Below are 56,170 nucleotides of genomic sequence, written 5' to 3' on the forward strand. Positions count from 1 at the left end.
TTCTGGTCGTGGCGGCCTGCTTCACCAGCTTCTATTCCTGGCGGCTCATCTTCCTGACCTTCTTCGGCAAGGAGCGGGGCGACCATCACGCCCATGACCATGCCCACGAGAGCCCGACCGTCATGCTGATCCCGCTCGGGGTTCTGGCGCTCGGCGCGGCCTTCTCGGGGATGATCTGGTACAATTCCTTCTTCGGAGACCATAACAAGGTCGCGACCTGGTTCGGCATCCCGCATCATGCGGAAGCCTCGGAAGAGGGCGAGTCCCACGCCGAAGCGGCGGCCGATCATGCGGCCGAGCCGGCGGCCGGGGCGACCGTCACCGCCGACGAGGCGCTGCCCGAGGCGGGCAACCTGGCCGGTGCCGGCGAGGCGCCGGAGCCGGGCGAGGCGGAAGCCCATGCAGAGGTGGCAGCCCTTGGCCCGATCGGCGCCATCTACATGGGCCCCGAGAACCATGTCATGGACGAGGCGCACCACGCCCCGGTCTGGGTCAAGGTCTCGCCCTTCGTCGCGATGCTGATCGGCTTCGGCATGGCCTGGCTCTTCTACATCGCGAAGCCCGCCCTGCCGGCGGCCCTCGCGCGGAGCCAGCGCCCGCTCTACCTGTTCCTGCTGAACAAGTGGTATTTCGACGAGCTCTATGACGTGATCTTCGTCCGCCCGGCCCGTTTCCTCGGCCGCTTCTTCTGGAAGCGCGGCGACGGGACGGTGATCGACGGCACGATCAACGGGATCGCGCTCGGGATCATCCCGGCGCTGACCCGGCTCGCGGGCCGCGTCCAGTCCGGCTACATCTTCCACTACGCCTTCGCCATGTTCCTCGGCATCGCGATCCTCATTACCTGGATGACGCTCACGGGGGGCGCGCACTGATGGAAAACCTGCTGTCGATCATCACCTTCATCCCGCTGGTGGCGGCGCTCATCATGGCGCTGTTCCTGCGGGGCGATGACGCGGCCGCGCAGCGGAACGCGAAGTGGCTGGCGCTGCTCGCCACCTCGGCGACCTTCCTCGTCTCGCTCTTCCTGCTGGCGGGCTTCGACGCGCAGGACACGGGTTTCCAGTTCGTCGAAAGCTACGACTGGATCGCGGGCCTGCAATACAAGATGGGCGTGGACGGCATCTCGATCCTCTTCGTGATGCTGACCACCTTCCTCATGCCGCTCACCATCGCCTCGGCCTGGGAGGTCGAGACGCGGGTGAAGGAATATATGATCGCCTTCCTGATCCTCGAGACGCTGATGCTGGGCGTGTTCTGCGCGCTCGATCTCGTGCTCTTCTACCTCTTCTTCGAGGCGGGGCTCATTCCGATGTTCCTCATCATCGGGATCTGGGGCGGCAAGGACCGGATCTACGCGGCCTTCAAGTTCTTCCTCTACACGTTCCTCGGCTCGGTCCTGATGCTGATCGCGATGATCGCGATGTATTACGACGCGGGCACAACCGACATCCCGACGCTGCTCAGCCACGAATTCTCTTCGGGCACGATGACGCTCGCGGGCTTCCAGATCGTGGGCGGGCTGCAGACGCTGCTGTTCCTGGCCTTCTTCGCGAGCTTCGCCGTCAAGATGCCGATGTGGCCGGTGCACACCTGGCTGCCCGACGCCCACGTTCAGGCGCCGACGGCGGGCTCGGTGGTGCTGGCCGCGATCCTTCTGAAGATGGGCGGCTACGGCTTCCTGCGCTTCTCGCTGCCGATGTTCCCGATCGGGTCCGAGCTTCTGTCGCCGCTCGTCTTCTGGATGTCCGCCATCGCCATCGTCTACACCTCGCTGGTGGCGCTGGCCCAGTCGGACATGAAGAAGCTGATCGCCTACTCGTCGGTCGCGCACATGGGCTATGTCACCATGGGCATCTTCGCTGCCAACCAGCAGGGCGTGGACGGCGCCATCTTCCAGATGCTGAGCCACGGTTTCATCTCGGGCGCGCTCTTCCTCTGCGTGGGCGTGATCTACGACCGGATGCACACCCGCGAGATCGACGCCTATGGTGGCCTCGTGAACCGGATGCCGGCCTATGCGCTGATCTTCATGTTCTTCACCATGGCGAACGTGGGCCTGCCGGGCACCTCGGGCTTCATCGGCGAGTTCCTGACCCTCGTCGGCATCTTCCAGGTCAACACCTGGGTGGCGATGGTGGCGACGAGCGGCGTGATCCTCTCGGCGGCCTACGGCCTCTGGCTCTATCGCCGGGTGGTCTTCGGCGAGCTGGTGAAAGAGGCGCTGCGCACGATCCGAGACATGGACCGGCGCGAGAAGGCGATCTTCGCCCCGCTCGTGGCCATGACGCTGCTGCTCGGCGTCTATCCGAGCCTCGTCACCGACATCATCGGGCCCTCGGTGGCCCGTCTGACGACCGACTACCAGTCCGCGACCGCCGCCCTCGAGGCCGGCACGCGGCTGGCCATGGAATGAGGGACGCACGATGACCTCCGCTGACTTCTCGACCGTCCTTCCCGAGATGGTGCTCGCCATCTCGGCCATGCTGGGCCTGATGGCCGGTGTCTATGGCGGCAAGGACCGGCTGACGCCGGTCATGACCTGGGTCTTCGCGGGCCTGATGCTGTTCCTCGCGCTCTGGATCGGCTTCGGCGGCTCGGGCGCTCGCACCGCCTTCGGCGGCATGTTCATCGAGGATCCGTTCTCGCGCTTCGCCAAGGTCACGATCCTCGCTTCGGCGGCGGCCGTGCTGCTCCTCGGGCAGGAGTACATGCAGCGCCGCGACCTCGGGCGTTTCGAGTTCCCGATCCTCGTGGCCCTGTCGGTCACCGGCATGATGATGATGGTGTCGGCGGGCGACCTGATCGCGCTCTACATGGGGCTCGAGCTCCAGAGCCTCGCGCTCTATGTCGTGGCCTCGCTGCGGCGCGACTCTGTCAAGTCGACCGAGGCCGGGATGAAGTATTTCGTGCTGGGCGCGCTGTCGTCGGGCCTCCTGCTCTACGGCGCCTCGCTCGTCTACGGCTTTGCCGGCACGACGCTCTTCTCGGGCATCCTCGCCACGGTGAACGAGGGCGTGCCGTTGGGGCTTCTGTTCGGCCTCGTCTTCATGCTGTCGGGCCTCGCCTTCAAGGTCTCGGCCGCCCCCTTCCACATGTGGACGCCGGACGTCTACGAGGGCTCGCCCACGCCGGTGACGGCCTTCTTCTCGACCGCGCCCAAGGTCGCGGCCATCGCGCTCATCGCCCGCACGGTGCATGACGCTTTCGGCGGCATCCCGATGGACTGGCGTCAGGTGCTGGCGGCGCTCGCCGTGGCCTCGATGTTCCTCGGCTCGGTGGCGGCCATCGGCCAGCGCGACATCAAGCGTCTGATGGCCTATTCCTCGATCGGTCACATGGGCTATGCGCTGGTGGGCCTCGCCGCGGGCACGGCCGCGGGCGTGCAGGCGATGCTCCTCTACATGGCGATCTATGTCACCATGAACGTGGGCACCTTCGCCTTCATCCTCTCCATGGAGAAGGACGGCCGGCCCGTCACCAGCATCGACAGCCTGAACATGTTCGCGAAGCGCGAGCCGCTGAAGGCTCTGGCGGTGCTGGTGCTGATGTTCAGCCTCGCCGGCGTGCCGCCCTTCATCGGCTTCTTCGCGAAGTTCTACATCCTGAAGGCCGCCGTCAGCGCCGGGATGGCATGGCTTGCGGTGCTGACCGTGCTCGCGGCCGTGATCGGCGCCTACTATTACATGCGCATCGTCTACTACATGTACTTCGGCAAGGATGGCGATCCGGTCGAGAGCCGCATGGGCGGGGTGCAATGGACCATGCTGATGGCGGCCGCCGCGATCAACGTGCTCGGCGTCATCAACATGTTCGGGCTCGAGCCCCTGGCGGCAGTGGCGGCCGAGACGCTTGTCCGCTGATGCCTGGCCGGAGGGCGTGGCGCGCCACGCCCTCGACTCTGTCGATTCCACCAATGCGGTGGCGGCTCGCCTGGCCTCGAGCCTGAGCGGGCCTGCCTGGATCGTCGCCGCCGAGCAGACCGCGGGCCGGGGGCGGCGCGGCCGGCCCTGGAGCTCGCGGCGCGGCAATTTCTACGGCACGCATCTCCTGCATCCGACCGAGCCGCGGGAAGTGGTGGCGCTGCGCTCCTTCGTGGCGGCGCTGGCGCTCCGCGATGCCTGCGTGGCGCTGACGGGCCTGCCGGAGGCCTTCTCGCTGAAATGGCCGAACGACGTGCTGCTGAACGGCGGCAAGCTCGCGGGCATCCTGCTGGAGAGCCTCGGGCAGGGCGGGCGCGTGCAGCATCTGGCCATCGGCATCGGCGTCAACCTGATCGCCGCCCCCGATGCGGCCGAGGTGGAGCCGGGCGCGGTGCGGCCGGTGAGCCTTCTGGCCGAGACCGGTGTGCGCGTGACGCCCGAGACCTTCCTCGAGGCGCTGGCTCCGGCCTATGCCCGCCGCGAGGAGAGCTTCACCCGGCTGGGGTTCGGGCCCACCCGCGAGGCGTGGCTCTCCCATGCGGCGCGTCTGGGCGAGCAGATCCGCGCGCGGACCGGGCACGAGCTGCGCGAGGGGCTGTTCGAGACGGTGGACGCCCACGGCGCTTTGGTGTTGAAGACGGGAAGCGGCCGCGTGGCGATCCCCGCGGCCGAAGTGTTCTTCTGAAGGAGAAGCGATGCTTCTGGCGATCGACTGCGGCAACACGAATACGGTCTTCTCGATCTGGGATGGCACGCAGTTCCTCGCCACCTGGCGCATCGCGACCGACCACAAGCGCACTGCGGACGAATATCATGTCTGGCTCTCCACCCTGCTGAGCCTGACGAAGATCGAGGCGCGCATCAGCGAGGCGGTGATCTCCTCGACCGTGCCGCGGGTGGTGTTCAACCTGCGCGTCCTCTGCAACCGCTACTACGACTGCCGGCCGCTGGTGGTGGGCAAGCCCGAGTGCCGTCTGCCCGTCGCGCCGCGCGTGGATCAGGGCACGACCGTCGGGCCCGACCGGCTGGTCAACACGGTGGCGGGCTTCCATCTTCACGGCGGCAACCTGATCGTGGTGGATTTCGGCACCGCCACCACCTTCGACGTGGTGGATGCGGACGGCGCCTATATCGGCGGCGTCATCGCGCCGGGGGTCAATCTCAGCCTCGAGGCGCTGCACATGGCCGCGGCCGCGCTGCCGCATGTCGACGTGACCAAGCCCCAGCAGGCCATCGGCACGAATACGGTGGCCTGCATCCAGTCCGGGGTGTATTGGGGCTACATCGGCCTCGTCGAGGGTATCGTTCGCCAGATCCGGCTCGAGCGGGACTCCCCGATGAAGGTCATCGCGACAGGGGGCCTGGCACCCTTATTCGACCAGGGATTCAATCTGTTCGACAGGGTCGAGGACGATCTGACCATGCAGGGTCTCGTCCTGATCCACCAATACAACAAGGATCTGGAATGAGTGCAAACCGGCTGATCTATCTGCCGCTCGGCGGAGCGGGCGAGATCGGGATGAACTGCTACGTCTACGGCTACGGGCCGGAGGGGCGCGAGCGGCTGATCGTCGTCGATCTCGGCGTGACCTTCCCGGACATGGAGACGACGCCCGGCGTCGATCTCATCATGGCCGACATCTCCTGGCTCGAAGAGCGTCAGGATCGGATCGAGGCGATCTTCATCACCCATGCCCACGAGGACCATATCGGCGCGCTCGGCCATCTGTGGCCGCGGCTGAAGGCGCCGGTCTATGCCCGCCGTTTCACCGGCACCATCGGCCGGCTGAAGTTCGAAGAGCACGGGCTGCCCGCCGACCAGATCACCATCGTGGGCGCGCGCCCCGAGGTGGTCGAGGCCGGCCCCTTCGAGGTGCAGTTCGTGCCCGTCTCGCACTCGATCCCCGAAAGCTCGGCGCTGGTGATCGACACGCCTGCGGGCCGGATCGTCCATTCGGGCGATTTCAAGCTCGACCGCTCGCCGGTGGTGGGCGAGCCCTGGGCGGACGAGACCTTCCGCGCCATCGCGGCCGAGCGGCCGGTGAAGGCGCTGATGTGCGACTCGACCAACGTCTTCTCGCTCCATCCCGGCCGGTCGGAGGCCACGCTGGGCGACCCGCTGAAGGCGCTGATCGCGGGCGCCCGCGGCATGGTGGTGGCCACCACCTTTGCCTCGAACGTGGCGCGGCTGAAGACGCTGGCCGAGGCTGCGGCCGCGGCGGACCGCTCGATCTGCCTTCTGGGCCGCGCCATGCGCCGCATGGTGACGGCGGCACAGGAGAGCGGCGTGCTGACGAGCTTCCCCGCTGTCGTGAGCCCCGAGGAGGCGGCCGAGATCCCGCGCCAGAACCTGATGCTGATCGTGACCGGCAGTCAGGGCGAGCGGCGCGCGGCCTCCGCCCAGCTTGCGCGCGGGAAATATCTCGGGCTCGAGATGAAGGAGGGCGACCTCTTCCTCTTCTCCTCCAAGACCATCCCCGGAAACGAGCGCGGCGTGCTGCGCATCGTCAACTCCTTCTCCGAGATGGGGGTGGATGTGGTGGACGATGCGGGCGGGCTCTATCACGTCTCGGGCCACGCTAACCGCCCGGATCTCGAGCAGGTGCATACGCTGCTCTGGCCCGAGATGCTGGTGCCGATGCATGGCGAGCACCGCCATCTGCGCGAACATGCGCGGATCGCGGCGGCCAAGGGCATTACGGCGGATGTCATCACCAACGGGATGATGGTGGATCTGACGCGCGGGCTGCAGGTGGCGGAATATATCGACACCGGCCGCAGCTATCTCGACGGTTCGGTGCTGATCGGGGCGCGCGACGGGGTGGTCCGCGACCGGATCCGCATGGCGTTGAACGGCCATGTGCTGACGACGGTGATCCTCGATGAGCAGGACGCGCCGCTGGGCGACGCCTGGGTGGAGCTGATGGGCCTGCCCGAGCGCGGCCGCACCGGCCGGGCGCTGTCTGAGACGCTGGAAGAGGAGCTGTCCGACTATCTCGGCCGGGCGGGGGCCAAGGTGCTGCGCGACGACGACAAGCTCGACGAGGCGATCCGTCGGATGGTGCGTCAGGTCGCGATGGAAGAGATCGGAAAGAAGCCGGAAGTGACGGTGGTCGTCAGCCGGTTGATGGAAGGCTGAGGCCTCCCTTTCCTGTCCCATCGATAAAGGGCCGGCGGAAGCCGGCCCTTTTCGTTGAAGCTATGGGCCCGCGCGCGGGGGCTGTTGGGACGAGGCCCTGCGGGATTTCCGCTTCGGCCAGACGAAGGGCGGCCGGGTTTCACCTCTGTCTCCGCAAACGAGCCTCACCCCGGCAGAGAGGTCAGTCGACCAGCGTTCCCGCCGCGCCGCCGACCAGTGCGCCGGGCGGGCCCGCGACAACCGCGCCCCCGAGGGCGCCGGTCGCTGCGCGCTCGGTGTCGTTGGAGCCGCAGGCGGCAAGGAGGAGAAGGCCCGCGAGGGGCAGGACGGCAGTGAGGCGGATCATGGCAGCACCTTTCCAAGTGGAGGATGCTGACCAACGCACAGCGCGCCGAATCGTTTCACGCTGGGGATGAGCCGCCTCGCAGAGGGACGGGCGCCTGCAAGGCGCCGGACCGTTGATCGGTGCAGATCGGGAGATTCCGGCCAGCAAAGCCGTCGAGTCCCGTCCCGGACGAGACGGTGCGCCCCGCCGAGGGACGCGTGCGCGGGTCTGTACGGCAGCGGGCTATCCCCAAGTGCGGATCGGGAGATCCCGGCCCGCAAGGCAGTCGAGGCGTTTCACGGAACAGATGACGGCCGTGCCGCTGAAGGCGCGCGGGGCGCCGCAGGGCGGTGGGCTGTCGCCCGGTGCAGACCGGAAGATCCCGGTTCCCGGGAATGAGAGCAGGTCTGCCTGACAAGGCCGGAAGATGAGGGCTCAAGGCCGGCACGCTGAGGCGCCGGCCAGTGCGGTCTCAGGCCTCGCCGTCGCCCGCCAGCATCTCTTCCGCGGCCTCGGGGACGGGCTCCTCTTCGTCGGAGGCCGTCAGGCTCGGGATGCGGAAGCTGCGGAGCAGGAAGTCCGGCACATGGTCGCCCATGCCCACCACGCGTTCCTCGCGGCGGTCGCGGTCACGCTCGCGCCGGTTGTTGCCGCCCTCGCGGCGCTCGTCGCGCCGCTCTTCGCGGCGGGGCGGGCGCTCCTCGCGCACTTCCCGCACTTCGGGAACGGCCGCGGCCGGGGCTTCCACGGCCTCGACCCGGGGCTCCTCGCGCCGGTCGCGGTCGCGGCCGCGACGGCCGCGCGCAGGGCGTTCGGACCGCTCGCCGCGTGCGTTGTCACGCTCGGGCCGGTCGGGGCGATCCTCGAGGCTGAAGCCCTCGGGCAGCTCGCCGCGCGGGATCGCCTGTTTCACGAGGCTCTCGATGGCGGTCACATGCTTCTCGTCCGACGGCACGGCGATCGTGTAGGCCTTGCCCTTCCGGCCCGCGCGGCCGGTCCGGCCGATGCGGTGGACGTAATCCTCGGGGTGGGTCGGCACGTCGAAGTTGAACACATGGCTCACCGCCGGAATGTCGAGCCCGCGCGCGGCCACGTCGGAGGCTACGAGCAGGTGCAACGACCCGTCGCGGAACCCGTCGAGCGTCTTCATGCGCTGCGACTGTTCGAGATCGCCATGGATGGGCGACGCGTTGAAGCCGTGCTGCTTCAGCGACTTGGCCACCACGTCCACGTCCATCTTCCGGTTGCAGAAGATGATCGCGTTGGTGCAGGCCTCGCCTTCGGCCCGGATCAGCGCCCGCAGGACGGCGCGCTTGTCGGCGAAGCTACGCTCCTTCCGCGTCGGTGTGACCTGGATGAGCTTCTGCTCGATCGTCTCGGAGGTCGTGGCCTGCCGCGCCACCTCGATCTTCACCGCGCCGGTGAGGAAGGTGTTGGTGATCCGCTCGATCTCGGGCGCCATGGTGGCCGAGTAGAACAGCGTCTGGCGCGTGAAGGGCGTCAGCGAGAAGATGCGCTCGATATCCGGGATGAAGCCCATGTCGAGCATCCGGTCGGCCTCGTCCACCACCATGATCTGCACGCCGGTGAGCAGAAGCTTGCCGCGCTCGAAATGGTCGAGGAGGCGTCCCGGGGTGGCGATCAGCACGTCCACGCCGCGGTCGATCAGCTTGTCCTGCTCGGTGAAGGAGACGCCGCCGATCAGCAGCGCCTTCGAGAGCTTGGAGTGCTTGGCATAGATGTCGAAATTCTCGGCCACCTGGGCTGCAAGCTCGCGCGTCGGGCAGAGCACGAGGCTGCGCGGCATCCGGGCGCGCGCGCGGCCCTTGCCGAGGATGGTGATCATGGGCAGCGTGAAGCTGGCGGTCTTGCCGGTGCCGGTCTGGGCGATGCCCAGCACATCCTTGCCTTCCAGCGCATGCGGGATGGCCTGCGCCTGGATCGGGGTGGGCGTTTCGTAGCCGGCTTCCTGCACGGCCTTCAGCACGCGGGGATCCAGCGCGAGGTCGGAGAACTTGGTCATTAGCATCCTGTCAATGCGGTATCGGACCGCATGGTACTCAAGGGGACGCTGATGGTCCGGGCGTCCCGGCGTCTTTCGGCCCTCATGGCCTCGGGCGGCCTTAGCCCAAATTACCCCGAGGGTCAAGGTTCGGGCTGCGTTTGCGCCCTTTTCGCGGTCCCTGTCTCATCAGGGCCGCGGTTTCGGGCTGGAAGAGGCAGCCGCGGGCGAGGCGCCGCGCGGCGCCCCGGTTCAGACCATCATCTCCTTGGTGGCCGTCAGCCGCACCTCCGGGTGATCCCGGCTCACGCGGTCGATGTCCCACTGCAGGCGGGTGAGATAGACGAGGTCGCCGTCGCTGTCATGGGCGATATGGCCCTTGTTGACGTTGACGAAGGCCTCGACAGCCGCCTTCGGCCCCATCACCCAGCGCGCCGAGGTGAATTGCGAGCCCTCGAACCGCACGGGCAGCGAATATTCCAGCTCGATCCGGCTGGCCAGCACGTCGAACTGCAGCGCACCCACCACGCCCACGATGAAGCCCGAGCCGATCATCGGCTTGAAGACCTTAGCCGCACCTTCCTCGGCGAACTGCATCAGTGCCTTTTCCAGATGCTTGGCCTTCATCGGATCGCCCGCCCGCACGCCCTGCAGAAGCTCGGGCGCGAAGGAGGGGATGCCGGTGAAGCGCAGCGCCTCGCCCTCGGTCAGCGCATCGCCGATGCGAAGCTGGCCGTGGTTCGGAATGCCGATGATGTCGCCCGCCCAGGCCTCCTCGGCAAGCTCGCGGTCGGCGGCGAGGAAGAGCACGGGGTTCGTCACCGCCATCGGCTTCTTCGAGCGAACGTGGAGGAGCTTCATCCCGCGCTCGAAATGGCCGGAGGCGAGGCGTACGAAGGCCACCCGGTCGCGGTGCTTGGGATCCATGTTGGCCTGCACCTTGAATACGAAGCCCGTCACCGGCGTCTCCTCGGGCGCGATGCCGCGCTCGGCCGCCTTCTGGATCTGCGGCTCGGGGCCGAATTCGCCCATGCCGCTCATCAGCTCCTTCACGCCGAAGGAATTGATCGCCGAGCCGAACCAGATCGGGGTGAGGTGGCCTTCGAGGAAGCTCTGCCGGTCGAAGGCGGGCAAGAGCGCGCGCGCCATCTCGAGCTCTTCGCGGAGCTTCTCGAGCTGTTCGGCCGGAACATGCTGGGCGAGCATCGGGTCGTCGAGCCCCTCGATCTTGATCGACTCCGCCACCCGGTTCCGGTCGGCCCGGTCCATGAGCTCCAGCCGGTCGTGCAGGATGTCGTAGCAGCCGAGGAAGTCGCGCCCCATGCCGATGGGCCAGGAGGCGGGCGCCACATCGATGGCGAGGTTCGACTGGATCTCGTCGATGATCTCGAACGTGTCGCGGCTTTCCCGGTCCATCTTGTTGCAGAAGGTCAGGATCGGCAGGTCCCGCAGGCGGCAGACCTCGAAGAGCTTGCGGGTCTGGCTTTCCACGCCCTTGGCGCCGTCGATCACCATGATGGCCGCATCGACCGCCGTCAGCGTGCGGTAGGTGTCTTCCGAGAAGTCCGAGTGGCCGGGCGTGTCGACGAGGTTGAAGCGCCACTGGCTGAAATCGAAGCTCATGGCCGAGGCCGAGACCGAGATCCCGCGCTCCTTCTCCAGCGCCATGAAGTCCGAGCGCGTGCGCCGCGCCTCGCCCTTGGCCCGGACCTGACCCGCCATCTGGATCGCGCCGCCGAAGAGGAGGAACTTCTCGGTCAGAGTCGTCTTGCCGGCGTCCGGATGCGAGATGATCGCGAAGGTCCGGCGGCGGGCGATTTCGGGAGGCAGGGCGGGGCGGTTCGACTGGTCCAGCATGGGCGCGATATAGCCGCTGGCCCGCGGCTTGGAAAGCGCGTCCTGAGCGCCCGCTGTCGCAGCGGGCCGGCGGCACCCCGCACCTGCGCCCGTTCCGGGTTTCGATCACGGAGCAGGGCTGCTAAGTCGAGCGGGAAACGATGTATGGGAGAGATGACAATGGATCTGGGTATTCGCGGTCGCCGGGCACTGGTCTGCGCCTCGTCGAAGGGGCTGGGCCTTGGCTGTGCGGCGGCTCTGGCCGAGGCCGGTGTCGATCTGATGATGAACGCGCGCGGCGCCGAGGCGCTCGAGGCGGCGGCCGAGGATCTGCGGCAGCGGTTCGGCGCGAACGTGACCACGGTGGCGGCAGACATCGTCTCGGAAGAGGGGCGGGCGCGGGTGCTCGAGGCCGCGGGCGCGGTCGACATCCTCGTGACCAACGCGGGCGGCCCCCCGCCCGGCCTCTGGTCGGACTGGACGCGCGACGATTTCATCCGGGCGCTCGATGCCAACATGCTGACGCCCATCGCGCTGATGACCGCGCTGCTGCCGGCCATGATCGAAAGCGGCTGGGGCCGCGTCGTCAACATCACCTCGCAGTCGGTGCGCGCCCCGATCCCGGCGCTCGGCCTGTCGAACTCGGCGCGCACGGGGCTGACGGGCTATGTGGCGGGCACCTCGCGGCAGGTGGCGCAGCACGGTGTCTGCATCAACAACCTGCTGCCGGGCATCCATGACACCGACCGGGCCGAGGCGCTCGACCGCAATGCGATGAAGGCGCAGGGCATCACGCGCGAAGAGGCCCGCGCGCAGCGGGCGGCCAGCATCCCCACCCGCCACTACGGCCGGGCCGAGGATTTCGGCGCCGCCTGCGCCTTCCTCTGCTCCGAGCATGCGCGCTTCATCGTGGGCCAGAACCTGCTGGTCGACGGCGGCGGCACCAACCTCACGGTCTGAGACAGCCGCGGCCCGGAGGCTTGATCCGGGCCGCGAATGCCGCCAGAACCTGCCCCGAGCGAACCAAGCGGATCAAGCGTGCCCCAATCCCCTGCCAATCCTCCACGCCTGAAGGTCGAGCATCTGACGCGCGCCTTCGGGGGCACACCTGTCGTCGATGACGTGTCGCTCGATGTGGCGGCGGGGCAGGTGGCCTGCCTCCTCGGCCCCTCGGGCTGCGGCAAATCCACGACGCTGCGCATGATCGCGGGGGTGGAGCGCCCCGACCGGGGGCGCATCGCCTTCGACGGCCAGCCGGTCTCGGACGAACGCCTGTTCCAGCCGCCCGAGGCGCGGTCGGTGGGGCTCATGTTCCAGGATTTCGCGCTGTTTCCGCATCTGACCGTCGCGCAGAACGTGGCCTTCGGGCTGCGGAGCGGGCGCGACGAGCGCGACCGCCGGGTGGCCGAACTGCTCGAGCGGGTCAATCTGGTGGGCTACGGGACGAAACATCCCCACCAGCTGTCGGGCGGCGAGCAGCAGCGGGTGGCGCTGGCGCGGGCGCTCGCGCCGCGGCCGCGGGTCATGCTGATGGACGAGCCCTTCTCGGGGCTGGACAACCGGCTCCGCGACGGGATCCGCGACACGACGCTCGAGATCCTGAAGGAGGAAGGGGCGGCGGTGCTCCTTGTCACGCACGAGCCCGACGAGGCGCTGCGGATGGCCGACGAGATCCTTCTCATGCGCGCCGGGCGGATCGTGCAGCGTGGCTCGCCCTACAACATCTACAATGCGCCGGCCGACCGTGCAGCGGCCGCCTTCTTCTCGGATATCAACGTGATCCGCGGCACCTCGCGGGGGGCGCTGACCCGGACGCCCTTCGGCGAATTCCTTACCCCCGGTCATGCCGACGGGGCCGAGGTCGAGATCGTGATCCGTCCGCAGCATCTGAAGATCGACTTCGACCGCAACGGACGCGGGCCGAACCCCACGCCCGCCGAGGGCACGCCCGCCCGCGGGCGGGTGGTGCGCGCGCGGTTTCTCGGCCGCGAGAGCCTCGTCGAATTCGTCATGGACAGCGACGGATCGCGGCTGACGGCCTCGGTGCCGAACGTCTTCCTGCCGAAACCCGGCACCGCCCTCTGGCTGATGATCCGCCGCGACCGCTGCTTCGTCTTTCCCGCCCGCCGCTGAACGCGTGCCCTGGGGCGGGCTGCGCACCCCGCGAAAGCTCGTTGCAGCGAAAGCCCCGGGACAAAAAACGCGGAGGCGGCGCGAAAGGGTCTTTGATCCGGGGGCGCGAACCAATAACTAGGGGCAGTGACGAAGAGAGGCCGCATGTCGGCCGCAGGAGACGCGAGATGCTCAACAATATCGGTTTGCCCGGCCTGCTGCTCATTGCGGTGGTGGTGCTCGTGCTGTTCGGGCGCGGCAAGGTCAGCTCGCTCATGGGCGAAGTTGGCAAGGGGATCAATGCCTTCAAGAAGGGCATCAAGGAAGAGACGGCCGAGATCGAAAACCGCCCCGAGACGACGCGCGACGTGACGCCCGCCTCCGAGCGCGACAAAGTCTGACAGGCCCCCGATGTTCGACATCGGCTGGAGCGAGCTGCTCGTCATCGGCGTGGTGGCGCTGGTCGTGGTGGGTCCCAAGGACCTGCCCGAGATGTTCCGCACCCTCGGACGTGTGACAGCCAAGGCCCGCAACATGGCGCGCGAGTTCCAGCGCGCGATGGAGGCGGCGGCGGACGAGACCGGCGTCAAGGATGTGGTGAAGGACGTCAAGAACGTGACCTCGCCGCGCAGCATGGGTCTCGACGCGATGAAGCAGGCGGCGGACCGGTTCGAGAAATGGGACCCGATGAAGCCGCAGCAGGGCGCGCCGAAGCCGGCTGCTCCGGCGAGCAGCATTCCGGCCGCGAAGGCCCAGCAGGGCGCAGGCGCCGCTGCCGTCACCGCGCCGCCCGCATCCGAGCCGGCTGCCCCGGTGCCGCAGGCTCCTGCGGCGGCGGCCCCCGAGGCCGCGTCCCCCGCGCCGGCCGAGCCCAAGAGTAACGCATGAGCCTCGACAGCCGAGACGACATCGACAGTTCCAGTGCTCCGCTGATCGAGCATCTGGCAGAGTTGCGGAACCGGATCCTGATCTCGCTCGCGGCCTTTCTGGTCGCTATGCTGGCGTCGTTCACGGTCTGGAACCCGATCTTCAACTTCCTCACCCACCCGATCTGCGACGCGCTGAACGCGCGGGGGCAGGACTGCTCGCTGATCCTCATCAAGCTGCAGGAAGGCTTCTTCGTGGCCATCCGCATCTCGGTGATGGGGGGCATCATCCTCTCCTTCCCGATCATCGCATGGCAGATGTGGCGTTTCGTGGCGCCGGGGCTCTACCGCAACGAAAAGGCGGCCTTCCTGCCGTTCATCGTCGCCTCGCCGCTCATGTTCCTGCTGGGCGGCATCTTCGCCTTCTACATCGTGCTGCCCATCGCCTTCGACTTCTTCCTGGGCTTCCAGCAGTTCATGACCGAGCAGCCGGGCGCTGTGCGCGAAGACGGCACGATGCCGCTCGCAGGCGTGGTGTTCCAGGGGTCGATGGAGCAGTATCTGGCGCTGACCACGACCTTCATCCTGGCCTTCGGTCTCTGCTTCCAGCTTCCGGTCCTGCTCACGCTGATGGGCAAGGCGGGGCTCGTGACGGCGCGGGGCCTCTCCTCGATGCGCAAATATGCCATCGTGCTGATTCTGATCGTGGCGGCCTTCGCGACGCCGCCCGACATGATGTCCCAGATGATCCTCTTCGGCGCGGTCTATCCGCTCTACGAGATCTCGATCCTGCTCATCCGCCGGATCGAGCGGAAGCGCGAGGCCGAGCTGCGGGCGCAGGGGCTGTGGTTCGAGGACGAGAACGAGGAAGAGGACGGCAAGGCATGAGCGACGACGCCCTGTCGCGCATCGCGGCGGCGCTCGAACGGATGAGCCCGCCGCCGATGCCCGCCCCGGACTTCTCGGCGGTGGATGCCTTCGCGTGGCACACGTCGCCCGACCGGCTGGAGCCGGTGCCGCGGGTGGCGCGGGTGGATCTTTCGCTTCTGGTGGGGGTGAACCGGGCGCGCGACATCCTGCTCGACAATACCGAGCATTTCGCGCGCGGGCTGCCTGCGAACAATGCGCTCCTCTGGGGCTCGCGCGGGATGGGCAAGTCGAGCCTCGTCAAGGCGATCCATGCGGCGGTGGTGGCCAAGGGCCTGCCGCTCAAGATCGTCGAGTTGAGCCGCGAGGATCTGCCCTCGGTCCAGCGGCTCCTGAAGCATCTGCGCGGCGCGCCGTTCCGCTTCATCCTGTTCTGCGACGACCTGTCGTTCAGCCACGACGACCAGCATTACAAGTCGCTGAAGGCGGTTCTGGACGGCGGGATCGAGGGGCGGCCCGAGAATGTCATTCTCTATGCGACCTCGAACCGGCGGCATCTGATGCCGCGCGACATGATCGAGAACGAGCGCTCGACCGCGATCAGCCCCTCCGAGGCCGTCGAGGAGAAGGTCTCGCTCTCGGACCGGTTCGGGCTCTGGCTGGGCTTCCATCCCTGCTCGCAGGACGAGTATCTCGAGATGATCCGCGGCTATTGCGCGGCCCACGGGCTGAGCGTTGCCGAGGAGGAGCTGAGGGCCGAGGCCATCGAATGGCAGGCCACGCGCGGCGCCCGCTCTGGCCGGGTGGCGTGGCAGTTCTTCACCGACCTTGCGGCGCGGCACGGCGTGGCGCTCTGAGCCTCATACGGCGAACCTCGACATGAAAACTGCCGCAGCACTTCATGTGCTGCGGTAGTTTGCTTTTCTAACCCCTTGGGAGAGATCGGATTTCCTACTGAAGATAGGGCATCGGATCGACGCTCTCGAACCCCTTGCGGACCTCGAAATGGACGAAGGGCGGGTCGGCCGCGCGCACCACGGCGATGGGCTGTCCGCGCTTCACGCTGGCACCCTTGGTGACCTTGATGCCGTCGATATTGGCATAGACCGTCAGCAGGTTGTCGGGGTGCCGGATCACGAGGATCGGCACCTGATCGGTGTCCTGCGTGATGGCCGCCACCGTCCCGTCCGCGGCCGCCGCCACCGGCGTGCCCACGGCCGCCGAGATGTCGATGCCGTCGTTCTTCTTCTTCACATAGCCGCGGATGATCTTGCCCTGCACCGGGAATCCCAGCCGCGAGGCGGAGGCCTGCGTGCGCTGTGCGCCCATGTCGGGCGAGGCCGGCTGGCCTGCGGGTTTCGAGGCGGGCGTGGTCGACTCGGCGGGCAGCGGCTTGGCCGCCGAGGGCGGGGTGGGCGTCGGCGAGCCTGCCCCGGGCACCGTGACCGCGGTCACATTGGCGGGCACCGTGGGCGGGGGCGCAGAGGCGGTCGGGATCATCAGATACTGGCCCTCGCGGATCGCGAGATCCGGCCCGAGCCCGTTCCAGTCCGCCAGCGCCTTGGGCGAGACATTGTAGCTGCGCGCGATCGAATAGGCGGTCTCTCCCCGCGACACACGGTGGCGGGCAGGCTCTGTCGCGGCAGACTGCACGGGGGCCGGAGCGGGAGCGGCGGCCACCGGCGCGGTGGCAGGGCCCGCCCGGTCGAGGGCGCTGGTGGCGATGGCGGTCACGTCGATGCCGCCGGGGCTCGCCGCGCCGGGCGCCGTCATGACGGGCGCCGGGGTCATGGCGGGAGCCGCCGCCACGCGCTGCGGCAGCACGACCACTTCTCCGGCGCGCAGAGGGTTCTGCGGCGAGAGGGCATTGTAGCTCGCGACCTGCGTGGCATCGAGCCCGAGGCGGCTCGAGAGCGAGGCGACCGTCTCGCCCTGCCGGGCAACGGCCACCTGATAGGTCGGATAGGAGATGATCCCGCGGTCGTCGGCGCGGGGGCGGGGGGCGCTGACCGCCCGCGCGGCCTCGGCCGTGCTGAGCCCGCCGGGGCGACCGCGCAGGTCCCAGTCTAGGTCCGAAGTGCTGCAGGCGGCGAGGATCGTCAGCGTCGCCGTCATGCAAAGGGCGCCTGCGCGCGTGGGACGGTGGAACATGCTCTGCCTCTCGTCTTGCGGTCCGGGTTGATCCCGGAGCTTGTCGATCGCCCGGGCGGGATCCCGGAGCCACTCCGGCGCTGCTCGGCGCCGGTGGACCGTCCGGGCACCCCCGGTGACGGGTCAGTCCGACCCGATGCCTTCGACCAGAGGCACGAAGCGCACCGGACGAAGTTCCTCGTAATCGTAACCCTGCTCGAGCCGGGTCACCTTGATCAGGTTCTGCACCGCATCGGTCTGGCCGACCGGGACGACCATGATACCGCCGATCTTCAATTGTGCCAACAGGGGGCCGGGCGGGTCCTCGGCCGCGGCAGTGACGAGGATCCGGTCGAACGGGGCCTGTTCCGGCAGGCCGAAACTGCCGTCCGCAATGAGCGCGGTGATGTTGGTCAGGGACAGGCGGTGGAAGACCTCGGTCGCCTCGCGCACGAGGCGGCGATGACGGTCGACGGTGTAGACGCGGCGGGCGAGCTGGCTCAGGACGGCGGCCTGATAGCCCGAGCCGGTTCCCACCTCGAGCACCTTGTCGCGCGGGTTCACCGCCAGCGCCTGGCTCATCAGCCCCACGACCGAGGGCTGGCTGATGGTCTGGCCGCAGGCGATGGGCAGCGGCATGTCCTCATAGGCACGGTCGGCGAAGATGCCGCGGACGAAGGCGCCGCGGTCGATCCGCTCCATGGCGGCGAGCACGCGGGCATCCGTGACGCCCCGCGAGCGGACGGCGAACAGGAACCGCATCTTGCGTTCGGCCGGATCCTCCCCGTCTGCCTCTGCCGTCATCCGATGAGCGCCTCCAGCTCGGCCAGCCGGTCATGCGCAGTCAGATCCGCGCGCAGCGGCGTGATCGAGACGAACCCTTCGAGGTTCACGGCCGCATCGGTGCCGGGCAGCGTCGGGCTCTGCTGGGCGCCGCCCCGGATCCAGAGGAAGCGGCGACCCGAGGGCGACATGTGCGGCTCGACCCCGAAGGAGGTGTCGCGCCGGAAGCCCTGCGCCGCCACGCGGTGGCCGCGCAGGTTCGCAGCCGGCACGGGCGGGAAGTTCACGTTGTAGAACAGCCGGTAGTCCTCGCCGTCCCAGAGCCCGCGCTCGAGCAGGAGGCGTACGATGCGCGCGCCATGGGTGCGGGCGCATTCGAACGGATCGGCCAGCCCCTCCGTTTCGGGGCCGAGGAACTGGGACAGGGCGATGGCGGGCAGGCCCTGCAGCGCCGCCTCGAGCGCGCCGCCCACCGTGCCGGAATAGAGCACGTTCTCGGCGGAGTTGTTGCCCCGGTTCACGCCCGAGAGCACGAGGTCGGGGCGGGCGCCCTGCAGCACGTCGTAGAGCGCGGCGAGCACGCAGTCGGCGGGGCTGCCCTCCGCTGCGTAGCGGCGCGGACCGAGCTTGGCGATCATCATCGGATGCGTGTAGCTGATCGCGTGCGAGACGCCGGACTGCTCGAAGGCGGGAGCGACGGTCCAGACCTCGCCCTCGGGGCCGGCCAGTTCGAGGGCGATCTGCTCGAGCACCTCGAGGCCGGGAGCGTTGATGCCGTCGTCGTTCGTGATCAGGATGCGCATGGGCCTCTCTCGTTTTCGATCATCTGCTTAGACGAGCGGGCGCCGGGGGTAAAGCACGCAGGTCCGGCACACGGCCCGAGGCGCCTGCATGTGGTCTGCGCGTGAGCTTTCGAACCGGAGGGCGGGTCTCTGCGGGGAACCATCCCGGACCCCGCGTGTTGCGGGGGCTCGGACGGGGCCACGCGGCCCTCGGTCAAGCCGCCCAACCGTTCATCGTAGGAGGTCCATGCCCGTGCTGCGCCGCCGCAGAAGACCGATGCAGGTGCAGCGGCGAGGCCCCGCCTGCGGCGGGAAACGGACCTTGATCTTCCCGGAGGTTCGCCGGTGGTTGGGGCAGGGGCGTCCGGTTCTTCACCTTGCGCGCACCGTGCGGGGCGTTCGTTCTACCTGGGGATGTTGCAATTACGTCCTTGAGTTGCAGAGGATTCCAGGATCACCGCAGGGCGGGAACTATCAATCGCAGCCTTGAAAAATGCCTAGAATCGGCGAGGATCATAAGGGCTGAAGCCTCGCCAGAGAATCACCCTCACCCGTCGGTGGAGCCCAGTGTCCTTTATGATTACGACGAGGCAATTTCGCGGGTGCAGCAAGAATCCGCACAACCGCGATGAATAAACCGCCCTGAAAATGGGCATGTCTTGACACTTTGGCGAAAGCGTTAGAAATTCTTGTTCTCATTTGGACAATAATCAACCCGGAAGTCTTGGCACGACATGGCTCAGTAATTTCTGGATTAAAGTCGGTCCGTGCCTGAGTGGCGACACTCAAAAGCAACAGGTGTTTCATGGAATTCAATCCACAATCGTCTCTGACTCCGGACAACGTCAGTCCGGATCACCTCTACCTGTCCTCGCTGCCACAGGTCGCCCAGGCGGCCTCTGCCCCCGTGGGCGGGGTGCTGAAGCGGCTCATCGACGTGGCCATCGCGGTGACGGCGCTGATCGCGCTCGCGCCGCTCATGATCGGCGTGGCGCTGATCATCTGGTTCGGCAGCAACGGCCCGATCCTCTACGGCCACCAGCGCGTGGGGTTCGGCGGGCGGACCTTCCGCTGCTGGAAGTTCCGCTCGATGGTGGTGGACGGCGACGTGGTGCTCGAACGCCACCTGCGCGCCAACCCCGAGGCGCAGCGGGAATGGGAGCGTGACCGCAAGCTTCGCAAGGACCCGCGGGTGACCCCCATCGGCGCCGTGATCCGGATGCTGTCGATCGACGAACTGCCGCAGCTGTTCAACATCCTCGCGGGCGAAATGAGCGTCGTGGGCCCCCGTCCGGTGGTCGCCGCCGAGCTGCGCCGCTACCGCGGGTCGGCCGGTCACTATCTGCGCACCCGCCCGGGCCTCACCGGCATGTGGCAGGTGAGCGGCCGCAGCGACCTCAGCTACCGGCAGCGCGTCCTGCTCGACCGCTACTATGTGATGCGCTGGACGGTGGTTTCCGACCTCGCGATCATCCTGCGTACGGTCCCGGCGGTGCTTCGCTCGCGCGGCTCCTGCTGACCTCCCACTCCTTTTGGCAGCGGCCGCGGCGGAAGCTCCCGCCGCGCCTTCATGTTCAGAAAGGTATCCGAATGGCTGCCCTGCGCCGTCACCTCCTTCCCCTGTTCGTCGTGGCGCTCCTGCCCGGCGTTGCTCTGGCCGACAGCTACACGATCAGCGAGAGCGACCTGCTTCGCCTGCGGGTGCTGGAATGGCAGCCCGTCGACGGCACCATGCGCGAGTGGGAGGCGATGACGGGGGAATATCGCGTCAATGCCGACGGCACGATCTCCGTCCCGTTTCTCGGCCCGGTCGAGGCCGCAGGCCACACGCCCGCCCAGCTCGGCACGCTGATCGCCGACGGGCTGATGGAGCGCCTGGCGCTGCCGGACATGCCCGACGCGACCATCGAGATCGCCGAATACCGCCCCATCATCGTCGCGGGCCATGTGCGCGAGCCGGGCGAGGTCGTCTTCCGCCCGGGTCTGACCGCACGGCAGGCCATCGCCATGGCGGGCGGCCCCAGCGACGAGATCCGCAGCACGCCCGCCCTCGTGCGCGACCTGATCTCCGAGGAGGGGGCGCTGCGCATCCTGCTCGACAGCCGCGAGGGCATGATGGCCCGGCGCGCCCGGCTTCTGGCCGAGCGGGACAACCAGACCGAGCTCGGCCCGGTGCCCGAACTCGACACGGCGCGGGGCCGCGCGCTCCTGGCCGAAGAGAAGTCCTTCATGGATCTCCGCCGCGATCAGGTGGACCGGAACCTCGCGGCCATCGACGCCCAGAGCGAGCTTCTGAAGGCCGAGATCGAGGCGCTGCAGGCGAAGACCGGCCAGCTCGAGACCCAGCGCACGCTGGCCGAGAAAGAGACCGCCAACGCCAAGAACCTCTCGGAGCGGGGCCTCGTCGCCAGCGGTCGCCTGTTCGAGACCCAGCGCACCCTGTCGACGGTCGAGAGCCAGCTGCTCGACACCTCCACCGCCATCCTGCGCGCGCGTCAGGGCATCACCACCGCCGAGCGCGACCGGATCGCGCTGATCGACGGACGGTCGTCCGAGATCGCCGCGCAGCTGCAGGAGGTCGAGGCGCAGATCCTCGAGATGGACCGCAAGATCGACACGCAGCGCAGCCTGTCGGTGTCGCTCCTGAGCCAGGCGGGCGGGAAGGATGTGGCGGCCGATCCCTCGACCATTGCCGCCATGAGCGATGTCGTGGTGATGCGCTTTGCGGGCAACGAGATGCGCCAGATCCCCGACGCGATGGACGTCCGGCTCGAACCGGGCGACATGGTGCAGATGACCCTGCGGGCGCCGTCTACGAACTAGGGGCGCCCCCGCTGCGGGACATGGAACGCTGACTTGAGGAGGGCGCCGGCCGCGGCCCCTCCTTTTTTATGGGCGGTGGGCCGGGACCGCTCTCCACCCGGATCCCGACCGGAGGGGCGCAGTGCTCCGGCCGTGTGGCACCGGGCCAGCCGGCTCGAAGACGGGCGGGTCGACCTCAGGCGGCTGCGGTGGGAGGACCGTCCGAGGGCAGGCGCACGTTGCGACGGACGGGGGCGCCGACGGGCAGGCGCGCCTCGCGCATCCGGCGCACGCCGTAGACCAGGGCTGCCACCAGCATGAGGGTCATGAGGTCGAACTGGGTGTAGCCCACCACCTCGGACATGCTGAGCACGGCGCTGCGCATCATCAGCGCGGTGAGGAAGATGGACTCGGCCCGGGGCTCGCGGAAGGCCCAGAGCACCGCGAGGCCGAGCGCGCCGAACAGCGCCGCCGCCTGCATCGCCACGCCGATGGCGCCGATCTCGACCGCGTTCGAGATGAAGGTGTTGTGGAAGTGGAAACCGCGCTTGCCTTCGATGCCGAACTCGCTCCACATCGCCTCGGCCCCGGGGTTCCCGGGCACCCAGTAGGCCTGGAAGCCCACGCCGGTGAAGGGATGCTGCACGATCTCGCGGAAGGCCAGCGCCCAGAGCTCGGTGCGGCCGGTGAGGGTCGCGTCCTTGCCCGTCGTCTCGAGGATCAGCGCCATCACCTCGTCCTGCAGCGCGACGAGCAGGATCGTCACCACGATCCCGAGCCCCAGCGTGAAGCCCGCCAGCAGCAGACGCTGGGTCACGGTGAGCCAGCGGCCGAGGAAGAAGGGCAGGGCGAAGGCCAGTGCCGCGCCGGTGGCCAGAAGCTGGCCCGCCGACTGGGCCTGGATCAGCAGGAAGGTTCCGAGCAGGAAGGCCCCCGTCGCCACCAGCCGCCAGCTGCGCGGCTGATTGCGGTCGAGCATGATGGCGAAGGCGCAGAGCATCAGCGTCGACATCGGCAGCGAGAAGGCGTTCTTCGAGCCGAAGATGCCGAGCCAGCCGTTCCCGTCCGACCGGACGCGCCCGAAGAGCACGCTCAGGACGGCCGCCAGCAGATGCGCGCTGAAGAGGATGCGCAGGAAGGTGAGCGGCGACAGCCGGTTGGCGATGGCCACCGCAATCGCGAAGGTCACGCAGAGCTGGATGCCGTAGCGCAGGCTCAGCGAGGCATATTGCGACCAGAGCACCGTGAAGAGGCACCAGCCCGCAAGCGCGAAGATCATCCAGTAGCGGCGGATCTCGAGAAGCGCGGTATGGGGCCGCCTTACGACGAGGAGGCAGCCCGAGGCGAGGAAGCCCGCCGCCGCGATCGAGCCCACCCACTGCACGAGCAGCAGGGACAGGATCGTGAGGAACGCCAGAACCGCCGTCGGACAGACGTCGATGAAGACCCCGGCGGAGCGGGGGGGGCGCGGTCGGACGGCGGTCATCGGGTCAGGCGTCTCCTCAATTCTCCAGCTGACATAGCACGGATTCGGGGAACTGGCACGCCTCTCCCGGCGCGGTCCAGGCTACCCAATCGACCTCGAGCGCGACCGGTTTCTGCGGCGCGCGGAAGGCCCCCATCCATTCGGTCAGGACATCGGTGCTCCAGTGGCTGAAGAAGATCTTCTGCGCGGTCACGGGCAGGGTCTCGGTCGCCTCGTGGACGAGCTTGCCATCGACGAACCAGCGGATGCGCTCGGGCTCCCAGATGAAGGAGAACGTATGCCAGTCCTCGTCGGTCGGCGGGTCGAGCGCGACCTTGGCCCCGTTCTTCGGCTCGCCCGAGACATAGGTGTTCACATCGACCGAAGAGGTGTTGCGGGTCAGGATCTCGAAATCGATCTCGTCATGGGGCTCGCCATGGACGGGGCCGATGTAGCTGAAGAAGGCCGCATTCAGCCCCGAAGCCCGGTGATCGGTGCGCACGCGGGCTTCGAACGTGCCATGCAGGTAGCGCTCCTGCGTCTGGATCTCCGAACAGCGGTTCTTGCCCTGGCCCGAGGGGTCGGTGAAATACATTAGCTTCAGGATGCCGTCATCGGCGCGCACCGCCTTCTGCGACCAGTCGCAGTTCTGGTGCGGGCCGTTGGTCCAGCCGTCCGAGATGAACCAGCGCTTGCCGTTGATGCGGTCGAAATCCTCGCGGAAGGAGGCGGGCCCGTCCTGCGCCGCAGCGGGCAGGGCGAGGAGAAGGGGCAGGCTCGCCGCAAGGCAGCGGCGCAGAAGGGTCTGACGGGGACTCATCGGGGGCTCCGTTTCTGTTCGGTCCAGAGGTTAGGCGGCGCGGGCCTCCGTGGCGACCTCTCCGCGATCACATTGGCAACAGCTTGCCGCGGTGCCGCATAAGTTGGCAGACTGGCCCGCACGGCCGCGCCTTGGCGCCGCGCCGGCTTACGCCCTTCGCACAGGGCGGTTACACAGGAACGATTCGGGCTGGGGCGGAGGACTTATGCGGATTTCGGTGCTGATGGCGAACTACCGCGGTGCGGCCTACCTGCCCGAAGCGGTCGAATCGGTCCTGCGCCAGAGCCACACGGACCTCGAGCTCATCGTGGTGGACGATGCCTCGGGCGACGAGAGCGTGGCACTGCTCCAAGAGATCGCGGCCACGGACGACCGCGTCCGGGTGATCGCGATGGCGCAGAACGGCGGCCCGTCGGCGGCGCGCAACCGCGCCCTCGAAGCGGCCAGCGGCGACTGGCTCGCGGTGATGGATTCCGACGATGTGCTCCACCCCGACCGTCTGGCGCGGCTTCTCGCGGCGGCCGAGGCGCTCGAGGTCGATGCGGTGGCCGATGACATGCTGTTCTTCGGCGAGACGCCGGATGCGAGCGGCCGCACGCTGCTCGAGAGCCTGCATCTGGTCGAGCCGATGGCGGTGGATGCGGCGACCTTCGTCGCGGCGAACGGCGGGTCGGACGATCTTCCGCCCATGGGCTACCTGAAGCCTCTGGTGCGCCGCGAGGCCTGGGGCGCCCTGCGCTACGACGAGACGCTGCGGGTGGGCGAGGATTACGACCTCTATCTCCGGCTTCTCCTGTCGGGCGCGCGGCTCGCGCTGCTGCCCGAGGCGCTCTATCTCTACCGTCGCCACTCCGCCTCGATCTCGCACCGGCTGTCGGTGGGCACGCTGGAGCCGCTTCTCGCGGCACACGACCGGTCGGCGGCGGGCGAGACCGATGCGGCGCTTCTCGCCATGATGCAGCGCAGGCGCGCGGGGCTGGTGCGGCTGCTTGCCTTCGAGCATCTGGTGGCCGCGATCAAGGCCCGGCGGCCGGTGGCGGCCCTCGCGGCCCTCCTGCGCCGGCCGGTTCTGACGCTCGAGCTGGTGCGGAGCCTGCGCGAGCGGCTGGGGCGGCGGGCGGCCGAGGCGGTCGAGCCGCATCCCTTGTCGATCGTGCTCTCGGCCGATCCGCGGCCCGTGGGCGAGGGGCAGCGGCTGGTGGCGGTGCCGCCGCTGCTGCCGCCCGAGCATCCCCATCCCTGGCCACCGGCACAGCAGGCGGCGCTTCTTTCCGATCTCGCGGCGCGCCACGAGCTCGACATCTGCGCCGAGGGCGAGGAGGGTCTGTTCTGGCTCTGGCTGGTGCCACGCTGGACCCGCGCCGAGGTGGTGCTGCCCGAGGGCAGCTGGGCAGAGCTGCCCCCCGGAGCCGAGCTCGCCGCCTGGACGCTCGAGGAGGAGGAAGAGGAGACCGCGAAGGACGAGCCCATCGGCGGCGAGTTCGACACGGCCTTCGATCCGGACCTCGAAGAGGACGTGGCCGCGGAGGAGCTCGGAGACCCGGCGGCGCCGGACGGAGAGCCATCGCGGCGGACCGTCTGGCGCGACCCGTCCGACGAGGACGAGGCCGAGGAGCGGGCCGGCCGGTCGCGCTGACCGGCCCGCGGCTCGTCAGACCGGCAGCAGGAACCGCTCGGCCCGGGGCGGGGCAGGTGGGCGCAGGGCGGCGATCTTGTCCCGCGCGACCCCCTTCGCGATGGGAAGGAAGCGCGCGGGCGGGGCGAGCGCAAAGCCGAGGGCCGCGCCGAGGCCTGCCTCGGCCTTCCGGTCGAGGAACTGGCGCAGCAGGAGCTTGGCCTGCACCTGCCGCAGATGGCGGCGCATCGCCTCCTGCGTGGCGGGCGAAGCGGGCATCTCCAGATGCGCCCGGCAGCAGGCCTCCAGCGCCGCCAGATCCGCCGTCCGATGCCGCCCCGAGAGCGACGCGCCGCGCTGGACCGCGGCATAGCCTACGGCCCGCGTCAGGCCGAAGCGCGCGCCCAGCAGAAGCATCCGCATGTAGAGGTCGAAATCTTCGCCGAGCCACATGCGCTCGTCATAGCGGAGCCCGTGGCGGGTGAGGAAGGCGCGCGACATCACGGGCTTCAGAAAGCCCAGTTCGCCGCGGTGCACCCCCTGCGCCAGATTGCCGAGCGCGAACCGTTCGGCGTCGAGCATCTCCACCTCGCGCGGGGCCGCCGGCAGGTTGGTGGGATCGAGCCGGGCCGCATGCTCGGGCGTCACGAAGACGATGTTGTCGGCCGCGAGATCGAGATCCGGGTCGAGCCGCGCGAAGCGGCCGGGCAGGAAGAAGTCGTCGGCGTCGAGTATCGCGATGCGCGGCGCCTGCGAGAGCGCCACAGCGCGGTTGCGCGCCGCCGACGGCCCGCCGTTCTGCGCCTGCCGCTCGACGATCAGCCGGCCGCTGCCATCGGAGGCCGCAAGCGCGGCCTCGGCGGTGGCATCGGAAGAGGCATCGTCGACCACGACCACCTCGGCCACCTCGGCTTCGGCGAGGGCAGAGGTCACGGCCTGCGCGATGGTGGCTTCGGCATTGTAGGCGGCGATGATGACGCAGATGTCGCTCATGCGGCTTTTCCTTCACGGCGGGCAATCAGGCCGGAGCGGATCAGCCCCTTCAGCCAGAGGCGGTGGGCTTCGGAGGATTTCGCCGCCAGAGTCTCGCGCGCGAAGCGCAGGGGATGGCGGCCCGAGAGCGCCCAGAGGATGCGGCTCCGGCGTGGCCAGTCGAGGTCCGGTTGCCAGGGCGCAACGAGCATCCGGCGCAGATCCGGCGCGGGCAGGGCGCCGAGCGGGTTCGACCCCTGCGCGTAAGGTCGGGGAGAGAGGCCCTCGAACAGGGTGTCGACCCCGTGGCTGGCGAGCGCGAGCGTTTCGCTCAGCCCTTGCGCGGCCGCGATGCCGGGCAGGGCGCGGGCCTCGTCGGGGCTGAGCCGGTCGAGGCTCGCCCGCAGATCGCAGAGATGGCCGGCGCAGGGCTCCTGCGCGACGAAGGCCTTCACCACGCCGATGGCCGCGACGAGGCAGCGGTCGGGCCCGGACACCATCGGCACCCTCTGCCCGGCGTAGGACATGTCCGTGGCGCGGGTAAGGAAGTCCGCCGTATGCCGCGGGCGCGGTGCGCCGGGTTGCTGGAGCCGGTGGTGGAGGTCCACCACAGGTCCGCCCTCGGGGCGGCGGAAATGCTGCTCGCCCAGATGCCGCGTCCACCAGTCGGCGAGCTCTGCCTCCTGTGCGACGTAGCCCGCCGCGCGCAGGGCCGCCGCAGCGGTGGCCAGATCGGCCTCTGCCACCAGCAGATCGACGTCACCCGTGGGCTTCCAGCAGGGGCCGCCATAGAGCGCGATCTGCTGGAGCGGCCCCTTGAACTGGACGTGGGCGATCCCCGCCTCCTGCATCAGCCGCGCCACTTCGAGGCTCGTGCGCAGGCTGTGGCCGTTCCGCGCGGCGGTCTGAAGCCGCATCGTCTCGAGCTGCGGCGCCATCGCCGACCAGTCGGCGGGAAGGTCGGCGGGGCGGGGCGCAAGGAAAAGTCCCACCTTGTTCAGCCGCCCCATCTCGAAGAGCACCCGGGGCGTGACGCCCTCGGGAAGCTCCGCGGGGTCGCCGAAGCTGCGGGCGAGCGCCCGGCGCAGGGCCTCGGTCTCCGTCCGGCACGCGTGTTCACGCACGAGGGCGAACTGTTCAGGCGCGAAGGTCATCCCGTCCCTTTCGTCCGGATCCTGCCCCCCATCTCGAATCACTCGCAGGAGGGAGAGGCGCTCCTACCTCAAAATGAGGTCGGAGTCGCCATTCGAGTGAGGATCTTCGCGTTAAGGTTGTTGAATCTGATGATTTTTCGGGCAGCATCTTTTTCGCGGAAAGATTATTGCTCATTTTGACCTCAACTGCCGATTGCATTATTCACGTCATCTGATAAATATTTTCGTTAGACTGTCAGAGTGCGCTGCGCTCGGACTCTCCCCGCGTTGACTTCATGCTCGTCCGGACACAGGCTTTGGATCGGTCCTATAGGCCGTAGATACCTTATCCTGAGGAAATTTGACGTGGCAAACAACATCCAAACCCTTGCGTACGAAGCTCCCGTGCTGCGCGTTCATGGCACGCTCGAAGCGATGACCCATGGTGCGACCGACGGCTGGGCCCTCGACGCCTCGTTCCCGGTGGACACTCCCAAGGGCGACCTGACCTTCTCCTGATTTCAGGACGAAGCTGACGACGGGTCGAGGCAGTCCATGACTGCCTCGACCTATGAAAGACATTTTACATCCAAGGAATAATGACCGTGAGCATCAGGGCGGCCGAAGGCTGCGTTCCCTGCGCGTTCGGCGATGGCATCGCCATCTTCGACACGAGCAGCAACTCCTATTTCAGCATGAACGCCGTGGGCGAGTTCGTGTGGTCGCAACTCGACCAGCCGATCACGCTCGAGGATCTGGTCGGGCGCGTGGCCGACCGTTACCGGATCGAACCGACGGTCTGCGAGGGCGACATCCGCAAGCTGGTGGATGATCTCGCGGCGCACCGGCTCGTGACCCTGTCCTGACGGAGGCTCCATGCGTCGACTGCGCCGCATCCTCTCGCTCCGGCCGGCCGAGGCATGGGCCTTGTGTCAGGCGCTGGTGACGGTGGCCGCGGTCCGCCTCGCCATTGCCCGGCGGCGGACGGACGAGGTGCGGGCCGCAACGGCGGCGCTCGGGGCCGAACGTCAGGCGCCCCAGTCCGACCTGCGGGTCGTGGCCTGGAGCGTGACGGCGGCGGCGCGGCTGATCCCCGGCGCCACCTGTCTCACGCAGGCGCTGGCCGGGCAGAGGATCCTCGCCCGCAAGGGCTATGCCTCGACGGTGCGGCTGTCCCTGCCGGCGGGACGCGACAGCGACTTCCGCCCCCATGCTTGGCTGCTGGCCGGCAATGTCATCGCGCTCGGCGGCACGGCGACGGATTATCGCCATCACCGCGCGCTTCTGGATTATGAAAGCTCGGGCCGGGCCGATCCGGTTTCCGAACCTGCGACGGGAGCCGGGCAATGAGCGCGCTTGCAGCCTTCGTCACGCTGGGCGGAGATCCGGGCGAGGCCCAGAGCCGCGTCCTGTCGATGCTGTCCGCCATGCCCACGCGCGGCACGGAGCTCCGGGTGCGCGCGCTGACCGCGGGCGTGGCGCTGGGGCACGGGCGGCCCGCGGGGCGCGGCGGCCTCGGGCCCTGGCGGTTGCGGCCGGGCGGCCCGGTCCTGACCGGCACCGTGCGGCTCGACAACGGTCCCGAGCTGCGCCGCGCGCTGGGGCTGGCCGAGGCCTCCGACGCCGAGACGGTGCTCGCGGTCTATGACCGCTGGGGGCTCGATCTGCCGCTCCATCTCGACGGCGACTTCGCGCTGGCCCTGTGGGATCCTGTGGCCGCGCGCCTCATCGGGCTGCGCGACCGGTTCGGCGTCCGCCCGTTCCTCTACCGCGCGACGCCGCAGGCGGTGGCGGTTGCCTCCGGCATCGAGGCGCTGGTGGCGGCCTTTCCCGCCTGCGAGCCCGCCCTCGACGAGGTCTGGATCGCGGAATATCTATCTGGCCAGCCCACCTGTGCCCGCCGGACCGTCTATCGCGGCATCTCCCGGCTCGAGCCCGCCCACATGCTGCTGGTCGAGAAGGGCCGGACCGAGGTCCGTCGCTACTGGCAGCTGGAGGTGGCGCCGCGGCGCCGCGCCGATCCGCCCGAAGCGCTGCTCGAACTGCTCGACCGCTCCGTGACGGCGCGGATGCAGGGCGGCCCGGTGGGCTCGATGCTGAGCGGAGGGCTCGATTCCGGCACGGTCTCGATGCTGGCTTCACGCCGGTCGGAGGGGCCGCTGCCGGTCATCTCGATGAAGTTCGACGATCATCCGGAGATCGACGAGAGCGAGTGGATCGCGAAGATCCATGCTGCCGGCCGGTTCCGTCCGGTCTGGATCGACGGTCGTGACGCCCATGGTGGCGATGTGGCCGAGCTGCTGGCCGAGCAGGGGGGGCCCTTCTTCGCGCCCAATCTGGCCACCTCGCGCTGGCTCTACCGGCGCGCGGCGGAGGCCGGCGTCGAGATTCTGCTCGACGGCCATGGCGGCGACGAGGTGATCTCCTTCGGCGTGGCCCGGCTGACCGAACTGGCCTCCGAGGCCCAATGGCGGACCCTCTGGCAGTCGACGGCCGCCGTGTCGGACCTGTTCGGCGGATCGCGGCGGGAGTTCTTCCTGAATTCGATGGCGCAGGGCGCGCAGTCCCGCTGGCTGCGCGCCATGGCGCGGCGGCTGAATGTGGGCGCAAAGCGCGATCCCCGGGCGTGGCGGCAGGCGCTCCATCCGGCGCTGGTGGCGCGGACGGGCCTCGTCCAGCGCGTGCAGGAGGCGGCCGGCGCGCGCAAGCGGGGGGCCACCGACGACATCCGCCAGCATGTGGCGACCCTGACCGCCCCGCGCTATCCGACCACGCTCGAAGTGCTCGACCGCGCAGCCACGCTCTGCGGGATCGAGCCGCGCTATCCGTTCCTCGAGCGGCGGCTGATCGAACATTGCGTGGCCCAGCCCGCCGCGGCGAAGTTCCACGATGGCATGACACGCGCCCTCCTGCGCGATGCGGTGCGGGGGCTTCTGCCCGACGAGGTGCGGCTGCGCACCAGCAAGACCAATTTCACCCCCAACGTCCGCGCGCGCATGCTGACGAGCTGGGGCGACAATCTCAACCGGATCGCCGGCTGCAATCCCGGCCGGATCGGCGACTATGTCGATCTGGCCGTCATCCGCGAGGGCATCCAGCGGCTGCGGGCGGGCGAGCCCGACCAGCCGGCCCTCCTCCAGACCATGCGGGCGGTCGTGCTCGACGAATGGCTGCGCGGCGGATCGTCCGCGCTGGCCCCCCGCCTCGACAGAAGGACCCCCGCATGAGTGCCCTCCAGTCGCTCCGCCCCGCACTGCGCACCGCCTACGGCTTGGCCGTTCGGTCGGACATCGACCTGCCCGAACTCGAGCCCCTGCCGGGCGACGGGGCTGCGGATCTGACCGTGCGCCGCGGCGCGCTTCCGGAGTTGCCGGGCGAGGGAGGCTTCCGCACGCGCTTCGCGCCCGAGCGGGCCGAGCTCTGGTGGCAGACGGTCGGCACCTTCCGTGTCGAGCCGGGCCTCGTGACGGCAAGCCCCCATGCCGGCGTCTCCGAGGATCTGGTGGCCTATCCGCTTCTGGGCTCGGTGCTGGCGCTGGCGCTGGAGCAGCTCGGCCTCTTCACGATCCATGCGAGCGCCGTCTCGGTCGGCGGCCATGGCGTGGTGATGATGGGCGACAAGGGCGCCGGCAAATCCACCACCGCCACGGCGATGATCCGGGCGGGCCATCCGCTGATTGCCGACGATATCGTGGCGGTGGACGAGGGGTTCCGGCTGCGCCCCGGCTTCCCGCAGGTGAAGCTCTCGCCCGCGGCGGCGGCGGCCTTCGACGCGCCCGATGCGGTCCACCGCCCGACGGTGCCCGAGGTGCCCGAGAAATGCCGCGTCCTGCTGCCCGAGCGGTTCGCCCGGGGCGCCACGCCGCTCAAGCGGATCTACCGGCTCGAACGCGCGCCGGCCGGAACCGAACCTGCGGTGATCTCGGTGTCGCCGATCGAGGCGCTGCCGCTTGCGTTGCGCTTCGCTTATGTCACCCGCTTCGGTGCCGAGGCGCTGAACGGAGCCGCCGGCGCCCGGCATCTGCGGCAGGCCGCGGCAATCGCGGCGAGCGGCGTCCTGCACCGGGTGATCGTGCCCCATGCGCTCGACCGGCTGCCCGAGGTGGTGGCGCTGATCGAACGCGACGCCGGAGCCGCAGCATGAGCGACGAGGCCGCCCCCGTCCGCCCGCTCGAGGGGCTGCGCAGCGCCACGGCCCTCGTACGGGCCATGGCGCGCTTCGGCCGCAAGCGGCTGGCGGTGGCGCTCACCTTCCTTGTTCTCGGCAACGTGACCGAGGGCATCTCGATCCTCCTGCTGCTGCCGATCCTGACGCTCGCGGGCCGGGGCGCGCCCGACTATGCGATCGACCTCGGCGGACGGCATGTCATGGGCTATGCGCTGCCCGACGTGAGCGTGGGGCTCGAGTTTCTGCTCGGGGCCATCGTGGTGCTGGTGGCGCTGCAGGCGGCCTTCAATCGGGTGAAGGCGGTCTATCTCTCGGATCTCCTGCAGGATTTCGCCAACGGCACCCGGGCGGGGCTGTTCTCGGCCGTGGCCTCGGCGCGATGGGAGACGGTGGTGCGGATGCGCCGTGCCGATCTCGAACATGCGCTGACCGGTGAGATCGACCGGATCACCTTCTCGGGCTTCGTCTCGCTCAACCTCATGCAGATCGTCGTGGGGCTCGCGATCTATTTCGTGCTCTGCCTCGCGGTTTCGGTGCCGATGACGCTCTTTGCCTTCGGCTTCGGGCTGATCGCGCTGCTGCTGCTGAAGCCCTACCGCAAGCTCGCCGAGCGGTTCGGCCAGAAGATCCAGTCGGCGCGCACCGTGCAGGCGCGGCTGGTATCGGAGTTCATCTCGGGGCTGAAGACCGCCCGCTCGATGAACCAGGAGCCGATGCATGTGGCCCAGTTCGAGCGGACGCTCGATGCGACCAAAGCCGATGCGCATGACTATGCCCGCCGGAACGCGCTCGGCAACGGGCTCTTTCAGGTGGCGCTGGCCATCGGTGCCGCAGGCTTCGTGCTGCTCTCGCTCCGTATCGCGGGGCTTGAGATGTCGCAGATGCTGGTGCTGCTCGTGATCCTGATGCGAGTGACGCCGCGCTTTCAGGGCGTGCAGGCGCAGGTGCAGGCGCTGCTCGTGGATCTGCCGGCCTGGTGGCGGGTGGCCGATCTTCAGCAGCGGCTCGAGGCCAACCGCGAGGGCGGCAGGGGCTTCGCCTCGGCCCCGGTGCCCGTGCCGCGGCAGGAGATCCTGCTCGACCGCGTGACCTACCGCCACAAGGAAGGGTCCGAGGAAGCGGCGCTGTCCGACTGCACGATCCGTCTGCCCGTGGGGCAGGCCACGGCGCTGATCGGCGCGTCCGGCGCGGGCAAGAGCACGGTGGCCGACATCGTGATGGGGCTGATCCGGCCCGAGGCCGGGCGCTTCCTCGTCGACGGGCGCGAGCTTTCGGAGGCCGAGCGGCGCGGTTGGCGCGAACATCTGGCCTATGTCCCGCAGGAGACCTTCCTGTTGCACGACACGATCCGGGCGAACCTTGCCATCGTGGCCCCCGGGGCGACCGAGGCCGAGATGCGGGAGGCTTTGGCCGATGCGGCGGCGGACCGTTTCGTGGCCGCGCTGCCCGAGGGGCTCGACACGCGCGTGGGCGACCGGGGCACGCTGCTTTCGGGTGGCGAACGGCAGCGGATCGCGCTGGCGCGCGCCTTCCTGCGCCGTCCGGCGGTCCTGATCCTCGACGAGGCCACCAGCGCGCTCGACTGGGAGAGCCAGAGCCGGGTGGCCGAGGCGCTGGCCCGGCGAGCGGGCAGCATGACGGTGCTGACCATCGCGCACCGCCCCTCGATGGTGGCCTTCGCGGATCGGGTCTACACGCTCGAGGCGGGCCGCGTCGTCGAAGAGGGCGCCATGGCCGACCTCATGCGGAACGGCGAGGGCCATCTGGCGCGGATGTTCGCGCACGAGGCGTCTGAGCCGGGCCGCCGGCGTCTGGCACAGGGTGCGTGAGCTTCTGCGGTCACGGGCCGTTGCGGGACGTGCTCGCTGAGAAGTTATTCGGGAATCGCAAGTCTTCTGCGGCACATTCCATGACCTGTCGTGACCGGCGGCAGGCTTGAAGACCGCTCGGTCGACGGCCGCGTCACAGGCCCGACTGTTGCGACTTGTGGATCGGAATGAGCTTGTCGGACGGGGCCTCCGAGGCGCTCCCCTCTCTTCGGCTCAGCGATTCCTCTCGTGTCATCAATAGGATGAGGCCGAGGTAGAGCATCTGAGAGATCACGAGGGTCCCGACGACGAACCCCGTGACGGCCCAGCCGGAATAGCCCAGATGGATGGCCCCGGCGGCGACTGCGACGGCTGTCCCGCTCATCCCGATCAAGAACGCTGCTATCCGCATGTTACCCTCCCGAGAGCGCAACCCGAAGTTGCGCCTTACCTGATAAATAGGCAGGATGTCGCCGAAGGGAAAGGGACCTGTCGCACAGACCTCATCTGTCAGCGAACTGACGCCGAAAATCGGCGGAGATGCCGCGCCCGATGGGCCGGCAATCTTTGCATGTTTCGCTCGGAGGGACGGAACATCCTGCTGGGGAAGCCGACACCGACGGGCCGACACTCGACCGGGCCTATCGCTCTCGACGGTCCAGCAATCGCCCCGTTCCTCGTCCGGAAGGAGGGAGCGGTCTGAACGGGAAGCCGGCCCCGACAGCCAGAATGAAAAGGCCCCGGCGGGAGCCGGGGCGCTGTAAGCCCATGCCGGGAAGGGGGATCAGCTCGTGCCGCTGCGGCCCGAGAAGTAGTCGCCATATTCCTCGTAATAGTGCTCGCCGCCGGTCTGCGGGACGTAGTCGCGCAGCGACTCCATGTCGACCTTGTTCAGCACCACGCCGAGGGTCTTCTCCATGAGCGCGGGCTCGTTCATCAGCGTCTCGCGCAGCAGCGCCTTGGGCGTCTTGCCCCACTCCGCCACCATCACGACCTGATCGACCATCGGCACCACCACGCGGGCATCGACCACCGGGCCGAGCGGCGCGAGGTCGAGGATGACGTGGCTGTAGCGGGCCCGGGCCGCGGCCAGAAGCTGCCGCATGCCCTTGGAACCCAGCATCTCGCTGGAATGGGTCATCATGCCGGGGGTGATGCAGGGCAGCAGATGCACGCCGCTGTCGCCGATCACCCGCAGGGCCTTGGTCCAGTCGGCCCGGCCGAGCGCAGCCTCGACGAGGCCCACGCCGCGCGTCAGGCCGAGCCGGCGGCTGAGGCCCGGGTTGCGCGGGTCGGTGTCGATCAGCAGCACCGAATTGCCCGAGGCCGCCATCACCGCGGCCAGGTTCAGCGCGACCGAGGATTTGCCCTCGCCCGGCCGGATCGAGGTGATCCCCATCACGATCTGCGACTTGCCCGCGAGGCTCACCTCGGAGGAGAAGCGGATGTTGCGCAGGGTCTCGGCATAGTGCGAGCGCGGATGCTGCAGCGCATGGATCGGCTTGCGCACGACCGGAAGACCCGGCACCGGCTCGTTCAGCTTCAGCGGCGCGTTGCGGGCCTGCCGCGACAGCTGCGGTGCACCGTTCGCCGCATCGAAGTGGGGCAGGTAGCCGAGGAACCGCTGGCCCACGTCGTTCTGCACATCCTCTCCGGTGCGCAGGAACCGGTCGCGCCATTCGCGCAGCGCGCCGATGCCCGCGCCCGCCATGCCGCCCAGCACCAGCATCACCGCGAGGACGCGCATGGTGCTCGGCCCCGCGGGCGTGAGCGGCACGTCGGCATGGGCGAGGATGCGGACGTTCGAGATCGGGAAGCTCTTCTGCTGGTCGATCTCCTGGAAGCGGGTCAGGAAGGTCTGGTAGAGCGTCTGCAGCGTTTCAGCCCGCTGTTCCAGCGACTTCAGCTGCACCTGCTTGCGCCCGGCTTCGGAGTTCACGTCGACCGCGAGCCCGAGGCTCTCGCGCAGGGCCTGCACCTGAGCGCTGGCCACGTTGTAGGAGCCGCGCGCTTCCTCGTGCAGACGGCGCACTTCGCCGAAGAGGACGTTGATCTGGGCCGAGACCTGCTCGCGCAGCCGCACGGCCTGCGGATGGTCCTCGCCGAAGTCGCGCTCGATCCGGTCGAGACGCGCGGACAGGCCCGACAGCTGGTCCTGCATTTCGATCAGCCGGTCGTTGCCCTGCAGCGAGAAGCCGCTGCTGCGCTCGGACAGGAACGCCTCGGGTCCGCGGTCGAGGATCTCCTGATAGGTGCTCATCAGCGCCTGCGCCCGGGCCGCCTCGGTCATGGCCGCGGCCAGATCGTCGTTCAGCTTCGAGACGTTCTCTTCGGTGATGAGCGCCCCGCGCGTCGAGACGAGGTTGTTCTCCGCGCGGAAGATCTCGGCCTCGACCGCCGCCTCGCGGGCCTGCGACTGCAGGGCCTCGAGCCGCTCGCGCAGCCATTCCGTCGTGCGCTCCGTCGCGTCATAGTTCGCGTTCAGCAGGTCGGAGACATAGGCTTCGGCATAGGCATTGGCGACCGAGGCCGCGAGGGCAGGGTCGTGCGAGGCATAGGAGATCTGGAACACGCTCGAGCGGCCGACGCGCATCACGTTGATCTTGGCCGCCAGCGAGTCCGCAACGAGCTGACGCTTGCGCTGCTCGATCTGCTCCGGCGTGGGGGGCGGACCTGCGGGGCCGGAGGGCGTCGAGGGCGTAATGAGGCGGATCGGCGCACGCACGACCTCCTTCACGCCGTTGACCACGGTGGCCAGCAGCGGCACCGGCCGGTTCAGGAAGGACTCGTTCTCGGTCAGCTTCAGCATGTCCGTCACGGCGAGCGCCACGGGCTGCGAGCGGATCACCTCCTGCGCGCTTTCGAGCGCGTTCTCGGAGGCGCTGCTGTCGATGGCCGACACTTCTTCGATGGTCCGGTTGACCTTGCCGGCCAGCAGCACGGTGGAATTCGCCACGAAGGTCTTCGGCGTGGTCGCGAGATAGACGAGGCCGAGGCACAGGCCGATCGCGCAGGAGATCATCATCACCCGCCGTTGCCGACGCACGGCTCCGAGGATCCGGGAGACGTCGATCGTGTCCGCAGGGGCAACGGCAGCCACAGGCGCATCGATGCGCGGATCGCTGTCGGCGATGCGAAATCCGAACTGCTTCAAGTTCTGCTCCTCGAAACGAGATAACTATCCGTTTTTGAATCAAAGGTAGAAGGCGCAGGCCCGGTCCCGCCATAGATCGTGATGGGGCGTGCGCCGAAAAGTGCCGACAGTGTGCCGACATGCAGCGCACCGCGCAACAGCGCATTGTTCCGTCTGAGAGGATCGTGAACCGCCGCGAGCGCCATCCCGGAGCATGCCGCAACCTTGGAGAGAGCCACCAGCGCCTGTTTCGCGCGCTGAGCGCGCCCGGGGCCAGCGATGAGGCTCGCATGGGTCTGGCCCATGCGGAATCGGCGACGCAGCAGCCATCCCAGACGTGCCCTGTCCGCGGGGACGGTCTCCCGCACCAGCGCATCGGGCGCGAATCCCAACCGGCCGCCGCGCCGCAGCATCGCCTCGAAGAAGGCGGTGTCCTCTCCGCCCGAGCGCCCGCGTTCAGGATCGAAGCGCAGCCCTTCCAGAGCGGGGGCCGTGAGGTCCATCAGCACGTTGCAGCTGTAGCCCGACTTGATCGAGCCGTCGGGCAGGAAGGTCGGCCGCGTGTCGTGGATCGCGCTTTCGCGCATCCAGGCGGGGGCCTCGGCGCCATGCTCGGCGCGCACGGGACCCAGCACCGCCTCGGCGCCCGTTCGGGCCAGAGCCTCGGTCAGGGCCTCGATCCAGCCCGGCTCCACCATCTCATCGTCGTCGAGGAAGGCCAGCCGCTCGAGGCCGCGCGCCCCGGCTGCCTCGAGGATGGCGTTCCGCGCGACCGAGATGTTGCGGGCCGGCGCATGAAGATAGCAGACCGGCAGCGGCAGGCCCTTGGCCGCCGCGTGAACCGTTTCGCGGGCCGAAGGTGTCTCGTCATTGTCGGCGACGATCACGAGCCCGCTCATGCCCTCGGGCCAGCGCAGGGCCCCGAGCGAGGCGAGCGTGGCGGCAATGCCGGGGCGGCGGAAGGTGCAGATCCCGATGGCTATGCGCGTGCCGGTCATGCCGTGGCCCCCGTTCCTGCGCGGCCCTGCATCAGGTGACGGCCGAGCTGCACCCAGAAGCCCGCCGACCAGGCGACATGCATGGCGCCGGCGGCGAAGCCCGAGAGCAGCCCGCCCGGCGAGCCGGTCTCGCGCGCAATCATGACGCCCCCGGCGAGGCAGCCCGCCACCCATCCCGCGAGCGGCAGGGCGAAGATCCAGTGCAGGGGCGCGAGAAGCGCAAGCAACAGCGCCGGCATCAGCGCCACCAGCACCGCCTGACGCAGGCCCGGCCGCGAGCGGTGCTTCAGGATGTTCCGCGCCCGGCCCTTGCCGAAGGCGAAATACTGTTTCACCAGCGCGCCGAGGCTGCGTCGGGGGAAGTAGGTCACCCGCGTGCGCGGCGTGAGCCAGATCCGGAAGCCCGCGTTTCCGAGGCGCAGGTCGAGTTCCGCATCCTCGTTGTGACTGAAGCTCTCGTCATAGCCGCCGACCTCGCGGAAGGCCGCGATCCGCATCAGGGCGTGATGGCCATGGTCGACGAACTTGCCCACCGGCATCACCCGGTGCGCGGACCCGCCATTGCCGATCCGCGAATTCTGCGCCGCAGCAATAAGGCTCTGCCAGAAGCCCGAGCCTACCGCCTTCATCCCCACCACCACCGAGTCCGCGCCGGTGGCTTGGGCCTCGGCCAGAAGCACATCGCAGTAGTCGGCGGGATAGGCGCTGTGCGCATCGATCCGGATCAGCCAGTCCGCCTCATCGCCGAAGTGCTCCACCGCCAGATTGATGGCGGCGCTCTGCAGGCGGCGGGGATTGTCGAGCAGCACGATCCCGGGCTCGGGGCGCGCCGTCACCAGCGCCCGGGTTCCGTCGGTCGAGCCGCCGTCGGCCACAACGATCCGCGCGCCGTGGCGCTCGGCGAAGGGCAGAAGAGTGTCGAGCACGCCGCCGATATGGGCGGCCTCGTTCAGCGTGGGGATGACGATGAGCACGCGCGCCGTCATGTGGTGAACCAGCCTTTCCGACGCATCGCCGCCTGCCGCCTGCGACCTCGGGCGGCGGCGATCTGGGCCATCAGGCCCGTGAGTTCCTGACATTCCTCGGGACCCGTGGTCCAGACCTGCGTCGGCACTTCGGCCACCGCCGTCCTCATCGCCTCGACCTCTGCGAGAGAGAGCGCGCCGAGGCGCCGCCCGACCTCCTCGGCATCGGGCGCGGCGATGGTGAGCCCCAGCCCGTAATCGCCGAGAAAGTTCGCGACCTCCGTGCCCGCCAGCGCCACCGGCACGGCATGGTGACGGCAGCCTTCGTAGAGCCGGTTCGGCAGCAGCCAGTCGGAATTCTTGCCCGCATCATAGCGGTCGATCAGCCAGGACAGGTGGACCTGCCCGTAGATGTCGGCCAGATCTTCCGGGTTGCGGTAGGGACCGCCGAAGTCGAGATCCGGGTTCGCCGCCACGGTCGCGTGGAACTGCGGCAGCTGGTCGAGCGCGGGCTTGCCGCGCAGCAGCACGCGATAGCGCCCCGGCGCGGCCCGCGTCACGCGGTCGAGGCAATCGAGCGACCAGGCGCAGCGCAGGATGCCGAACCAGCCGATGGTGATCGGTGCCGCGACCGGCCGCCGCGTTGGAACCGCAGGCAGCGCCGCCTCGGGGTAGAAGCACTTGTTCTCCACGATGCGGATCGGCACGCGGGTCTGGCCGTGCGGCTGGAAATATTCGTTGACGAAGCCCGGCGAGGAGGTGAGCACCAGCCCCACACGGCGCATCAGCCGCCGTTCCAGCGCACGCATCGCGCGCGGCCGCGGGCCGTCGCCCAGCATCATGCGGTGGATGTCGAGCACCTCGTAGACCAGCAGCGCCTCCGGCCAGAAGCTCTTGGCGCGAACGGCGAGGGCCAGCATCTCGAGGTTGCGGGCGATGATGACATCGGGGGCCTGCACCTCGGCAAGGCTATGGCGCAGCCCCGCGAGGGCGCGCGCGACCGAGGCCGCGCGCTGCAGCATCCGCGCATCGGCGGTCTGCCCGAGCAGGATCGCCGGTTCGGGCAGCGGCCCCTCGCGGCGGCGGAAGCCCGCGGCCTGAACGCTCGCACCGCCGGCGCGCAGCATCGCCGCGCGCCGCCAGATGGCGCTGTCGTCCAGATCGTGGGCGAGGTAGAGAATGCGCACTCTGCCGTCTTTCCCGTCGGATCAGCTCGCGGCCGCCACGCTGCGCAGCGGCGCGGCGCTCGGGGCTCCGAGACCGTGCTGCTCGGCGATCGCCCGCAGGAAGGTCGAGAATTCCCCGCGCAGATCCTCGCGCTCCAGCGCCAGCGCGACGGTGGCCTGAAGGAAGCCCGCCTTCGAGCCGCAGTCGAACCGCTCGCCCTGGAAGCGGAAGCCGTGGACCGAGCCCGGATGGGTGGCCAGCTCGTGCGCGATGGCGTCGGTCAGCTGGATCTCGCCCCCCGCTCCGACGGTGCGCCGGTCGAGATGCTGCATGACGCGCGGCCCGAGGATATAGCGGCCGATGACCGCCATGTTCGAAGGCGCGGTGCCGGCCTTCGGTTTCTCGACGATGCCACGCGGACGGATCAGCGCGCCCTGACGCTCTTCGATGTCGAGGACGCCGTAGGAGGACGCCTTTTCCGCCGGCACTTCCATCGTGGCGATGATGCTGCCGCCGACCTCTTCATGGGCCTCGATCATCTGCGCGAGGCAGGGCTTGTCGGCGACCACCATGTCGTCGGGCAGGATCACCGCGAAGGGCTCGTCGCCCACGAGGCGGCGCGCGCACCAGACGGCATGGCCGAGGCCCAGCGCCTCGTGCTGGCGGACGTAGGTCACATGGCCGCTGTCGATATTGGTGGCCTCGAGCGTTGCCAGAAGCTCGGTCTTGCCCGCCGCGCGCAGGGCCCGCTCCAGCGTCTGGTTCACGTCGAAGAAGTCCTCGAGCGCCCCCTTGCCGCGGGAGGTGACGAAGATGAAGTCCTCGATGCCGGCCTCGCGGGCTTCCTCGACCGCATACTGGATCAGCGGCTTGTCGACGAGCGTGAGAATTTCCTTCGGGATCGACTTGGTCGCGGGCAGGAACCGCGTCCCCATGCCTGCGATGGGGAAAATGGCAGTGGTGACCTTCTGGGAAGACATGCGCGACCTCTGGATATGGATCTGTGAAAAGGAGGGCCCGATCTGACCCGAACAATGTTTCATATAATGCTGCACCTGCAAAGGCCGGGAAAGACCCGCGGGCGGAGATAGGTCAAAATGGGGCGTGCGTCAGACTTTCTATGGCGGGCAGAATGCCTGTTGCTGAGCGAATGGCCAAGGCTGAATCGAAGGGTCAGGTTCCTCGGAAAGACGATTTTTATGCGGATCCTTTCGCCGCTCGGGGCGATTGCGCAGCTTTGCAACCCAAGGGAGACTTTCTCTAACCTATAGTTGCGCAAGGCCCGGGTCGCCGGGCCAGAAGCACGCCCGGGCACCGTCGGCGGGAATCCGCTGCCTAAATCATGAGCGGCAGCGTTTGGCGCAACAGGCTGAGCCCTCCGGGCCGCCAGCCCATCGCCGAAAGCCGCCGGCAGTCGAGAGGGCTGATGCGCGCGGCATCCGCGCGTGGGGGCAGGGGCGCGGCGATCCCCTCGATCCGGGCGACCTCGGCGAGAAGATCGTGGCGGTCGAGCAGCAGATCCGAGACATGGAAGGCGCCCGCGTCCGGCTTCTCGAGCAGGAGGAGCGCCGCCGCGGCCAGATCCGCGCCATGGACCTCGGTCGCGACCCGCGGCTCGATCGGACGTCCCGCACGGAAGTCCTCGAAAAGAACGCGCCACTTGTGATCCGGCCCGGGGCCGTAGACGCCGGTCGCGCGCAGGCTCGCGCCTCCTTCGGCGAAGAGAGCGACCTCGGCCTCGGCCTTGACCTGCCCATAGAGGCTTTCGGGGCAGGGCGGCATGGCCTCGGTGAGCAACGTGCCGGGGCCGTAGCCGTCGAACACGGCGCGGGAGGAGAGGAAGAGGATCCGCCGCCCCCGCATCGCCTCGAAGAGCCGCAGACTGCCCTCGAGGTTGGCGCGGCGGAAGCCCTCGGGGTCTTGGCCCTCGCCGCCCCGGTAGCGGCCCGGAACATGCTGGAAGGCACAGTGGATCAGCGCATCCACATCGGCCAGCGGGGGAAGCGGGCCCAGAAGATCGTAGGGCCGATGCTCGTCCGCGCCGGGCAGAGGGCTGCGCGCAAGGATCACCAGCGAATGGCCCGCAGCCCGCGCGGCCTCGGCGATGAAGCGGCCGACGAGGCCGCCTGCTCCGGTCAGCGCAAGCCGCATGGATCCGGCATGTCCGAAAGCGCGGGCACCGGCCCGTCGCCCGCATAGGCGCGCCACAGGTCGATCAGCGGGCGCAGGCGGTCGGCCTTGTCGTGCTCCTGCCAGGGTTTCTCATACTGGAAGTGCAGGATGCGGATCTGCTCCCAGCTCCAGAGCTCGGGCATCGCGAACCAGACATACTGGAGCATGTTGCAGAAGACCGGCAGGCCCTGCCAGTCGGGGAAGAACTGCTGCAGGAAGCTCTGGTCGGTCCGCCGCCAGAAGGCCCCCGGCACGTCGAGTGCTTCGAGCATCCGGGCGTAGGTGTCCGTCGAGGGCCGGGCGGTGAAGACGCCCGAATTCATCCGGTGAAAGTCCGACAGGCTCTCGTAGACATTCGGCGCGGCGCAGAATTCGGGATAGTCGAACAGCCGGTCCACGTTCCGCAGCACCAGCGCATCCGCGTCGATGAAGACGACCGAGCGATAGTCCACGAGCTGCCAGAGCCGGAGCTTGGCGAAATTATCGAGCGGCGTGTGGAAGGGCGGCTTGCCGCCCTTGGTGAAGGCCGCGCGCGCATGAAGCGCCTCTCGCGCATGGGCCGCGTTGAACTCGGGCGAGGTGGGCAGAAGCTCCACCCGCACGAGCCGCGCGCCGAGCGCCCGGAGCGGCGCCAGCGCCTCCTCGGGCACGTCGGTATGCAGCACCACCCGGTCGGCCGTGGTGCCGCTGAGGGCCAGCGAGCGCAGCAGCGCCCGTGCCCCCAGCGCATAATCGGCATTGGTCACGAGCGTGACATAGGCCCGCTCGGACCCAGCCGGTCCTTCGGCTGCCAGATCCAATCAGGACACCGAGCGCAGCCGCCGCCCCTCGGGATCGTGCTCGACCCGCTGCGCGATGTCCTTCGTCCAGGCCGAGACGCAGGGCACGCGGCTGCGGTCGATCCGGTGGGCGAACTTCTTCGCCACATCGACCACCTCGCCCAGCAGCCCTTCCTGCAGCGTGATGGGCTTCAGCCCCAGCGCGAGGAACTGGTCGTTCCTGACCACGAGCTCGTTCTCGTCGGCCTCCTTGCGGGGGTTGGGCAGGAACGAGACCTTGGCGCCGGTCATCTTCGCCACCAGTTCGGCCAGATCTCGCACGCGGTGCGTCTCGGTCATCTGGTTGAAGATCTTCACCCGTTCGCCGGCCTTGGGCGCATCCGACAGCGCGAGCTCGACGCAGCGCACCGAATCCTGGATATGGATGAAGGCGCGGGTCTGCCCGCCGGTGCCGTGCACGGTCAGCGGATAACCGATCGCCGACTGGATCAGGAAGCGGTTCAGGACGGTGCCATAGTCGCCGTCATAGTCGAAGCGGTTGATGAGCTGCGGATGGCGGCGGGTCTGGTTCGTGTGCGTGCCCCAGACGATGCCCTGATGCAGGTCGGTGATCCGCAGCCCGTCGTTCTGAGCATAATACTGGAAGAGGATCTGATCGAGGCTCTTGGTCATGTGATAGACCGAGCCCGGCCGCGTCGGATAGAGGATCTCGAGCTCTTTCGGGCCCGCCGGGGTCTCGACCGAGACGTCGAGATAACCCTCGGGGATGGGCGCGCCCACGGTCGAATAGCCATAGACCCCCATGGTGCCGAGATGGACGAGATGGGCATCGATGCCGGTCTCGACCATGGCGGCCAACAGGTTGTGGGTCGCATTGACGTTGTTGTTGACGGTGTAGACCTTGTGGCGGTCCGACTTCATCGAATAGGGCGCGGCGCGCTGCTCGGCGAAGTGGATGATGGCCTCGGGGCGGTATTCGGCGAGCCAGGCGCGGATCCGGTCGTATTCGCGCAGGTCGAGCAGGTGGAAATGCAGCCGCTGGCCGGTCTCCTGATGCCAGATCCGGCAGCGCTCCTGGATCGAGTCCATCGGGGTCAGGGACTGCACGCCCAGCTCGGTATCGATCCAGCGCCGGGACAGGTTGTCGACGATATGGATCTCGTGTCCGAGGTCCGACAGGTGGAGCGCCGTCGGCCAGCCGACAAACCCGTCCCCACCCAGAACTGCGATGCGCATGAAGCCTCCTTCGTGAATCGCGCGTGCCGCCTCACGGGCGGCACACGTCCTCGTGACCATGTTGGTGCGTATCGGCTGCAAGTCCACCGGTCGAATGAACTTTTCACGACGCTCGGCAAGGCTGTGCCGATGGCGGGCCTGCTTTTTCAGGCGCTGCGGCGCTGGCCGTCGTGCACGCCTTCGGCAAATTCCTCGATCATCTTGGCGCAGAAGGCATCGAGATCGTCCGGCTTGCGGCTGGTGACGAGCCCCGAATCGACAACGACCTCGCGGTCGACCCAGCGGCCCCCTGCGTTGCGGATGTCGGTGGCGAGCGAGGGGTAGGAGGTCACTTCGCGCCCTTTGAGCACGTCCGCCTCAACCAGCGCCCAGGGGCCATGGCAGATGGCAGCCACCGGCTTGCCCGCACTGACGAAGCCGCGCACGAAGGCCACGGCCTCCTCGCTCGACCGGATCTTGTCGGCACCCACCGTGCCGCCGGGGATCACGAGCCCGTCGAACGCGTCTGCCGAGACATCGGCAAAGGTGCGGTCGACGCGGTGCGTCGCGCCGGGATCGAGATCGCCGTTCACCGTCTGCGCCTCGCCCGGCTCGAGGCTGACGGTCACGACCGTCGCCCCCGCCTGGGTCAGCGCTTCCTTCGGCCGCACATATTCCACGTCTTCGGTGCCGCGGGGCGCGATCAGGATCGCGATGGTTTTTCCGTCGAGTGTCATGGGATGTCCTGTCATTGGGATGGGCCGCCCGCCGGAAAGCCTCGACGCAGGGTGAAGGCTCCGGCACAGGCGGCCTGGTCGCCTCGATAACCGGCAGCGGCGGCCTCTGTTCCCGAGCGCCGGTCCCTCGGCCGACACGCGGACCTGCGCAGAAGGGGCCCGGTCGCGTCGATGACCGGCAGGGCGGAGAGGATGCCCGCGCGCTGGTCCCTCTGCCGAGGACGCGGACTCGAAGGGGAATCTAACGAGCGGGAGAGGTCTCTGGCCGCCGCGCCGGTCGTGCTCGCGCGGCGCTCCGATTGCGCGCGTCTGTGCAGCGGAGCAGGGGCACTGTGCCCTGCTGCCCAGGGACGGCGCGCGCGGATGTGCTACATCGGGAGCGATCGGCAACGGGAAGATGCACATGACACTCGAATTCGGCCTCGACACTTTCGGCGACGTGACCTGGGATGCAGAGCGGCGGCTGCTGCCGCAGCGCGAGGTGCTGCGGAACGTCGTCGAGGAGGCGGTGCTGGCCGATGAGGTCGGTGTCGATGCCATCGGCCTCGGCGAACATCACCGCGACGACTTCGCGATTTCCTCCCCCGAGATCCTGCTCGCTTCCATCGGCGCGCGCACGCGGCGGATCCGGCTCGGCACGGCGGTGACGGTTCTGGGGTCCGACGATCCGGTGCGGCTCTTCCAGCGCCTCTCGACGCTCGACGCGCTGACGGGCGGGCGGGCCGAAGTCACGCTCGGCCGCGGCTCCTTCACCGAGAGCTTTCCGCTCTTCGGCTTCGACCTCGGGGATTACCACGCGCTCTTCGAGGAGAAGCTCGACCTCTTCGCCCGCCTGATCCGCGAGGAGGAAGTCACCTGGTCCGGCACCACCCGTGCGCCGCTCGAGCGGCAGCGGGTCTGGCCGCCGCTGGGAGAGGCGGGCCTGCGCGCCTGGATCGGCGTGGGCGGCAGCCCCGAGTCGGTTGTGCGGGCGGTGCGCTTCCGGCTGCCGATGATCCTTGCCATCATCGGCGGCCCGGCCCGGCGCTTCCTGCCCTATGCCGATCTCTATCGCCGCGCGACCGATCAGGCGGGGCTCGAGCCCATGCCGCTCGGGGTCCATTCGCCGGGCCACATCGCACCCACCGACGAACTGGCGCGCGAAGAGGCCTTCCCGGCCTACAAGGTGCTGCACGACCGGCTCGGCGCCGAACGGGGCTGGCCGAGCCTCGGGCGCGACGACTTCCTGCGCGAGGTCGAGCACGGCTCGATGTATGTGGGCTCGCCCGAGACCGTCGCGCGCAAGATCGCCGATACGGTCGGCGCACTCGGCCTATCGCGCTTCCAGCTGAAATATTCGATGGGACCGCTCGCGCACGGGGCGCTCCTGCGCTCGGTCGAACTCTACGGCCGCGAGGTGATCCCGCGGGTGCGGGAGCTGCTCGCCGCCGGTTGACGCCGGCCGTCAAGATCGCACGCCCGCTGCCGATTGCCACAGCCGGGGGACCCCGGATGGCCCGCGGCAAAGGGATCTGCTATCGTCGCCCCGACGGCGGTCCTGCCGTCAAGGTCTGGCCCACCAGCAGAGTTTCGGTATCGGAGCGGTAGCGATGGAGCGTCCTCTGGCGCGTAACGAAGTCACGCGGCTCGGGCCCGACTCGAAGTTCCACCATGCGGGCCTGCGCCGCGGCCTCAGCCCCGCGACGCTCCGCAAGCTCGATGCGATCTCCCGGCTGCGGGTGTTTCCGCGCGACGCGGTGGTGGTGCCGCAGGGCGGCGCACTCGAATATGTGGGCAATGTCGTGCGCGGCGTGCTGCGGATGGAGCGGCTCCTGTCGGACGGACGCTCGCAGATCGTGGGTCTTCTGGTGCCGACCGACATGTTCGGCCGCGTCTTCTCGGAGCGGTCGGACTATTCCGTCGAGGCCGCCACCGAAGTGACGCTCTGCTGCTTCGAGCGCCATGCGTTCGAGGCGCTCGTGCGGACCTGTCCCGATCTCGAACATGCGGTGCTGCTCGCCGTGCTGGACGAGCTCGACGCCGCGCGCGAATGGATCACGCTCCGTGCGGGCCCCACGGTTGCGGCGCGACTTGCGACCTATCTGCTGATGCTCTGCCGGCGCTGGCCGCACCAGACCAGCGAACTCACGCAGGACGCGAAGCGAATCGTCGTGAACGTTCCCATCGCGCGCAATGACCTTGCGCATTACCTCGGCACCACGGTCGAATCGATCTCGCGTGCGGTGCAGGCTTTTTCCCGCGATGGGATCATCTCGATTCTGACGCCCCTTCGGTTCGAGATCCTCGACCTGCCCGCGCTCATCGCCCTGTCGGACAACGAGGAATTCGACGCGCACGCGCTTCTCGAGGGGCTGCGCGAGGAGCAGCGCGTTTCCCCCTGACCGACCGGGCGAATTGACGCAGGTCAAAGAGCGCACTCTTCATTTCGCCTACTCAGGATCCCGTGCCCCGCTTCGGCGGTCATGTTCACCAGTATTGCGGTTGCCGACATGAAACGCTCGCCTCAAGAGCGAGATCCCGGGAGGACTGAGGACATGCCGTGTCAGACCACCTCGCACTGTCAGACCTGCAAGCAGCGACACAACGCGCTCTGCGCGGCGATCCGGGCCCGCGCGGCCTCGGTCTGCCCGCTGGTGGCCGAGTTCGAGACGCTGCTGCCGGGGGCCGCGCCAACCGACGTGAGCCTCAAGGGCGGGCGGTTCGGCATCCTGCATTCCGGTCTGCTGCTGCGCTGCGGGCCGGAGACGGGGATGGACGTCGTCTCCATCGGCGAACCGCTGGGCGAGGCCTTCCGCGGCAACCGCGAGATGCGCGTGACGGCCGTCGTTCCGTCCCAGGTCTGCTGGTATGACGTGCATGAGGTGGAGGCAGCGGCGCTGCGCGATCCGCGCCTCCATGGCGCTCTGAGCGCGGCGGCTTCGCATGCGGCCGGCCTGCGCCGGCTGTTCACCCGCATCCGCTCGACCCTGACGCCGCTCGAACGGCTCGCGGCCTTCCTCGCGATCTGCGCCCACCGGCTGGCCGAACGCGACCGGATGGGGGTGCTGCGCCTCACGCTGCAGTGCCGGCACGAGGATATCGCGACGCTTCTCGCCCTGAGCGGGGCGCAGCTCGACGAGATGCGCGACGAGCTGGTGCAGCGCGGGCTGCTGTCCGTGCTGGAAGGCGGCGAGATGGAGCTGCCGCTCCCGGCCCAGCTCGAGGAGCTGTCGACGCTGGACCTGCCGATGTTCAACCGCGTGGAAGAGATCGTTCCGGTCCTGCCGCGGATGGCCGAGCTGCAGCGGGCCTGACCGTCCCCGGCCGCCTGCGCCTTCGGGCGCGGGCGCCGTCCGCTCGCGGTGTGTCGGCCGCGCGTAGACCGCTTTTGCATCGCGGACGAAGGGGCGCCCTTCACCGAAGGAAACCCGCCCGCGTCAGCGGAAGATGTTGCGCTCGAGGATGTAGCGCATCCCGCGCTGCCAGCTCTCGTCGGTGTTGCCGCGGATGTCGACCGCCTGACCGCGGATCTGCCGGCCGGTCGAGACCTCCTTCACATAGAGGTTCATGGCGAGGATGAGGTTCGAAACCTTCTGGACCTCGCCCACCACCGCATAGTCGGCGCCGAGCGCGCGGGCCATGCGCAGCTCGCACCCGCCGCAGGTCGCGGGGTTGCGGATGCGGGCCAGATCTTCGGCGACCGGCGCGAGATCGAGCAGTTCCACCCCATGCGCCGCGAAAGCGTCCGCCGCCTGCCGCTCGGCCCGCTCGATCCGCTCCGCCTCGTCGGCGCGCTTGCCGTTCAGCGCGCCCTCGGTCGAGGTGTCGATGAAGGTCAGGCCGAAGAAGGCCGCCGTGCGGCCGTTCCACAGATCCTCGGCCGAGGCAGGTCCGGCAAGAAGAAGGAGGAGGATGAGGAGGCGTCGCATGGCGCCAGTGTCGCCTCCCGGGCGGCGGGAACAAGCCGGACGAAAGAGGGAGCCCGTGGCCGGGAACAATCCCGGCGGGTCGGGAAGGGGCCGCGGGATGCCGGAACGGCGCCGCAGGTGACGCGCGGGGGCAGGGGCGTGTCTCCGCCCAATGGCTGACTGGCTGGACTCGGGGCAGCCTGAGACACTTGTCGCGCATGTCAGGGAGGCTGCATGTCAGGGAGGAAGCAATGAGTGACATGACTCACGGCGACGTCAAGATTCACCCGTCGGTCGATGACGGGATCGTTCCGGCGCGCGACGGGTTCACGGGCGGCACGCTCAAGTGCCGCTGCACCGACCGGCCGGTCGAGGTGCGCATCAACGGCCAGTCGGCGCACAACCATGTCTGCGGCTGCACCAAGTGCTGGAAGCCCGACGGGGCGATCTTCAGCATGGTGGCGGTGGTGCCGCGGGATGCCGTCGAGGTGGTGGCCAACGGCGACAAGCTGAAGGTGGTCGACCCGAACATGGCCATCCAGCGCTACGCCTGCACCGGCTGCGGCACGCACATGTATGGCCGGATCGAGAACAAGGACCATCCGTTCTACGGGCTCGACTTCATCCATACCGAGCTGTCGTCGGAAGACGGCTGGGCCGCGCCGGGCTTCGCCGCCTTCGTCTCGTCGGTGATCGAGAGCGGGGTCTCGCCGGACCGCATGGACGGGATCCGCGCGCGGCTGCGCGAGCTGGGGCTCGAGCCCTACGATGCGCTCTCGCCGCCCCTGATGGATGCGATCGCGACCCATGTCGCGAAACGCTCCGGCAAGCTCGCGGCCTGAGGGCTGCGGCCGCTCCCTCCCGCGAGGCGGGGAGCGGCTTCTTCTGAACGTGCCGGGCGCGGTCCGATGGCGGCAGGCCTGCCGACGCGGGACCCCCGCAGGCTTTCGCCGCAGAGGCAAGACCCGCGCTCCTCATCCTTTTTTCCGAATGCCGGGCGCGGATTTTCCTCTTAAGGTCAGGCCATGACAGGCCCGACGCCCTGCCGTCCGGTTGATTGAGAGGGAGAGTAACATGCGCACCCGTGCCGCCGTCGCCGTCGAGGCCGGCAAGCCGCTCGAGATCATGGAGGTCAATCTCGAAGGCCCCAAGGCCGGCGAGGTCATGGTCGAGATCAAGGCCACCGGCATCTGCCACACCGACGAATTCACCCTCTCCGGCGCCGATCCCGAGGGCATGTTCCCGGCGATCCTCGGCCACGAGGGCGCGGGCGTGGTGGTCGAGGTCGGCCCCGGCGTGACCAGCGTGAAGCCCGGCGATCATGTGATCCCGCTCTACACGCCCGAGTGCCGGCAGTGCCCCTCCTGCCTCAGCCAGAAGACGAACCTCTGCACCGCGATCCGCGGCACGCAGGGGCAGGGGCTGATGCCCGACGGCACCAGCCGCTTCTCGATGCTCGATGGCACGCCGATCCTGCATTACATGGGCTGCTCGACCTTCTCGAACTACACGGTCCTGCCCGAGATCGCGGTGGCGAAGGTGCGCCCGGATGCGCCCTTCGACAAGATCTGCTACATCGGCTGCGGCGTCACCACCGGCATCGGCGCGGTCATCAACACGGCCAAGGTCGAGATCGGCGCCAAGGCCGTGGTGTTCGGGCTGGGCGGCATCGGTCTCAACGTGATCCAGGGCCTGAAGCTCGCGGGCGCCGACATGATCATCGGCGTGGATCTGAACAACGCCAAGAAGGAATGGGGCGAGCGCTTCGGCATGACCCATTTCGTGAATCCGTCCGAGATCGACGGCGATGTGGTGGCGCATCTGGTCAATATGACCAAGACGCCCTTCGACCAGATCGGCGGGGCGGACTACACCTTCGACTGCACCGGCAACGTGAAGGTGATGCGTCAGGCGCTGGAGGCGTGCCATCGTGGCTGGGGCCAGTCGATCGTGATCGGTGTGGCGCCGGCGGGGGCCGAGATCCAGACGCGGCCGTTCCAGCTGGTGACGGGGCGGGTCTGGAAGGGCTCGGCCTTCGGCGGCGCGCGCGGCCGGACCGACGTGCCGAAGATCGTCGACTGGTACATGGAGGGCAAGATCCAGATCGACCCGATGATCACCCACATCCTGAGCCTCGAAGAGATCAACAAGGGCTTCGACCTCATGCACGCGGGCGAGTCCATCCGCTCGGTCGTGGTGTTCTGATCGGCCACCCCTCCAAGACGGTGACGATTTCCCGAGTAACGGTGCCAGCGACCCGGCCGGTCCCTTGACCGGCCGCGGGCGGCCTGCCGCGCAGGACGCCCCCCGAGCCATCCGCAAAGGGAGAAGACCATGAGATTGACCACCATCCTCGCCGGGGCGCTCGCTCTCGGTGCCGCGCAGGCCGCCTTCGCCGAAGGCGACCCGGCGGCCGGCGAGAAGGCCTTCCGGAAATGTCAGGCCTGCCACCAGATCGGCGCCGAGGCGCAGAACAAGACCGGGCCCGTCCTGACCGGCGTCATCGGTCGCCCGGCGGCCTCGATCGAGGGCTTCAGCTATTCCAAGACCCTGACCGAGGCCGCGGCCGATGGCCTCGTCTGGGATCATGCTGCGCTCGAGACCTTCCTGGCCAATCCGCGCAAGGCGATGCCGGGCACCAAGATGGCCTTCCCCGGCATCAAGAAACCGCAGGAGCTGGCCGACATCCTGGCCTATCTCGACACCTTCTCGGACGGGGAAACGCGGGAGGCCGAAGAGACCCCCGCCGCGGCGCCGGCGGAGGGCTGAAATGCCTGTCTGCCAAGGCTTTCGCCCTCGTCATGGCGCCACCGGCGCGATCGTCATACTTTGGGCTTAAAGCGGGACCGGCAGCGTTGACGCTTCAAATCGGCGCGCCGTAGCATGAGGTTCGGTGACAGGTCGGCAGCTCCGGGGAGGGAGCCGCGACCGGTGAAGATCACGAGCCAATTTCAAGAAATCAACATCGGGAGGAGCCAATGAAGATGCTGAAGACGGGTCTCGTAGCGACCCTATTGCTCTCGTCTGCGCCGGTCTTTGCCAACGACTCGGTCCTCAAGGCGACCGACGATCCGAAGCAGTGGGCGATCCAGACCGGCGACTATGCCAACACCCGCTATTCCGAGCTGAACCAGATCACCCGCGAGAACGTGGGCAAGCTTCAGGTCGCCTGGACCTTCTCGACCGGCGTGCTGCGGGGCCACGAGGGCTCGCCCCTCGTCGTGGACGGCATCATGTATGTCCACACGCCCTTCCCGAACAACGTCTATGCGCTCGATCTGGCCAATGACGGCAAGATCCTGTGGCGCTACGAGCCGCAGCAGAACCCCGACGTCATCGGCGTGATGTGCTGCGACACGGTCAACCGCGGCGTGGCCTATGCCGATGGCATGATCTTCCTGCATCAGGCCGATACGACCGTCGTGGCCCTCGACGCGAAGAGCGGCGAGGTGAAATGGACCGTGCAGAACGGCGACCCGGCCAAGGGCGAGACCAACACCGCGACCGTGCTGCCGGTCAAGGACAAGCTCCTCGTCGGCATCTCGGGCGGCGAGTTCGGCGTGCGCGGCCATGTCACCGCCTATGACATGAAGACGGGCAAGCAGGTCTGGCGCGCCTATTCCACCGGCCCCGACGCCGAGATGCTGGTCGATCCGGAAAAGACCATGGTGCTCGGCAAGCCCGTGGGCGCCGACAGCTCGATCAAGAGCTGGGAAGGCGACCAGTGGCAGATCGGCGGCGGCACCACCTGGGGCTGGTATTCCTACGACCCCGACCTGAACCTCGTCTATTACGGCACCGGCAACCCCTCGACCTGGAACCCGTCGCAGCGTCCGGGCGACAACAAGTGGTCCATGACCATCATGGCCCGCGATGCCGATACCGGCATGGCCAAGTGGATGTATCAGAAGACCCCGCACGACGAGTGGGACTATGACGGGGTAAACGAGAACATCCTCGTCGATCAGGAGATCGACGGGCAGATGCGCAAGCTGCTGGTGAACCTCGACCGGAACGGCTTCGGCTACACGCTCGACCGCGAGACGGGCGAGCTTCTGGTGGCGAAGAAATACGACCCGGCGGTGAACTGGGCGACCGAAGTGGTGATGGACAAGGAGTCCGATCAATACGGCCGTCCGCAGGTGGTGGCGGAATATTCGACGGCGCAGAACGGCGAAGACACCAACACCACCGGCGTCTGCCCGGCCGCGCTCGGCTCCAAGGACCAGCAGCCCGCCTCCTTCTCGCCCAAGACCGGCCTCGTCTATGTGCCGACGAACCACGTCTGCATGGACTACGAGCCCTACCGGGTCAGCTACTCGGCCGGCCAGCCCTATGTCGGCGCCACCCTCTCGATGTATCCGGCGCCGAACAGCCATGGCGGCATGGGCAATTTCATCGCCTGGGACGCGACGAAGGGCGAGATCAAATGGTCGCTGCCCGAGCAGTTCTCGGTCTGGTCGGGGGCTCTGGCCACCGCGGGTGACGTGGTGTTCTACGGCACGCTCGAAGGCTATCTGAAGGCCGTCGATGCGGAGACGGGCGAGCTGCTCTATCGCTTCAAGACCCCGTCCGGCGTCATCGGCAACGTGATGACCTACGAGTTCAACGGCAAGCAGTATGTGGGCGTGCTCTCGGGCGTCGGCGGCTGGGCGGGCATCGGCCTCGCCGCGGGCCTGACCAACCCCAACGAGGGTCTGGGCGCCGTGGGCGGCTATGCCGCGCTGTCGGACTATACCCAGCTCGGCGGTCAGCTCACCGTCTTTGCCCTGCCGGACTGAGCCCGATCCTGACCCTGCCGGAGCCCCCGGGCTCCGGCACCCGCCGCAGACGACACTGTGGCTCACGGCCTGCGGCCCGCACGGGATCCCGGTCCCGGCATGATCTGAAGCCGCCCTTGCGGGCCCCCGCCGGGGCGGCTTTCTTCTGGGAGGAGATAACCGAATGAAGACCACTCTGTCCCTTGGCGCGATGGTGAGCCTCGCGCTGATGGCCGGCGCCTCGTCGCTGGCCTCGGCCGAGGCAGCGGCGCAGGGCGTGGATGTCGCGGTCGCCTCGTCGGACGGCATCCGCTCGTTCAATGCCGAGGATGTGCCCACCTTCGACATCGCCGAGGACGGCACGGTGGACTGGCCCACCTTCTCGGGCTACCGCCGCTACCAGTCGGAGTGCCATGTCTGTCACGGCCCGGACGGGATGGGCTCGTCCTACGCCCCCGCGCTGAAGGACAGCGTGATGCGGATCGACTATTATACGTTCCTCGAGACGATCGCGAACGGCAAGCAGGAGGTCGGAGCCGCCAAGACGCTGGTGATGCCCGCCTTCGGCACCAATGCGAACGTCATGTGCTACGTCGACGACATCTGGACCTATCTGCGCGCGCGCGGCACCGGGGCGCTCGACCGCGGCCGGCCGGCGAAGCGGGCCGACAAGAGCCCCGAATATGCCGAGGTGGAAAAGACGTGCATGGAGTGATCCGCGCTCTCCTGCTGTCGGCCACGGTCCTCGCGGCCGCGCCCGCTCCGGCCCAGGTGGCGGACCTCGTCTCGAACGAGGTCCTGCGCGTCTGTGCCGATCCGGCGAATTCGCCCCTGTCGAACCGCGACGGCAGCGGCTTCGAGAACCGCATCGCCGAACATCTGGGGCAGGTGATGGGCAGGCCCGTCGAATATACCTGGTTTCCGATGGTGACGGGCTTTGCGCGCAACACGCTCTTCGCCGGCAAGTGTGACGTGGTGATCGGCTACGCGCAGGGCGACGAGCTGGTGCTGAACACCAACCATTACTACACCTCGACCCATGTGCTGGTGGTGAAGGCCGACGGGCCGCTGGCCGGCGTCGAGAGCCTCTCGGATCCGGCGCTGCAGGGCAGACGGATCGGCGTGGTGGCGGGCTCGCCGCCTGCCACGCATATCGCCCGCAACGGGCTCATGGGCAAGGCCAGGCCCTACGATCTGATGGTGGATCGCCGCGTCGAGGATCCGGCGGGCGACATGCTGCGCGACGTCGAGGCCGGCGTGACCGATGCGGCCGTGCTCTGGGGCCCGGTCGGCGGCCCGCTCGTGCGCGCGCATCCCGGCCTCAAGGCCATCCCGCTGCTGAAGGAGGAGGGCGCGCCCCGGCTCTACTACCGCATCACCATGGGGGTGCGGCAGGGCGAGGATGTCTGGAAGCGCGAGCTCAACTCGCTGATCCGCCGCGAGCAGGGCGCTCTCGACACGATCCTGCGCGAGGCGGGGGTGCCGCTCGTCGACAATTACGGCAAGGGGCTGAAGGAAGGCGGATGAGGATCGCGACGGCCCTCCTGTGGTGTCTCGCGGCGCCGGCTCTGGCAGGGGTGCCCGAGCCCGAGGGGTTCCGGGGCGAGCCCTACCGCGCCGAGGTGCCGGCGACCGTCATGGGCCGGCCCGGCCTCTCGCCCGAGGAGGCTGAGGCGCTTCATGCGCAGGGTGTGCCCTTCCTCGACGTTCTGCCCCATGCCGCGCGGCCGGAGGGGCTGCCCGAGGGGACGGTCTGGCGCGAGAAGCCGCATCTGACCATCCCCGGCGCGACCTGGTTGCCGAACACCGGCTACGAGGCGTTGGCCGAACCGGACGCGGCCTATCTGCGGCAGGGTCTCGAACGTGCGACGGGGGGCGATCCCGAGGCTGACGTGGTGGTTTTCTGCAAGCGGGAGTGCTGGATGTCCTGGAACGTCGCGAAACGCGCGATGGAATGGGGCTATTCGGGCATTCACTGGTTCCCTGGCGGGGTCGAGGCATGGCAGGATCTGGGAGGGGATCTGGAGGAGGTTCACCCGGCGCCGCGGTGACCCGCGCGGCAGCCGGTCGAAGGGAGGGAAAGGATGCGTTTGATTGCCGCCGCGCTGGTCGTGGCCATTGTTCTGCCATGCGCTGCTGTGGCCCAGACCGAAATCCGCATGGCCGTGCTGCGCGTCGATGTGCAGGGCCGTCCTCCCGTCTCGCGGCTCGACCTTCCGCCCGAGGATCTGGGCTTCGCCGGGGCCCGCCTCGGCACCAATGACAATGCCACCACCGGGCAGTTCATGGGCCAGAGCTTCGTCACCGACGAAGTGGCGGCCACGCCCGAGACCGCGCTCGAGAAGCTGCAGGAGATCCTCGCCTCGGGCACCCGCCTCGTGGTGACGCTCGCCGATGCCGAGACGACGGCCGCGCTGGCCGAGGCCGCGGGCGACGAGGTGCTCGTCTTCAACGCCCGCGCCCGCGACGATGTCCTGCGCGGCGAGGGCTGCCGGGCGAACCTCCTGCACACCGCGCCCAGCCGGGCGATGGTGACCGACGCGCTGGCGCAGTTCCTGATGTGGAAGCGCTGGGATGAGTGGTTCCTGATCGAGGGCAGCCATCCGGGCGATCAGGCGCTGGCCGCCTCCTACCGCCGCTCGGCTGCGAAATTCGGCGCGCGGATCGTCGAGGAGCGCATCTTCGAGGATACCGGCGGAGCGCGGGCGACCGACAGCGGTCTCGTCCAGATCCAGGCCCAGATCCCGACCTTCACCCAGCGCGCGGCCGATCACGACGTGGTGGTGGCGGCCGACGAGACCGGGATCTT

General features: G+C 68.6%; 53 protein-coding genes (2 of these 53 only partly in view). 31 read left to right on the top strand and 22 right to left on the bottom strand.

What is annotated here, in order from left to right:
- The 6 genes in view from nuoL to RSP_RS05750 are tightly spaced (at most 10 nt apart) and all read left to right on the top strand, a layout consistent with a single transcriptional unit that may run on beyond the window.
- Nucleotides 1–875 carry the final stretch of an NADH-quinone oxidoreductase subunit L gene (gene nuoL, locus RSP_RS05725; RefSeq protein WP_011337553.1) on the top strand. The gene continues 1,288 nt to the left of window position 1, outside the view, so only the last 875 of its 2,163 coding nucleotides appear in the window; its start codon lies off the left edge, out of view; it ends in the stop codon at nt 873–875.
- Nucleotides 875–2,416: an NADH-quinone oxidoreductase subunit M gene (locus RSP_RS05730; protein WP_002719680.1), complete on the top strand. Its 1,542-nt coding sequence runs from the start codon at nt 875–877 to the stop codon at nt 2,414–2,416. Before nuoL ends, RSP_RS05730 begins: the two co-directional genes overlap by 1 nt.
- Before the next feature lie 10 nt (nt 2,417–2,426).
- The gene (gene nuoN / locus RSP_RS05735; RefSeq protein ID WP_002719681.1) at nt 2,427–3,863 is read left to right on the top strand and encodes an NADH-quinone oxidoreductase subunit NuoN; all 1,437 of its coding nucleotides are present in this window, start codon (nt 2,427–2,429) and stop codon (nt 3,861–3,863) included.
- On the top strand, nt 3,853–4,608 hold the full coding sequence (locus tag RSP_RS05740; RefSeq protein ID WP_017140172.1) for a biotin--[acetyl-CoA-carboxylase] ligase: 756 nt from the start codon (nt 3,853–3,855) through the stop codon (nt 4,606–4,608). The genes nuoN and RSP_RS05740 overlap by 11 nt, the downstream gene beginning before the upstream one ends.
- Before the next feature lie 10 nt (nt 4,609–4,618).
- Entirely contained in the window at nt 4,619–5,392 is a 774-nt protein-coding gene (locus RSP_RS05745) for a type III pantothenate kinase (RefSeq protein ID WP_009564427.1), read from the top strand.
- Nucleotides 5,389–7,062: a ribonuclease J gene (locus RSP_RS05750; protein WP_002719684.1), complete on the top strand. Its 1,674-nt coding sequence runs from the start codon at nt 5,389–5,391 to the stop codon at nt 7,060–7,062. The genes RSP_RS05745 and RSP_RS05750 overlap by 4 nt, the downstream gene beginning before the upstream one ends.
- A 181-nt stretch (nt 7,063–7,243) precedes the next feature.
- On the opposite strand, the gene RSP_RS22190 is transcribed toward RSP_RS05750, so the two are convergent.
- The 3 genes from RSP_RS22190 to RSP_RS05760 form a co-directional block, all read right to left on the bottom strand.
- Entirely contained in the window at nt 7,244–7,408 is a 165-nt protein-coding gene (locus RSP_RS22190) for a hypothetical protein (protein WP_002719685.1), read from the bottom strand.
- Between the two features lie 451 nt (nt 7,409–7,859).
- A complete protein-coding gene (locus tag RSP_RS05755) occupies nt 7,860–9,410 on the bottom strand; it encodes a DEAD/DEAH box helicase (RefSeq protein ID WP_017140173.1) in 1,551 nt (516 codons plus the stop codon).
- 231 nt (nt 9,411–9,641) lie between these two features.
- Nucleotides 9,642–11,246, bottom strand: coding sequence for a peptide chain release factor 3 (locus tag RSP_RS05760; RefSeq protein ID WP_011337556.1), 1,605 nt, complete (start codon nt 11,244–11,246; stop codon nt 9,642–9,644).
- A gap of 159 nt (nt 11,247–11,405) precedes the next feature.
- Here RSP_RS05760 and RSP_RS05765 point away from each other — a divergent pair, with 159 nt between their 5' ends.
- From RSP_RS05765 to RSP_RS05790, 6 genes are all read left to right on the top strand, one after another.
- On the top strand, nt 11,406–12,185 hold the full coding sequence (locus tag RSP_RS05765) for an SDR family oxidoreductase (RefSeq protein ID WP_011337557.1): 780 nt from the start codon (nt 11,406–11,408) through the stop codon (nt 12,183–12,185).
- A 36-nt stretch (nt 12,186–12,221) separates the two neighbouring features.
- Nucleotides 12,222–13,358 (top strand): ABC transporter ATP-binding protein, encoded by a 1,137-nt coding sequence (locus RSP_RS05770; RefSeq protein ID WP_011337558.1) that lies wholly within the window; start codon nt 12,222–12,224, stop codon nt 13,356–13,358.
- Between the two features lie 167 nt (nt 13,359–13,525).
- Nucleotides 13,526–13,738, top strand: coding sequence for a twin-arginine translocase TatA/TatE family subunit (tatA, locus tag RSP_RS05775; protein WP_002719690.1), 213 nt, complete (start codon nt 13,526–13,528; stop codon nt 13,736–13,738).
- Nucleotides 13,739–13,748: 10 nt separating this feature from the next.
- Complete coding sequence (gene tatB / locus RSP_RS05780; protein WP_002719691.1) at nt 13,749–14,225, top strand: Sec-independent protein translocase protein TatB; 477 nt, start codon at nt 13,749–13,751, stop codon at nt 14,223–14,225.
- Nucleotides 14,222–15,091 (top strand): twin-arginine translocase subunit TatC, encoded by an 870-nt coding sequence (gene tatC, locus RSP_RS05785; protein ID WP_002719692.1) that lies wholly within the window; start codon nt 14,222–14,224, stop codon nt 15,089–15,091. Before tatB ends, tatC begins: the two co-directional genes overlap by 4 nt.
- Complete coding sequence (locus tag RSP_RS05790; protein WP_002719693.1) at nt 15,088–15,927, top strand: ATP-binding protein; 840 nt, start codon at nt 15,088–15,090, stop codon at nt 15,925–15,927. Before tatC ends, RSP_RS05790 begins: the two co-directional genes overlap by 4 nt.
- 94 nt (nt 15,928–16,021) lie before the next feature.
- Here the strand turns inward: RSP_RS05790 and RSP_RS05795 are convergent, their stop codons facing one another.
- From RSP_RS05795 to RSP_RS05810, 4 genes are all read right to left on the bottom strand, one after another.
- A complete protein-coding gene (locus RSP_RS05795; RefSeq protein WP_029534505.1) occupies nt 16,022–17,185 on the bottom strand; it encodes a M23 family metallopeptidase in 1,164 nt (387 codons plus the stop codon).
- Between the two features lie 159 nt (nt 17,186–17,344).
- Complete coding sequence (locus RSP_RS05800; RefSeq protein ID WP_002719695.1) at nt 17,345–18,004, bottom strand: protein-L-isoaspartate(D-aspartate) O-methyltransferase; 660 nt, start codon at nt 18,002–18,004, stop codon at nt 17,345–17,347.
- Entirely contained in the window at nt 18,001–18,786 is a 786-nt protein-coding gene (surE, locus tag RSP_RS05805) for a 5'/3'-nucleotidase SurE (protein ID WP_011337560.1), read from the bottom strand. The genes RSP_RS05800 and surE overlap by 4 nt, the downstream gene beginning before the upstream one ends.
- A 492-nt stretch (nt 18,787–19,278) precedes the next feature.
- A complete protein-coding gene (locus RSP_RS05810; RefSeq protein WP_124254315.1) occupies nt 19,279–19,572 on the bottom strand; it encodes a hypothetical protein in 294 nt (97 codons plus the stop codon).
- Between RSP_RS05810 and RSP_RS05815 the strand changes: the two genes are divergently transcribed.
- Together RSP_RS05815 and RSP_RS05820 are read left to right on the top strand one after the other, a co-directional pair.
- A complete protein-coding gene (locus RSP_RS05815; protein ID WP_002719697.1) occupies nt 19,571–20,284 on the top strand; it encodes a sugar transferase in 714 nt (237 codons plus the stop codon). The genes RSP_RS05810 and RSP_RS05815 overlap by 2 nt on opposite strands.
- 71 nt (nt 20,285–20,355) lie before the next feature.
- Nucleotides 20,356–21,588 carry a polysaccharide biosynthesis/export family protein gene (locus RSP_RS05820; RefSeq protein WP_009564418.1) on the top strand — a complete coding sequence of 411 codons (1,233 nt, stop codon included), beginning with the start codon at nt 20,356–20,358 and terminating at the stop codon, nt 21,586–21,588.
- A gap of 175 nt (nt 21,589–21,763) precedes the next feature.
- Here RSP_RS05820 and RSP_RS05825 read toward each other — a convergent pair whose 3' ends face one another.
- Nucleotides 21,764–23,053, bottom strand: a complete 1,290-nt coding sequence (locus RSP_RS05825) for an O-antigen ligase family protein (protein WP_009564417.1) — start codon at nt 23,051–23,053, stop codon at nt 21,764–21,766.
- A 16-nt stretch (nt 23,054–23,069) separates the two neighbouring features.
- Nucleotides 23,070–23,852, bottom strand: a complete 783-nt coding sequence (locus tag RSP_RS05830) for a family 16 glycosylhydrolase (RefSeq protein ID WP_011337561.1) — start codon at nt 23,850–23,852, stop codon at nt 23,070–23,072.
- 205 nt (nt 23,853–24,057) lie between these two features.
- On the opposite strand from RSP_RS05830, the gene RSP_RS05835 reads away from it, so the two are divergent.
- The gene (locus RSP_RS05835; RefSeq protein ID WP_011337562.1) at nt 24,058–25,488 is read left to right on the top strand and encodes a glycosyltransferase family 2 protein; all 1,431 of its coding nucleotides are present in this window, start codon (nt 24,058–24,060) and stop codon (nt 25,486–25,488) included.
- A 15-nt stretch (nt 25,489–25,503) separates the two neighbouring features.
- Here the strand turns inward: RSP_RS05835 and RSP_RS05840 are convergent, their stop codons facing one another.
- Together RSP_RS05840 and RSP_RS05845 are read right to left on the bottom strand one after the other, a co-directional pair.
- The gene (locus RSP_RS05840) at nt 25,504–26,460 is read right to left on the bottom strand and encodes a glycosyltransferase family 2 protein (protein WP_002719702.1); all 957 of its coding nucleotides are present in this window, start codon (nt 26,458–26,460) and stop codon (nt 25,504–25,506) included.
- Nucleotides 26,457–27,593: a nucleotidyltransferase family protein gene (locus tag RSP_RS05845; RefSeq protein WP_011337563.1), complete on the bottom strand. Its 1,137-nt coding sequence runs from the start codon at nt 27,591–27,593 to the stop codon at nt 26,457–26,459. Before RSP_RS05845 ends, RSP_RS05840 begins: the two co-directional genes overlap by 4 nt.
- Before the next feature lie 578 nt (nt 27,594–28,171).
- On the opposite strand from RSP_RS05845, the gene RSP_RS05850 reads away from it, so the two are divergent.
- Genes RSP_RS05850 through RSP_RS05870 form a run of 5 tightly spaced genes read left to right on the top strand, consistent with a single transcriptional unit; the run spans nt 28,172 to nt 33,569 of the window.
- On the top strand, nt 28,172–28,438 hold the full coding sequence (locus RSP_RS05850) for a PqqD family protein (RefSeq protein ID WP_009564409.1): 267 nt from the start codon (nt 28,172–28,174) through the stop codon (nt 28,436–28,438).
- Between the two features lie 10 nt (nt 28,439–28,448).
- Nucleotides 28,449–28,922, top strand: coding sequence for a lasso peptide biosynthesis B2 protein (locus tag RSP_RS05855; protein ID WP_011337565.1), 474 nt, complete (start codon nt 28,449–28,451; stop codon nt 28,920–28,922).
- A complete protein-coding gene (locus RSP_RS05860; protein ID WP_011337566.1) occupies nt 28,919–30,799 on the top strand; it encodes an asparagine synthase-related protein in 1,881 nt (626 codons plus the stop codon). Before RSP_RS05855 ends, RSP_RS05860 begins: the two co-directional genes overlap by 4 nt.
- On the top strand, nt 30,796–31,716 hold the full coding sequence (locus RSP_RS05865) for an HPr kinase/phosphatase C-terminal domain-containing protein (RefSeq protein ID WP_011337567.1): 921 nt from the start codon (nt 30,796–30,798) through the stop codon (nt 31,714–31,716). Before RSP_RS05860 ends, RSP_RS05865 begins: the two co-directional genes overlap by 4 nt.
- Nucleotides 31,713–33,569 (top strand): ABC transporter ATP-binding protein, encoded by a 1,857-nt coding sequence (locus RSP_RS05870; protein WP_017140176.1) that lies wholly within the window; start codon nt 31,713–31,715, stop codon nt 33,567–33,569. Before RSP_RS05865 ends, RSP_RS05870 begins: the two co-directional genes overlap by 4 nt.
- Nucleotides 33,570–33,702: 133 nt before the next feature.
- Here RSP_RS05870 and RSP_RS05875 read toward each other — a convergent pair whose 3' ends face one another.
- The 10 genes from RSP_RS05875 to RSP_RS05920 all read right to left on the bottom strand — a co-directional run bounded on the left by RSP_RS05875 (nt 33,703) and on the right by RSP_RS05920 (nt 44,714).
- A complete protein-coding gene (locus RSP_RS05875; RefSeq protein ID WP_011337569.1) occupies nt 33,703–33,960 on the bottom strand; it encodes a hypothetical protein in 258 nt (85 codons plus the stop codon).
- Between the two features lie 372 nt (nt 33,961–34,332).
- Complete coding sequence (locus RSP_RS05880; RefSeq protein ID WP_011840876.1) at nt 34,333–36,702, bottom strand: GNVR domain-containing protein; 2,370 nt, start codon at nt 36,700–36,702, stop codon at nt 34,333–34,335.
- Nucleotides 36,699–37,679, bottom strand: a complete 981-nt coding sequence (locus tag RSP_RS05885) for a glycosyltransferase (RefSeq protein WP_011337571.1) — start codon at nt 37,677–37,679, stop codon at nt 36,699–36,701. The genes RSP_RS05880 and RSP_RS05885 overlap by 4 nt, the downstream gene beginning before the upstream one ends.
- Nucleotides 37,676–38,665: a glycosyltransferase family 2 protein gene (locus RSP_RS05890; RefSeq protein WP_011337572.1), complete on the bottom strand. Its 990-nt coding sequence runs from the start codon at nt 38,663–38,665 to the stop codon at nt 37,676–37,678. The genes RSP_RS05885 and RSP_RS05890 overlap by 4 nt, the downstream gene beginning before the upstream one ends.
- A complete protein-coding gene (locus RSP_RS05895; protein WP_011337573.1) occupies nt 38,662–39,831 on the bottom strand; it encodes a glycosyltransferase in 1,170 nt (389 codons plus the stop codon). Before RSP_RS05895 ends, RSP_RS05890 begins: the two co-directional genes overlap by 4 nt.
- A 21-nt stretch (nt 39,832–39,852) precedes the next feature.
- Nucleotides 39,853–40,791 carry a UTP--glucose-1-phosphate uridylyltransferase GalU gene (gene galU, locus RSP_RS05900; protein WP_009564398.1) on the bottom strand — a complete coding sequence of 313 codons (939 nt, stop codon included), beginning with the start codon at nt 40,789–40,791 and terminating at the stop codon, nt 39,853–39,855.
- A gap of 355 nt (nt 40,792–41,146) precedes the next feature.
- Nucleotides 41,147–41,962: an NAD-dependent epimerase/dehydratase family protein gene (locus tag RSP_RS05905; RefSeq protein WP_011337574.1), complete on the bottom strand. Its 816-nt coding sequence runs from the start codon at nt 41,960–41,962 to the stop codon at nt 41,147–41,149.
- Nucleotides 41,947–42,783: a glycosyltransferase gene (locus RSP_RS05910; RefSeq protein WP_017140177.1), complete on the bottom strand. Its 837-nt coding sequence runs from the start codon at nt 42,781–42,783 to the stop codon at nt 41,947–41,949. Before RSP_RS05910 ends, RSP_RS05905 begins: the two co-directional genes overlap by 16 nt.
- Nucleotides 42,784–43,998, bottom strand: coding sequence for an NAD-dependent epimerase/dehydratase family protein (locus tag RSP_RS05915; RefSeq protein WP_009564393.1), 1,215 nt, complete (start codon nt 43,996–43,998; stop codon nt 42,784–42,786).
- A gap of 146 nt (nt 43,999–44,144) precedes the next feature.
- Nucleotides 44,145–44,714 (bottom strand): type 1 glutamine amidotransferase domain-containing protein, encoded by a 570-nt coding sequence (locus RSP_RS05920; RefSeq protein WP_011337576.1) that lies wholly within the window; start codon nt 44,712–44,714, stop codon nt 44,145–44,147.
- 403 nt (nt 44,715–45,117) lie between these two features.
- On the opposite strand from RSP_RS05920, the gene RSP_RS05925 reads away from it, so the two are divergent.
- The 3 genes from RSP_RS05925 (at nt 45,118) to RSP_RS05935 (ending at nt 48,007) form a co-directional block, all read left to right on the top strand.
- Entirely contained in the window at nt 45,118–46,149 is a 1,032-nt protein-coding gene (locus RSP_RS05925; RefSeq protein ID WP_009564391.1) for an LLM class flavin-dependent oxidoreductase, read from the top strand.
- A 154-nt stretch (nt 46,150–46,303) separates the two neighbouring features.
- The gene (locus RSP_RS05930; protein ID WP_002719721.1) at nt 46,304–47,095 is read left to right on the top strand and encodes a Crp/Fnr family transcriptional regulator; all 792 of its coding nucleotides are present in this window, start codon (nt 46,304–46,306) and stop codon (nt 47,093–47,095) included.
- A gap of 153 nt (nt 47,096–47,248) precedes the next feature.
- Entirely contained in the window at nt 47,249–48,007 is a 759-nt protein-coding gene (locus RSP_RS05935) for a cyclic nucleotide-binding domain-containing protein (RefSeq protein WP_011337578.1), read from the top strand.
- 123 nt (nt 48,008–48,130) lie between these two features.
- Here RSP_RS05935 and RSP_RS05940 read toward each other — a convergent pair whose 3' ends face one another.
- Nucleotides 48,131–48,622, bottom strand: a complete 492-nt coding sequence (locus RSP_RS05940; protein WP_011337579.1) for a DUF3280 domain-containing protein — start codon at nt 48,620–48,622, stop codon at nt 48,131–48,133.
- 230 nt (nt 48,623–48,852) lie between these two features.
- Between RSP_RS05940 and gfa the strand changes: the two genes are divergently transcribed.
- The 8 genes from gfa to RSP_RS05980 all read left to right on the top strand — a co-directional run.
- On the top strand, nt 48,853–49,443 hold the full coding sequence (gene gfa / locus RSP_RS05945) for an S-(hydroxymethyl)glutathione synthase (RefSeq protein WP_011337580.1): 591 nt from the start codon (nt 48,853–48,855) through the stop codon (nt 49,441–49,443).
- 232 nt (nt 49,444–49,675) lie between these two features.
- Entirely contained in the window at nt 49,676–50,806 is a 1,131-nt protein-coding gene (locus RSP_RS05950; protein ID WP_009564386.1) for an S-(hydroxymethyl)glutathione dehydrogenase/class III alcohol dehydrogenase, read from the top strand.
- A gap of 129 nt (nt 50,807–50,935) precedes the next feature.
- Nucleotides 50,936–51,370: a c-type cytochrome gene (locus RSP_RS05955; RefSeq protein WP_009564385.1), complete on the top strand. Its 435-nt coding sequence runs from the start codon at nt 50,936–50,938 to the stop codon at nt 51,368–51,370.
- 209 nt (nt 51,371–51,579) lie between these two features.
- Nucleotides 51,580–53,382 carry a methanol/ethanol family PQQ-dependent dehydrogenase gene (locus tag RSP_RS05960; protein ID WP_002719727.1) on the top strand — a complete coding sequence of 601 codons (1,803 nt, stop codon included), beginning with the start codon at nt 51,580–51,582 and terminating at the stop codon, nt 53,380–53,382.
- A 163-nt stretch (nt 53,383–53,545) separates the two neighbouring features.
- Complete coding sequence (locus tag RSP_RS05965) at nt 53,546–54,076, top strand: c-type cytochrome, methanol metabolism-related (protein ID WP_002719728.1); 531 nt, start codon at nt 53,546–53,548, stop codon at nt 54,074–54,076.
- Nucleotides 54,073–54,888 carry a substrate-binding domain-containing protein gene (locus tag RSP_RS05970; protein ID WP_043764151.1) on the top strand — a complete coding sequence of 272 codons (816 nt, stop codon included), beginning with the start codon at nt 54,073–54,075 and terminating at the stop codon, nt 54,886–54,888. The genes RSP_RS05965 and RSP_RS05970 overlap by 4 nt, the downstream gene beginning before the upstream one ends.
- A complete protein-coding gene (locus RSP_RS05975) occupies nt 54,885–55,412 on the top strand; it encodes a PQQ-dependent catabolism-associated CXXCW motif protein (RefSeq protein WP_011337582.1) in 528 nt (175 codons plus the stop codon). Before RSP_RS05970 ends, RSP_RS05975 begins: the two co-directional genes overlap by 4 nt.
- A gap of 33 nt (nt 55,413–55,445) precedes the next feature.
- Nucleotides 55,446–56,170 carry the 5' portion of an ABC transporter substrate-binding protein gene (locus RSP_RS05980; RefSeq protein WP_017140178.1) on the top strand. 460 nt of this gene lie beyond the right edge of the window, so the window shows 725 of its 1,185 coding nt (coding positions 1–725); the start codon lies at nt 55,446–55,448; its stop codon lies beyond the right edge, outside the window.

The organism is Cereibacter sphaeroides 2.4.1, from assembly GCF_000012905.2.
Classification (GTDB): Bacteria; Pseudomonadota; Alphaproteobacteria; order Rhodobacterales; family Rhodobacteraceae; genus Cereibacter_A; species Cereibacter_A sphaeroides.

Coding starts and splice junctions, on each gene's coding strand:
- RSP_RS05860 (WP_011337566.1), top strand. CDS start 28,919: ATGAGCGCGCTTGCAGCCTTCGTCACGCTGGGCGGAGATCCGGGCGAG.
- RSP_RS05855 (WP_011337565.1), top strand. CDS start 28,449: ATGCGTCGACTGCGCCGCATCCTCTCGCTCCGGCCGGCCGAGGCATGG.
- RSP_RS05770 (WP_011337558.1), top strand. CDS start 12,222: ATGCCGCCAGAACCTGCCCCGAGCGAACCAAGCGGATCAAGCGTGCCC.
- RSP_RS05755 (WP_017140173.1), bottom strand. CDS start 9,410: ATGACCAAGTTCTCCGACCTCGCGCTGGATCCCCGCGTGCTGAAGGCC.
- tatB (WP_002719691.1), top strand. CDS start 13,749: ATGTTCGACATCGGCTGGAGCGAGCTGCTCGTCATCGGCGTGGTGGCG.
- tatC (WP_002719692.1), top strand. CDS start 14,222: ATGAGCCTCGACAGCCGAGACGACATCGACAGTTCCAGTGCTCCGCTG.
- tatA (WP_002719690.1), top strand. CDS start 13,526: ATGCTCAACAATATCGGTTTGCCCGGCCTGCTGCTCATTGCGGTGGTG.
- RSP_RS05955 (WP_009564385.1), top strand. CDS start 50,936: ATGAGATTGACCACCATCCTCGCCGGGGCGCTCGCTCTCGGTGCCGCG.
- RSP_RS05810 (WP_124254315.1), bottom strand. CDS start 19,572: ATGAAACACCTGTTGCTTTTGAGTGTCGCCACTCAGGCACGGACCGAC.
- RSP_RS05965 (WP_002719728.1), top strand. CDS start 53,546: ATGAAGACCACTCTGTCCCTTGGCGCGATGGTGAGCCTCGCGCTGATG.
- RSP_RS05940 (WP_011337579.1), bottom strand. CDS start 48,622: ATGCGACGCCTCCTCATCCTCCTCCTTCTTCTTGCCGGACCTGCCTCG.
- RSP_RS05950 (WP_009564386.1), top strand. CDS start 49,676: ATGCGCACCCGTGCCGCCGTCGCCGTCGAGGCCGGCAAGCCGCTCGAG.
- RSP_RS05870 (WP_017140176.1), top strand. CDS start 31,713: ATGAGCGACGAGGCCGCCCCCGTCCGCCCGCTCGAGGGGCTGCGCAGC.
- RSP_RS05840 (WP_002719702.1), bottom strand. CDS start 26,460: ATGAGCGACATCTGCGTCATCATCGCCGCCTACAATGCCGAAGCCACC.
- RSP_RS05825 (WP_009564417.1), bottom strand. CDS start 23,053: ATGACCGCCGTCCGACCGCGCCCCCCCCGCTCCGCCGGGGTCTTCATC.
- RSP_RS05730 (WP_002719680.1), top strand. CDS start 875: ATGGAAAACCTGCTGTCGATCATCACCTTCATCCCGCTGGTGGCGGCG.
- RSP_RS05935 (WP_011337578.1), top strand. CDS start 47,249: ATGCCGTGTCAGACCACCTCGCACTGTCAGACCTGCAAGCAGCGACAC.
- RSP_RS05875 (WP_011337569.1), bottom strand. CDS start 33,960: ATGCGGATAGCAGCGTTCTTGATCGGGATGAGCGGGACAGCCGTCGCA.
- RSP_RS05750 (WP_002719684.1), top strand. CDS start 5,389: ATGAGTGCAAACCGGCTGATCTATCTGCCGCTCGGCGGAGCGGGCGAG.
- RSP_RS05905 (WP_011337574.1), bottom strand. CDS start 41,962: ATGCGGCTTGCGCTGACCGGAGCAGGCGGCCTCGTCGGCCGCTTCATC.
- RSP_RS05765 (WP_011337557.1), top strand. CDS start 11,406: ATGGATCTGGGTATTCGCGGTCGCCGGGCACTGGTCTGCGCCTCGTCG.
- RSP_RS05790 (WP_002719693.1), top strand. CDS start 15,088: ATGAGCGACGACGCCCTGTCGCGCATCGCGGCGGCGCTCGAACGGATG.
- RSP_RS05925 (WP_009564391.1), top strand. CDS start 45,118: ATGACACTCGAATTCGGCCTCGACACTTTCGGCGACGTGACCTGGGAT.
- surE (WP_011337560.1), bottom strand. CDS start 18,786: ATGCGCATCCTGATCACGAACGACGACGGCATCAACGCTCCCGGCCTC.
- RSP_RS05795 (WP_029534505.1), bottom strand. CDS start 17,185: ATGACGGCGACGCTGACGATCCTCGCCGCCTGCAGCACTTCGGACCTA.
- RSP_RS05885 (WP_011337571.1), bottom strand. CDS start 37,679: ATGACCGGCACGCGCATAGCCATCGGGATCTGCACCTTCCGCCGCCCC.
- nuoN (WP_002719681.1), top strand. CDS start 2,427: ATGACCTCCGCTGACTTCTCGACCGTCCTTCCCGAGATGGTGCTCGCC.
- RSP_RS05760 (WP_011337556.1), bottom strand. CDS start 11,246: ATGCTGGACCAGTCGAACCGCCCCGCCCTGCCTCCCGAAATCGCCCGC.
- RSP_RS05820 (WP_009564418.1), top strand. CDS start 20,356: ATGGCTGCCCTGCGCCGTCACCTCCTTCCCCTGTTCGTCGTGGCGCTC.
- RSP_RS05815 (WP_002719697.1), top strand. CDS start 19,571: ATGGAATTCAATCCACAATCGTCTCTGACTCCGGACAACGTCAGTCCG.
- RSP_RS05830 (WP_011337561.1), bottom strand. CDS start 23,852: ATGAGTCCCCGTCAGACCCTTCTGCGCCGCTGCCTTGCGGCGAGCCTG.
- RSP_RS22190 (WP_002719685.1), bottom strand. CDS start 7,408: ATGATCCGCCTCACTGCCGTCCTGCCCCTCGCGGGCCTTCTCCTCCTT.
- RSP_RS05975 (WP_011337582.1), top strand. CDS start 54,885: ATGAGGATCGCGACGGCCCTCCTGTGGTGTCTCGCGGCGCCGGCTCTG.
- RSP_RS05920 (WP_011337576.1), bottom strand. CDS start 44,714: ATGACACTCGACGGAAAAACCATCGCGATCCTGATCGCGCCCCGCGGC.
- RSP_RS05850 (WP_009564409.1), top strand. CDS start 28,172: ATGACCGTGAGCATCAGGGCGGCCGAAGGCTGCGTTCCCTGCGCGTTC.
- RSP_RS05845 (WP_011337563.1), bottom strand. CDS start 27,593: ATGACCTTCGCGCCTGAACAGTTCGCCCTCGTGCGTGAACACGCGTGC.
- RSP_RS05915 (WP_009564393.1), bottom strand. CDS start 43,998: ATGCGCATCGCAGTTCTGGGTGGGGACGGGTTTGTCGGCTGGCCGACG.
- RSP_RS05835 (WP_011337562.1), top strand. CDS start 24,058: ATGCGGATTTCGGTGCTGATGGCGAACTACCGCGGTGCGGCCTACCTG.
- RSP_RS05890 (WP_011337572.1), bottom strand. CDS start 38,665: ATGACGGCGCGCGTGCTCATCGTCATCCCCACGCTGAACGAGGCCGCC.
- RSP_RS05800 (WP_002719695.1), bottom strand. CDS start 18,004: ATGACGGCAGAGGCAGACGGGGAGGATCCGGCCGAACGCAAGATGCGG.
- galU (WP_009564398.1), bottom strand. CDS start 40,791: ATGTCTTCCCAGAAGGTCACCACTGCCATTTTCCCCATCGCAGGCATG.
- RSP_RS05865 (WP_011337567.1), top strand. CDS start 30,796: ATGAGTGCCCTCCAGTCGCTCCGCCCCGCACTGCGCACCGCCTACGGC.
- RSP_RS05930 (WP_002719721.1), top strand. CDS start 46,304: ATGGAGCGTCCTCTGGCGCGTAACGAAGTCACGCGGCTCGGGCCCGAC.
- RSP_RS05745 (WP_009564427.1), top strand. CDS start 4,619: ATGCTTCTGGCGATCGACTGCGGCAACACGAATACGGTCTTCTCGATC.
- RSP_RS05960 (WP_002719727.1), top strand. CDS start 51,580: ATGAAGATGCTGAAGACGGGTCTCGTAGCGACCCTATTGCTCTCGTCT.
- gfa (WP_011337580.1), top strand. CDS start 48,853: ATGAGTGACATGACTCACGGCGACGTCAAGATTCACCCGTCGGTCGAT.